We start from the raw sequence: 40,820 nt of genomic DNA on the forward strand, positions 1-40,820 counted from the left end.
TATAATGGGGCAATATGAGGATATACGGAATGGATGCTGCCTAAAAAGTCATATTTTAAACCGCTTATTTCTACTGAGGAGGAATCAAATTCCGATGAATGTAGTCGTCAAGTTAATACGTGAATTCAAAGAGCGCGATACCCGGCGTTTGTTGAAAGATTATCGAGACAAAGTGGAGCTTATCAGGAAACGGAATTTGGAAGCTTGGGACGATCAGCGGCTGCATGCGGAATCCCTTCGGCTGCAAGAAGAAGCAAGATCAGGCACGCCTTTGGATGAGCTGCTTGTTGATGCTTATGCGTTAGTCAGCGAGGCTGCGAAGAGAACACTCGGATTACGGCCTTACGATGTCCAGATTATGGCTGCTATCGCTTTGCACGAGAGGTTTTTGATCGAGCAGCATACCGGTGAGGGAAAAACACTCTCTGCTGTTATGCCTGCTTATCTCAACGCGTTGACAGGCGAAGGCGTTCATGTGCTCACATTTAACGACTACTTGGCAAATCGAGATGCAGAGTGGATGGGTCCAATCTACCGTTTCCTCGGGTTAACGGTTAGCTCGGTTCAAGCGGGCATGAGCCTGGTCGACAAACGGGAAGCTTACACGAAGGATATAACCTATGTTACGGCTAAAGAAGCAGGGTTTGATTATTTGCGCGATACTATCGCATTAAATGAAGCTGATACCGTACATCGTGCTTTTCATTACGTCATCGTCGACGAAGCGGATTCGCTCCTTCTTGATGAAGCTCGGGTGCCGCTAGTCATTAGTGGCGATTCGAGCGCTTCCAAGGGTGATGGTGTTCTTTTCGCAGAAGTGGCCCGGCAGCTGCAGCCAGCAGAGCATTACGATTTTGACGAGTTCCAGCGGAACGTTTATTTGAATGATGCGGGTGCTGCGAAAGCGGAGTTGCTGCTGAGATGCGGCAATTTGTACGATAGCCATAATAGTCATTTGTTAACTTCATTGAATTGTGCGCTGCATGTGGAATCGTTATTAAAAAAAGACGTCGATTACATCGTCCGAGACGGTGAAATTGAGCTAATCGAAGAACATACCGGCCGTGTGGCCGAGAACAGGTATTTGCCGGACGGGCTGCAAGCTGCGCTGGTGGCGAAAGAAGGGTTGCAGTGGAAGGCCGGCGGGAGAATTCTTGGTACGATTACCATTCAACACTTCATAAGCCTGTATTCAGGAATTTGCGGAATGACGGCTACAGCGCACGCTTCAGCAATGGAATTCGAAGATATCTATGCGCTGCAAGTCGTGCGAATTCCGCCGAACCAGCCAAACATACGGGCCGACCACCAGCATCGGATTTACACCCATAAAGAAGCCAAATATAAAGCGCTTGTACAAGAAATCTCTTCAGTTCATAAGGCGGGACGCCCCATTCTTATTGGTACGTCAAGCGTCGAGGAGTCTGACATGCTGGCGGAGGCGCTTGCCGCTGCTAGGGTACCTTGCCAGGTTCTGAATGCAAAAAATGATGCGAAAGAAGCCGAAATCATCGCTAAAGCTGGAGAAATAGGCGCGGTAACGGTATCTACGAATATGGCAGGGCGCGGCGTAGACATTCGTCTCGGCGGCGGTAATCCCGCTCAGGCAGAAGTGGTTGCCAAACTGGGTGGATTATACGTGATAGGTACACATGTGAACGAAAGCATGCGGATAGATAACCAGCTGCGCGGGCGTTCTGGCCGCCAAGGTGACCCGGGATCTTCCGTGTTTTATATAAGCCTGGAAGACGAGTTGATGCTTCGTTTCGGCATTCATAGACTGTTTCGCGCTCCCAGGCAGGAGGAGATTGTTGATGATCCGGCGCTCCGCAGCAAAATCGAACATATACAGCGCGTTATCATAGGTCAAAACTTCGATATTCAGCGGGAATTGAACTGGTATTCGGATATGGTGGAGGATCAGAGGCGAATCCTATACGAAGAACGGCTCGGAATATTGAAAGGCGAGAGAGTGCTGAGTCAATCGGAGCAGAGGGTACGTCTTTTTTATATCGACGAGTTCTGGGCTGACCATCTGGCATACGTTTCTTACATTCGCGAAAGCATCCATCTCGAGAGTATTACCAGTCGCAATCCGATCGACGAGTTTCATACGCAAATCACCCAAGCATTCGAGCAAATTCCGGCTAAAATAGATCATGAGTCGGCGAATATGCTTAGAAAACTTGGAGGTTCGAATGATCCGGCGAAATGGGAAGAGTTCGGCCTGAAGAGTCCTATTTCGACTCGGACTTATATGATCAACGATCAATACAGCCAAGATAAGCGCAGTTCATGGACCGGAACGACCGTATTGGCTTTCTGGGGCAGTAAGATTTTAAAGCTGGTACTGTGGCCGGTATATAAGCTGTCAAAATATTGATGGGAGCGTGACGATCGATGAACAACAGAGAACGGTTTTCGAGCCGGGTCGATTCGTATTTGAAATACCGCCCGAGCTACCCAAAAGAGGCTATTGACTATTTGTATGATGTCGTCGGTTTACGTGCGAACAGCAACATATCAGACATCGGTTCAGGTACTGGGATGATTTCAAAGCTGCTTTTGGAACGCGGAAGCGATGTAATCGCGGTCGAGCCAAATCAAGCAATGCGGGAAGCCGCTGAGCAAATGTTAGAAAGTAATCCGAAATTTATGAGTACATCAGGTTCTGCAGAGTCTACTGGATTACCTGATCAGTCGGTTGATTTTATTGTCTGCGCTCAGGCGTTTCACTGGTTCGATCGCTCCGCAGCCCAAATCGAGTTTCGCAGAATTCTGCGACCAGGTGGGAAGGTAATACTCATCTGGAATTCTCGTCTTACAAACGGTACTCCGTTCCGGGAAGAGTACAATCAACTGCTTCATACATACGGAACCGATTACGAAAAAGTCAATCACAAAAATATTTCTCAGAATATGCTGCTTTCTTTTTTTAAGGAAAGTTCAATGCATGAAATGCGATTCAGAATGACTCAGGAGTTCGATTTCGAGGGTTTGAATGGCAGGTTGTTATCATCTTCCTACAGCCCTTTCCCCGAACATCCAAATTACGATCCCATGATGAGAGAACTGCGGAATATATTCAATAGGAATAATCAAGATGGTTTGGTTGAATTCGATTATGAAACTGAGATTTATTGGGGCGAAGTATAGATGATCAAAATGATACCCAGCTATAGCTTGAGGATATAGCTGGGTATGTTTGTAGAATTTACGTCCATAGAGCCTTGTCACGACTGTAAGCCTAGATGTTGATTTTAAGTCGTAATTCAGCCATCATAGCCTCGGCTTGTTGTGGATCTTTATTCAGCAGCTTCCTGTATGTCAGCATCCAATTCAAAGTTACAAGCATATGATCGTATTCTTCCTTCTTGCGCTCGATCTCATTGATCTTCTGAAGAATCCATTCGATTACTTCTTGGTTGGTGCGTGCGTTCGTATCGTGATCTTGCAAAATCGTCTTTAGTTCAGCTAACGAGCAGCCGATGCCTTGAAATTTCTTAATTAGCCTTAATCGCTCAATTGCTTCGTCAGAATAGTTGCGGTAATTATTCTTCTCTCGCTGAATATGCCTGCTATCAAGCAAACCTTCCTTCTCATAAAATCGAATGGTGTGGGGAGTTAAACCCATTAAGTCTGCTAATTCTTGAATTTTCATATAAAATCCTACCTCCAAACGCTTGCCTTAGAGTTCACTTCATAGTTTAGACTGAAGTCATATCTTCGTCAAATGCTTAAGGAGGCGTAAAAATATTATGCGTATATTTGTTACTGGTGCAGCAGGTTATATTGGTACAGCCGTTGTCCGCGAACTTATCAGTGCGGGCCATCAGGTCGTTGGGCTGACCCGATCGGAGAGTGGTGCTCACGTATTAGAAAGCCTGGGAGCTGAGGTGGCTTGTGGTGTGTTAGAGGATCTGGATATACTGCGCAGCTGTGCAGCCACTTCAGACGGCGTTATTCATCTGGCATTTAACCACGATTTCTCTAATTTCGCCGCATCCCTGGCAGCTGATCTTCGCGCCATCGAAGCAATGGGAGAGGCGCTTGCCGGCTCCGGTAAACCACTTGTTATTACAGCACATGCGAATGGCAAAGCATCGGAGGATGCGGCACTTTCATTTATAGAACAAGGCGTGAGAGCATCGATCGTTTCGCTTGCACCTTCCGTTCATGGAGAAGGAGATAAAGGCTTCGTCCCGCAACTAATCCGGATCGCGCAGGAAAGAGGCTCTTCCGCTTACATTGGAGATGGTTCTAACCGTTGGCCAGCAATTCACCGCTTGGATGCGGCAGTTTTATTCCGGCTCGCTGTGGAATCTGCGCCTGCGGGCGCACGACTGGATGGCGTGCACGATGAAGGTATTACGTTCAGAGACATTGCCGCAGCTATTGGCCGTCATGTGAATGTGCCAGTAGTCAGCATCCCGCCTGAAGAAGCGCAAGCCATCTTCGGTTTTCTAGGCATGGTCGCGTCGCTTGACTTAGCCAGATCAAGTGAAGGGACGAAGGAGCTTCTCGACTGGGAGCCTGTCCAGCAAGGACTTCTCGCAGATCTGGAACAAGGACATTATTTCACGAAATAGTCTAACTGGAATAAATCATACGTCTTGCTGTCGATGTGATGCTCAAACAAAAAAATCGTTGCCTAAGTATAAAGTAGGCAACGATTTTTTGTTTTTATCTATCATGATTAATCTAAACTATCCAAGAAGGCTAGTTTTCTCTGAATATAAGTTCGAGTTGCTTTAGTATCAATCGTGTTCATATATCCATGAACTTCTTTGCTCTCATTGAGCTCAGGAATATATAAATCTGTCTTGACCCCTAATTCTTTTAAGCGGTTATAATAATCTTCAGCCTGATCTGGGAATGTCCCCGTGTTGCCATCCGTTATAAAAGTTGGAGGGAAATTACTCGTCGCTCTTGGTATTACATTTAAGGATTGTAAGATATCTTTATCAGCGCTAACCACCGGCTGACCAATGTATGCACTCCCTGATTGAGCGAAAATATAGTCAGTCACGATGTCTTCGGTTACGGTTCTATGGCCCCGACTAAAGTCAAGAATGGGTACTTCTAATACTAAAGCTTTGATATCCGCAAGCTCTATGACAGGATTAATATCCATTTCTTTCGCATACTCAGGGTTAGCTTGAATTGTCACAAAGTCTGCAGCAATAAATCCACCTGCGCTTCCCCCGCCAAAGATTACATTGTTCATATTAATTCCGTACTGTTTTCCATTTTGCTGCATATATTGCACGGCTTCTGATAATTGTTTTATGGGTGTTGGGTGTATATATTCAGGAGCTAAAGCATAGTTTATCGTCACCACATTATAACCATGATCAACCATTAATTCATAATGATATAACATTGTATTTGAAGCCGCTCCTGCGTTAGGATCACCTCCAATTGAATCTCCCGCTATAAAGCCACCACCATGCACATAAAAGTATGTTGGACGTTCTTTATCAAATGGACCATCGGGTGTAATGATATTTAAAAAACTTCTTGGATACTTTTCTCCATATTGAATATTGGTTGTTAGATGATACTTTCCATCAATAATTGTGGTAGTAGATGGTTCTGCTGTATAAGTATTTTCTGCTCCAGAACTGCTTTGCAAATATAAAGCAACGGGCTTTGGCGTTGCTGTAAATAATATTAATATGGATGTCCCCAACATCAAAACAAGGACTAGAACCCATTTGCTAATTCTCAACGTTAATGATTTGAAGCTTCGATTCATTTTCTTATGCATGCCTAAGGCAAAGATAATTAATGCAAACCCGGTTATTACAAATGAAATTTGTGCAACTACAAATAATCCAATTTTATCAAATATCATCCATAGGATTTCAGTAGCTATAAACAAAGCTGATATACCTAACCAGGCACGATAAACCTTTTCATTTAAGTGCTTCTTAACGACTAGAATATGAATTACAGACACAACCATGGCTACGATTCCTAATGGGATAAGATAATTGATGAAAAATGACTGTGACCAAGACAATAAGATCGTAATTAACCCTACAATAACTCCGTATAACCTCATACTAAATTTCATTTTTAACCATATCCTTCTTTATGTTATTTAGTTGTGTATCAATCACAGATAGATATTGGTTTAATTCCTCCAGCTCTTTAACAGTGAGTTTGTTTCCTAAAGGCATCAATACAGCCAAAATTTTCTGTCTCTCTTCCAACACAATGTGCTTTCCTTTTTCGGTTAACTCAAGCCAGACCACTCGTTTATCTTTTTCGTTATACTCACGTTTAATTAATTCTTTATCTGTTAATCGATTCACAATAGCAGTAATAGAACTTTTTTTGACATTTAGTGCTTTAGCCAAAAAACTGGATGTGCAATGATCAGTCGTATTAATGACATTCAATAAATTAAACTGGTCTGGAGTAACACTGCTATCTTTTGAAATATTCTTCTGAATAGATTGCATACTAATTGAGATTGATATGGCTCTCTGAGTATACAGATCAATATGTTGTTCTAATTGCTTTCTATCCATATCCATAGTTAATTGCTCCTTTATCATATTAGTTTCATTGTCTAACGGTTAGATTGTGAAACTAATATTAACAGCATGTTTTTTTTAAGTCAACCGCAAAACAAGAGCAATGTTATTGTTGGTTTTTAATTCTATGTTCTAAACACCTTGTCGTGAGACAAAACATGGACCCGAAAAAAGTTACTAAAGGCGCTATATTAGCGGCTTTTTTTTTATTTTAGCGATACAAGTTCTTGTCCCGCTTTCCGGAATGAGCTATTGGAACGATCCAAGACACACTTCCTTAATATTTTATAAGAAATTCTTGAAATTTCAGAAATTTAAGCGATAGGGGGGTGCTAATATACAAATACAAACAAAGACGAGGTGATGATATGCAAGTGAAATTGGCAGCGGACGCCATTCCCCTCTCCAAAAAGCGGAAGTCATGGATAAGGACGATCCAAAAATATAAAGTGATGTATGCTCTCTTATTACCAGCCTTAATTTACTTTGCCGTATTCAAATACATTCCTATGGCGGGAATATTGATTGCTTTTAAAAACTACAACCTAGCTTTGGGCGTATGGGATAGCCCGTGGGTGGGATTCAAAAATTTTACGGATTTTATGAACGGCGTTTATTTCTGGGACATCATGAAAAATACAATTGTTATATCGCTGTATAAGCTGTTGTTTGGTTTCTCCGCTCCCATCTTACTTGCTTTACTGCTTAATGAAGTTCATACCCAATGGTTTAAGAAAATCGTACAAACCATTACGTATTTACCCCACTTTCTGTCTTGGGTCATTGTGTATGGATTGATGGTAGCATTATTAGCCCCAGGCGATGGCCTTTTTAATATGATTTTGAAGGAAAGTGGTTTTCAGCCCATCTCATTTCTAACGGAGCCTGCTTGGGGAAGACTGCTGGTCATCGCATCTGAAATATGGAAGGACATTGGATGGGGAGCGATACTGTACCTCGCTGCATTAGCAGGTATTGATCCAAGCTTATATGAAGCGGCTCGAATGGATGGCGCTTCCAAATGGAGACAGCTCTGGCATATCACTTTACCCGGCATTCGAGGAGTCATTATTCTGATGCTGATCCTTAAATTAAGCCATATTCTGGATGCTGGCTTTGACCAGATATTCATGTTTGCCAACACCTTTAACCAGGAGAAGATCGACATTATCGACACATGGGTATACCGTGAAGGGTTGGAGCGTCTTAAGATTGGCTTGGCTACTGCTGTAGGATTGTTTAAAGCTGTCATTGGATTTGGTTTAGTTTTGGCAGCAAATAAGCTCGCCAAAAAATTCGATGGGCAAATTTGGTGAGGTGGTTTTAATATGATCAATTTGACAATCGGGGAAAAAGTCTGGCAATCCGTCGTTTATGTTATTCTTATTTTTTTATCACTACTCTGCTTACTACCCTTTCTATATGTGATTGCTGTCTCAGTAACGCCAGAATCGGAAGTGTTAAGAAGAGGGATTGTGATTATACCAGAATCTTTTACCTTCCTGGCCTATAAAGAAGTATTCATCTCTCATGGGATCTGGCAGGCGTATAAAATTACGTTGTTTCGAACGATTGTAGGCACGATGCTTAATGTGTTATTTACGGTCTTAGCAGCTTATCCGTTATCCAAAAAATATTTGCCGGGACGCAGTCCGTTTTTACTATTCATTGTGTTTACCATGATGTTTAGTGGGGGGTTAATTCCGACTTATCTACTAATTCGCTCTCTGGGGTTGCTAAATAGTCCGTGGGTATTGATCATTCCAAATCTCATTAGTGCATTTAACCTGGTGATTATTAAAGGCTTTTTCGAGCAATTGCCTGGTGAAATCGAGGAATCAGCGAGGGTTGACGGTGCAAGTGAACTTCAATCGTTATGGCGGATCATTTTACCACTGTCTTTGCCCGTCATTTCCACCATTTCTTTATTTTACGCAGTGGGGCATTGGAACAGTTATTTCGATGCTATTGTTTATATCAATGATTCCAACTTCATGCCGCTTCAAGTAGTCTTGCGCAACATCCTGCTTAACGTCGCAACACAAAGCGCTGAATCGCTCGCCAATTCCGGAGCTGTAAGTACGTTCGCTGTGCAGATGGCTACCGTTGTTGTGACTACGGTTCCGATTTTGATCGTTTACCCCTTTTTACAAAAGCATTTTACCAAAGGTGTACTCTTGGGATCCGTTAAAGGTTAAATGGTGTTCCAACCTAACTTATTACGGTGAAACCGTGATAATATACAAGCAAAGGAGAGGTCAATATGCAGCGTAAGAAGATTTCATTTGCTATTCTGTCGGCAATCTTAGGATTGGGAACGCTATTATCAGGATGTGGGGGAAATGAAGAAGTTACATTAACAACTTCGAGTAATTCACAAGGGCAGTCTGGCCAGTTTGCAACCAAAATGAAAATCTCAATGTTTAACCAAGGCACTTTCAACGCTGCTGCTCCGGTACCGCCACGTGATGAAGATGTTCAACGTCAAATGTTGGAAAAAGAGATGAACATCGACTTGGATATGATGATTCCTCAAGCTGGGCAAGCAACAACCAAACTGAATACGCTCATTGCAGGCGGAGATATTCCAGATTTGATTTTCTTGAAGAGTCGGGCTGATCTCGCACAATATTACGACCAAGGTGTGCTTGCGGATTTGACACCGTATCTGGATCAATTCCCTGAATTACAGAAACGGTTTGGCAACGACTCATGGGAGGCAATGTCCTATCAAGGAAAAACGATCGGAGTTCCAGGCTATGATAATGTTAACGGTATCAGCCGAAGTTTCTTCATCCGTAATGATTGGCTGAAAAAGCTGAATATGGAAGTGCCAACGACACCGGATGAGCTGTTCGAAGTTATGAAAGCCTTTACAGAGAAAGACCCGGACGGTAATGGCAAAAACGATACGTACGGATTCATCGGCGGTATGAACAAAGAAGGTAATCTGCAAACCTACGGCTTCGATAGTTTGATGTGGATGTTTGGCGTCAATCCTCCTTCGGCCATCGAAATAAAAGATAATGAACCGATATTCCTGTTTATCGATCCCAAAATGAAAGAGGCGCTTGCTTACATTAACAAAATGATGGCAGCCAAAGTGGTAGACCCAGACTGGGTGACGATGAATTCGCCTGATCTGTTGGACCAAAAGATGTTTAAGGGTAAAGTTGGTTTCATGATCAGAGATGCCCGTAGGCTTGAGCCGGATTATCAACAGAAAATGAAAGAAATTAGTGGCGAGGTGCCGGAATGGATCGTCATTCCTCCGATGAAAGGTCCTTATGGTGATCAAATTGTAGAGAGAAAATCATTCCAAGGCAATTCATGGGCCATTTCCGCGAAAGCGGATAAGGACAAAATCATTCGGATCTTGTCCATGCTGAATTATCTCTTTACAGACGAAGAAGCTTATCCAAACTTTGCATACGGGATTAAAGGGATTCATTGGGATGTAGTGGACGGCAAAATCAAAAATAAAACCTCCGAGTTATCGAAGGAAATGAAAGAGAAGTACCTGTGGGTCGATCATTATAGAATGCCGCGCCGTGGTGATGATGCGGAGTACTTCAGCTTCCAGAATCCGAAGACGGCGGAAGCTTTCAAGGACAATCAGCAATATGTGGGGCCAACGCTGCCCGGAAATTTATTGACCCCAGACCCCAGCGATACCTTGGATGCTGACCGCACACGTTTCATTAATGAAAGTTTAGTTAAATTTATGACAGGCAAAGAACCTCTTTCAAACTGGGATAATTTCCTCCAAACGTTGGATACCAAGTTTGACATGCAGAAATATAAGGAAACAGCAATCAATCAATTTAAAGAAGCCGGCCTTATCAAGTAAAATAAATAAACGAAGAGAGTGGCTATTCGTAGCCCCTCTCTTTATTAGCATATGCTATTCTTAGTTTACTACAGAATTAAAAGGAAGATGATGGATGCGAAGAAGAATCAGCTTGCCTTTAAAATTATTTTTTCTCGTGTTTGCATTTGTATTAGGGTGCATCATCTTGATAAGCCAATTGTCTTATCGCTATGTCCAAAAGGAAATAAGAACCAATGACATTTTTTACACCAACCAAATTCTTGACAAGGTAGACCAGTATTTCACTGTTAATTTTTCCTCCTTCCAGACGATTCTCTTCTCAGTCGAAACATCAGTGAAAGCCAATATTGACAATACGGAAGTGATTAAAAAGCAATTAAGAGAACTGTATGAACTCAATAGTAATTACGTCAGTAATATTTATTTGATCAAAAGCGATTTATCCATTTTAGGTGGAAGTACAGCTACTCGAATCTTCGATGAACCTTTATCTGAACGAGAACCTTTGTTTGATGCGGCTGACAAGAACAGAAGGACTACCTTTGTTAGTGAACCTTACAAATCAAAGTATTCCGGCTGGACCGTTACGATGGTTCGATATCTTAATGGTGCTCCGTTTCCCATGGCCATTGCGGTTGACTTGGATCTAAATGCCATTGAAGAAACCTTGTTCAAGATTAATAAACAAGAACAAATGAATCTGGCTCTGATCACAGCGTCAGGTAAAATCATTGCCGGTTTTTCTGAAAATAAAGGACTACTGAATATTCAGGATCATACGTTTTCGATCGGGGAAACGTCAGCTGAACAAATCCTGGATACGACAGAAACAAGTCTTCAACTGCATACCATGGAGGGTGTTCCGGTCTCCCTTCTAAAAAAACCGACGGAGAAATTTAACTGGACCATAATCTCAATTAACGATGAATCACGCTTGAAAGCAGCTTTGTCCAGATTGGAAACCTATTATATTGAGCTGCTAGCTGCAGGTCTTCTCTTAAGTTTGCTCATTTCTTTTTTGGTTGCCAAATATATAAGGAAACCACTCTATACACTCAAAACAAAAATGAAGCAAGTGGAGCAAGGCTTACTCACAACGACAATAACGATTAATCGAAACGATGAGTTTGGAGATCTTTCACGAGCATTTGATCGTATGCTGCAACAAATTGTGGAACTGATTCGGGGAGCGGAGCTTCATAATGAACTCGAACGGAAGTTGGAAATCCAGGTGCTGCAGTCTCAAATTAACCCTCATTTTCTGTATAACACACTTGGTTCGATCAGCAACGTTATACGTCTCGGGCAAATAGAGAAAGTAGATGTGGTGATTGGATCGCTCATTTCATTATTGGAATACGGGATAGACGATGCTTCAGAGAAGGTTTCCTTACGTCAGGAACTACGCAATGTAGCGGACTATATCGAGATCCAGAACATTCGGTATAACCGAAACTTCCACTTGATAGAAAATATCGAAGCAGGGTTAATGGATTTCCCAGTTTTTCGAATGCTGCTGCAGCCTCTTGTGGAGAATAGCATCTTCCATGGTTATAACGGAGGGGGAATTGAGGGGCCTATTACGATTCATGCGTACAGGGAGGGTGGTATCGTCATCATAGAAGTTGTTGATCAAGGCGAGGGAATTCCTGCTGATAAAATAAAGCATATTTTAATCTCAGAACCGAGTGAAATGGAAGTGAAGAGGAAAAGAATCGGGCTAAATAATATTCATGGCCGAATAAGACTTCACTACGGAGATCAATTTGGACTGCAAATCATTAGCATACCTAAGGAAATAACCCGTGTACGCGCTATATTCCCGGAAGAATTGCAAAAAGGAGATGCATAATGGTGAGAGAATATACCTGCTTCATTGTTGACGATGAAGACCTGATTATTCAAAGATTGGAATTGTTTTTTAATGAACTCTCTCACAGGGATAAGCGATTTGTTCTAGTGGGCAAAGCGAATAATGGGCTGAACGGGATCGAGGAGATCATAAAACTGAAGCCGGACATCGTCATATCCGATATCGTTATGCCGCGTATGGACGGAATTTCCATGATTGAGCAGCTTAAGGCGGAGCTCCCCCATACCCAATACATACTTTTGACCGCCTATTCATCCTTTGAATACGCCCAGCGAGCTATTCAAGCCAATGTATTGGAATACATTGTAAAGGTTCCGCTGAGGGAAGCGGATTTGAATCGAGCTTTGGATAAAGCAGCCGGAATTTTAAATGAGTTTAAGAAAAAAGAAGCGGAATTTCAATCGTTAAACGTATCCGTGCTTGAAAATAAATATAGAGTGCGCAAGCAATTTTTTAACGAACTGATCAGAGGCGAAATTCCTTCTCATCGGGCATCGGATTTTGCCAATCGCATGCAGTTTCATTTCTTTCAAGCCAACTATTGCTGCTTCATCGTTGAAATGAATACGTATGAAAGTTTCCGAAACGAATACGCAGCCGCAGATCAAAACATCTTGAAATATGCGATTACGAATATCATCGAAGAAACGGTGATGAATGGTGGCAGTGGGGTAGCTGCGGATCTGTCCGAAAATTGTTTTATTGGCTTTCTATCCTGGGAAAATAACCGCAGTGATATGGAAACGGAATATGCTTGCCTATCCTTGGGTGGACAGATCGTCTCTCATTTGCATCAATATCTGAATCAAAAGGTATCTGTTGCTTTTGGTGGTCCACACCGAGGCTGGGAGTCGATCAAACAGGCGTACACGGAAGCTAAAAATGTGAGTGAGGATTTCTATTATCATACGGAGAAAGTAGTAAAAACACCGATGCATCGGTTCCAATACCATAATGACAAAAAAGCAGATTTTCAGCAGAAACTGGCTGATTTTCTTATACGGCTGAAAAGGAAGATTTCCAAGGATGAGCTGGAGAATGCGCTTTCCGATCTGAACCAATTTGTGACGGACCATAAAATCCACAAGTCCATCATGGCGCCAATGATTAGAGACTTGTACAGAGACATTACCGTAAAGTTTAAAACAGGGAATAAGATGGCCACGGAAGTTGCAGACTTCCCCATGGAATTTATGGCTTTTCAGGAGCAGCTCGCCTATATTGGCGACTTCACATTCGAATACGTACACGCGGGCCAACTATTACATCGGGCAGAAATCATGAGTGCCATGCATTTTATCGAGAAAAACCTGAAACAACGCTTAACGTTGGAGGCGATTGCCGAGGAAGTGAATTTAGCACCATCGTATTTTAGCAGTTTATTCAAGAAAACAATGAACGAAGGCGTGATCAGTTACATCAACCGTAAAAAGATCCACCTCGCTCTCGAGTTGTTGAATAGCAGGGATTATTCTTTGTTGGAATTGTGCGAGGAAGTAGGCATCGTCAATGAAGGTTACTTTTGCAAACTGTTTAAAGAATATACGGGTGATACACCTAAGCAATATCGGATCAAAATGACACGGTACGAGTCCAAATAAGGATGCAAAAAATGTATGATTTTTTCGCGAAATCCTGTAAAAAAAAAGGGACCAAAACCATTACCATGATAGAAGCATCTAATCATGGAGGTTATCAAAATGGAGCTTATAAAAGCAGATGTAACCGTCGTAGGTGGAGGAATTGCCGGGATATGCGCTGCCATTGCAGCTGCACGCCAAGGCCTGCAGGTTTCACTTATTAATGATCGGCCGGTGCTAGGGGGGAATGCGAGCAGCGAGGTCAGGGTTCATATCAACGGGTCGGCATATCTCGGAAACAGTCCATCCTATTATGCTCGCGAGGGCGGGTTGGTAGAAGAACTCAAGCTGAAGATCTTTCATTATAATCCGTTATATAACAAGAAGCTTATGCTTTCACTTTCGGATACGGTCTTGCTCGACATGGTTTATGATGAGCCTAACATTTCTCTATTTCTGAATACATGCGTACATGAAACGGGCATGGAGAACGGCAGAATTAAATGGGTGGAGGGTCTTCAATTAGCTTCCGAAAGAAAATTTCGTTTTGAAAGTCCCACCTATATCGATTGCTCCGGGGATGGAATTGTTGGATACCAAGCAGGTGCTGACTTCCGATGGGGAAGAGAGGCGAAGCATGAATACAAGGAGGAGCTTGCTCCAGAAGTGGCAGATCATTACACCATGGGCGATACGATTCTGTTTCAAGCCCGTGACGTAAACTATTCCGTTCCTTACAAAAGGCCTGGCTTTGCGTATGATATTACGAAGCTGGAGTTTTTCGATAGTATCAGAAAAGGATTAAACCATCGGTCTTTTCCAAGGAAAATCAATGGACTTGGCGGATTGTGGTGGCTGGAATACGGCGGCCATATGGATATTATCAAGAATAATGAAGACATCGCATTGGAATTGCGGAAATTGGTGTACGGAATCTGGGATTATATCAAAAATAGCGGCGAGTTTGATGATGTAGACAATCTCATCTTGGATTATGTATGCCCGATTCCGGGAAAGCGGGAGTCGAGGCGGTTTATCGGCGAACATATGCTGTCTCAAAACGATCTTACAGCAAAGACTCATTTCGAAGATGCTGTATCCGTCGGAGGTTGGTATATGGATCTGCATGCGAATAAAGGCATCTACGATGAGGGGCCGGCTACAGCGTGGAATTTCGTGCCGGGATTGTATAATATCCCTTTCCGCAGCTTGTTTTCACGCAACGTTCCCAATCTCATGTTCGCTGGCCGGAATATAAGCGCTACCCATGTGGCTTTCGGATCCACAAGGGTGATGGCAACCTGTGGTTGTATGGGGCAGGCTGTAGGAACGGCTGCTGCGTTATGCGTAAAATATGAGACAGACCCCGCAGCCATCGTCAAAGACCATATGGGTGAGCTTCAGGCGCAGCTGCTTCGAGACGGGCAAACAATTGTAGGGCTTCAAGAGCAGTTGGATCCTTATTTCGCTGACGGATTAACGATTCGTGCCTCGTCTCAGCGAAGCTATGAACATTCTTATCCAACTGAAGAGATCTCCTTGGAGAAAGCATTATGTTTGGTCTTGCCGATTCAGACATCCGAGGCTGAAAGCGTGCAGATCAAAATTAAAAACAGTTCTGAGCAATCGGAAACGCTGCAAGTGAAGCTGTTTGGCGGGGAGCGGAAGGAAAACTATATTCCCACCAACGAGCTGAAAGACTACAAATTGGTGATTTCACCGGGGTACGATGACTGGATTACGCTGGACTTGGGTTGCGAAAAGCCGACTGACGACAAAATCTACATCGTATTGGAAGGTACGGCGAGCCTTGGCGTATATGGCAATGAAGAAAAAATGACAGGAGCGGTGAGCTTCTATTATAGACCTGAAGAGCCGTCCAGATTGAAGAAATTTAACAGAAGCATTTGCTTCAAGGATCTGATACCATCCCAGGATATGTATGATCCCGCAAATGTCGTCAACGGCTTCTCCAGACCTTATGGTCTGCCGAACGGCTGGATTTCGGAACATTCGGAAGGGCAGGAATGGTTGGAATTTGGTTTTGCAAGCCCCAAGAATCTGGATGAAATCCATCTTGTTTTCAATTCGCAGCTGAATTTGGAGCATTTCGACGATCCGATCGAGCCATTGATTCAGGATTATGATGTGACCTTAACCTTAGAAGACGGAACCGAGAGTGAAATTAATATCCGTGGTAATTATCTTTCGTTGAGCAAACATCAAGTGCATGCAAAAGGTGTAACCCGAATCCGGTTTGATTTCTCTGCAACGTATGGTTCGCCTTATTATGAAGTGTTTGCTGTAAAATTTTTTGCTCCTAAAAACGCTAAGTGAGGGCGGGTGAAGTCACGATGAAGGAATTTTTCCCTCGAAGAGGGCTGCCTAATGTCATTCAAAAGTTGGAAAATGGGGAAACAGTAACAATTGTCTATTTTGGCGGAAGTAATACACGTTCTAAAGGATACAGGGTCATGACGGCGGATTGGCTGCGAGGGCAATATCCCAATGCGGATATCCGCTCTGTGAATGCAGGCATTGATGGGACAGGATCGGACCTCGGCTGCGCCCGTTTGGAGACAGATGTACTGCGTCATCAGCCTGATCTCGTATTTGTTGAATTTGTTGGAAACGATGGCGGAGTTCCCGAATCCAAAGCGCGAATCGAAGGCATTGTCCGACAGATTCGCAAGCACAGCCGGTTTACCGATATCCTGTTTGTGTATACGGTTAAGGAACGGGATTTGACCTCATTTCAATCCGGACAATACCAGAAGGGCGCTCGTATGCAAGAGGAAGTCGCCGACTATTACGGCATTCCTTCGATTCATCTGGGCGTAGCAGTCAGTCAATTGGTTTTGGATGGAAAGCTCATTTTCACCTTAAGAGAAGACGTATCTATTCCCGGAGCCGTTATTTTTACGCATGATTCGATCCATCCAACGATTCCCGAAGGACACCAGATCTACACGGATACAATCACCCGGTCATTTGAGAAAATGAGCGAACTTCGAGATCACGTGGGAAAGGTCGAGCATCACTTGCCGCAGGACCCATTGGTCCCGGCCAATCCTTGGGAGTATGCAACCATGCTGCCACTGGATAGTCTTACTCATTTTTCTGCGGGGTGGTCTTACATGACCCCTGATGATTTTGCTTTAGTGCGCGAGTATGAATGGTTGTTCCCCGGTCTATGGCGAGCAGTCGATCCCGGAGAGACGATCACAGTGGAATTTGAGGGAACCCACATCGGATTATTCGATATTGGGGGGCCGGATTCCGGCAGATTGAAGGTGACGGTGGATGGAGGGGAACCCATTCTTATCGATCGATTCACATCATATAACGATCATAATCGAAATCAATATGTTTTCTTACCTGAGCTACCGATCGGGAAACATACGGTTCGCTTCGAAATCGATCACAAGAAGACAGACAAAGCGGCCGTGTTTGAGGCAAGTGGCAATGAGAGAAGTATGGAACATGTGCGGCAGAATTCTGCTTGGTATGATCAAACGGTCATTCAGCTTGGGAAATTGCTACTGGTGCAGCCGCCATTATAATGGATCATGAAGCTTTGTTTACTTGGAAAACCTACATCATAGCCGCTTGAAGACAAAAGAAACTAATATATTCTTCATATGTTATCATAAGCATTAAAAATAAATTATTGAAGTTAGAAGGGAGTAAAGGATGGCCAATATCGAGCACTTGCAAACCGTACATGTTCCAGCATCGAAGATCTATGAAACTTTAACCACCGCTGAAGGACTGTCGGAAATATGGACCAATGAACTCATTATTAATAATCAGATTGGCTTTATTAATGAATTTCGATTTGGCAGCAATGACATAACGAAGATGAGAATAGAGCAATTGATCACGAATAAAAAAGTCGTTTGGCAGTGTATAGATTCAGATCCAGAATGGATTGGCACGATGATCTCCTTTGATATTCAAGAGAAGAACGGGAAGTCTTTTATTACTTTGCGTCATATGAACTGGAAAGAAGTAACGCCATTTTATCGCTCCTGTAACTACAACTGGGCCATTTTCCTTTATAGTCTCAAATCCTATTGTGAAGATGGCGATGGTATCCCCTATCATAAACGTAAGTTTTAATAATTTTGGTTATACTGTTGATTCCACTAATGGGGAACGAATGTTTAATAAACCGCCTTTTCACCAAGGCGGTTTTTTTATGCACAAATATCAACATTAGAATTTAACTTAGCCTTTTACTTAAAATCTTATAAGAAATTCTTAAAATGAAAGAAATTTCACGGTGATATGGCATGCTAAGATAAAAATGATAGAACAGGATTAGCCAGATAGCTAAGGTTAATTGCTTTTTAACGATTATTTGAGCAAAGAGGTATCTTGTTTTGGAAGCGTTATCATTAATAGGAGAGGCTGTGAGTTGTATGGTCAAAAGGAAGCTGTTTTTATTCATCGTTTTCATGTTGACGATAGTAGTTCCTTCCAGCCTGATCGGAATAAGGGCCGCTTATGCGGAGACCTTACCTTATCAGACGATTATCATCGATGACGGTAGCATTAAGATTAATGATGTTGTGACACCTGATGAAGGTAACGAGAACAATGGATATTCGGCTCCAAATTGGACCACAAGCACAGGGGTAAAGGGGTATGATCTTTCCAGCACTAAATATACAAGTACAGCAGGCAGAACGATAACATGGAATCCACGCTTGGAAGCAGGAACGGCGAAAGTATCGTTCTATAAGCTGGATTGGGCGGATAAAGCAGATAGTAATGTAAAAATCGAAATCGTTCATAATGGAACGACGGATGTAGTCTTTATGGATCTAAGACCCTCATCTGGCGCTCCAGCAGGGTGGGTTGATTTGGGAGAGTACTATTTTTCTGGAGTTGGTGAAGAATTCGTTAAATTGACCCGGTCTACCGGCACCACGAACACGATCCTTACGCGAGCTGATGCGGTCAAATTCGAAGGAAATATAAGGCAGAAAGAGCCGCATAAGACGATCATCATTGATGATGGAAGCCTTACGATTGATAATGTCGTCACTGTTGATTCAGGTAACGTCAATAACGGGTTCTCTGCTCCTTATTGGACCACGAGCTCAGGAGTAAAGGGATACAATAATTCCAGTTCCAAATATACGGATGCCGTAAATAGAACTATCACATGGAATCCGCGCTTGGAAGCAGGGACGGCGAGAATATCGTTCTATAAGCTGGATTGGGCGGATAAAGCAGATAGTAACGTGAAGATTGAGATTGTTCATAACGGGATAACGGATGTCAAGTTTATGGATCTAAGACCTTCGTCAGGACCATCGGTTGGATGGGTGGATCTGGGGGAGTATGAGTTTAGTGGTAATGATAGCGAATTTGTCAGGCTGACTCGAACGCAACCTACGACGGGTACAATTATTACTAGGGCAGATGCAGTCAAGTTCGAAGGGAATATCCGGCAGCAAGCACCACCGTTGCCCCCGCTGCGGAGCCGCACCTTAGCGAATCTCAGTTACACGGAAAAAGGCAGCGTCGAAAACGCTAACTATAAGGCGACCTTCTATGAGGCAGAATGGGATGGAGGCAAATCCATCGTTCGTGACATGTTCTACAAGAACACGGACACGGGAAACTGGACGCCAATCAATAATGTGTCGGAAAGACTTGAGGAGCAATGGGTATTATTGGATGGGAATGCCGGCAGCCGAACCAATTACTACGATACGATGAACAAACGCTGGATTACATTCGACGGGGTCCATTTTCCCGACAGCCAGACGGCGGTATTAACCGATTCTACGCATGGCAGTGATTACGATTTTGAAGTGAACTGGTCCATGGCAGGGGAGAAACCAGATGTTTCTTTTGCCTTTACGCCTCGCCGCGACGGCAATTATGTGATTGGATATCAGTCCTTCACAACAGAGGCAGTCTCGGGCATCAATGAAGTGTTAAATGGATTCCGGTCTCATGCCAAAATGGTAGGTACGGTGGAATCAACAAGCCTGAGAGAGCTGAGCGCTCCGATGAGCCTGGTTGAGAAGAATGATGGTTCGGGAAATCCATTAACGTATGGCTTATTTGTACCTTCGGCAGAGCTTCCGGTTGAATTTGAACCGACGGGAGGCGTTACGAAACAACGGCTTGGCATGAGTCTGGTCAACAACGAAGGCAGCGTGCAGCCAGTCCTGTATGCGCCTCAATTAGGGACTTATTCTCAAATGACTGCAGAGAGCACTTATCAATTTCATATGGGGCTAATCGCTCAAAAAAGCAATCTGTATGATTCCTACGCGGATATTCTTCGCAATGAGTACGATTATTCGGCATACCGCGAAAATGTGTCAGATCAGTCGCTTACTGACGCGATGTTCAATATGATCGATTTGCTTAAGATTGAGCCGCAAGGGGATGACTCTGTTAATTATGTCCCGTCACCCAGCGGGTGGTGGAGCCGTGCCAAGGGCTTTATTGATATCGAAAACGAGGATAGCGTCCGAACAAGCTCGAATGCGGTTCTTCTGGGAGCTTACTATTTGACGGGGGATGACCAGCTTTACGATACGAGAGCATTGCCGTCCGTCCAGTATGGCGTATCGCGAAATGGTATCGGTTGGTCGCCGACGCAGAAGAAAGTATACGGTGTGCCTTCGTTATGGAAAATGGCTACTCTGCCGTTCGATGTTTCAAGCGTAGCCGCTGTCAATCAGATGATGGGCACTTCCGCAGGAATTGGAGCGCTGGCACAGGAAGAGTACCTCATGCGAGACCCTGACCAGAAAGACCGGGGGCCCGTCATTCAGCCCCTGATGATGTATCGCATGACGGGAGAGGCACAGTATCTACAAGCTGCCAAGGATGCAGCCGACAGCTATATCTTGCAATATATCGATACGCCTGCAACCGTGGATGTGAGTAAAAATGAGTTCATTTATTATTATAGCAAGCTGTGGATGGAGATTTTGGAGCTCTATGAGGAAACTCAGGATCCCAAATACTTGAATGCCGCATACAAAGAAGCCAAACGGTATGCAACCATGTTCGTTGCTCGTCCAGTTCCTGAAGGTAACGTTACGATTCCTCAGCCTGAGACGTATAATTACGCGGAGTCTTTCCATTGGCCGGAAAGTGGTAAATTTCAATATCCTAGGCTGAAGCTTCCAGAAGATATTGCCGGAGGCGTTCAAGCGGAACGTTGGCTTGTTTCACCGAGCGGATTGACGTTTGAAGCAGGAAGTACAACCGGCTATTATCGGATGAATGCTCAGGAAGCTCCGTTCATGCTGAGATTGTCGCTCTATACAGGGGATAAACTGCTGCAGGATATCGCTCACAATGCGGTTATTGGTCGATATTCCAGTTATCCAGGTTATTATTATAAAGGCTTCGCCGTTAGCCAACTCGAACCGGACTTCCCTCTGGAAGGCCCAAGCGGGGCTACATCCATCTATTATCACCATATTCCGGGGCAGCTCGGGCAAACGATGGATTATTTGATTAGCGAGCAATCATTGAAATCAAACGGGAGTATTTCATTTCCTTCCGTTTTTGAAACGAATTTTTTATGGTTCAAATATCACCTCTATGGGAATAAGCCAGGTCAATTTTATGGGTTTTCCGACGTTTGGCTTTGGATGCCCAAGGGAATTATTAAGACCAACCATCCTCAATTGAACTGGATAACAGGTGAGAGCGGGGATAAATTCTACATCGGGCTAAGCAATGCATCGTCAGAAGAAGTTCAGACTCCAATCGAATTGAATGAACAAATCATTGGATTCAACCCGGCACAGGATTATACCGTAACGATCATCCGCGACAATGGTACACCAGAGCAAACGGTTATGAGTGGCGGAATCATTCAAGCTACGGTTTCAGGCAAGGGCATCACAGCGATCATTGTAGAAGGACTTAACATTAATGTGCCGCTGCATCAGGTCAGAACGGCTGATACATCGGATGCAAGCTATTTCTTTGATACCCACAGTCCAATTGATGCGGTTAAAGGCATGCTGATGGTTAAGCCCGACGAAACGGTCTATGATGCATATGTGCAGGCCAAAACGACGAAACCAGCGACAATCCATTATTCTTTGGATGGCGGGGCCACGTACACGACCATCCCAGATACGATATACCCGATGGAATGGTCGATACGAGTGAATGATTTATCCCAAACCTTCACGTATTACGTGGAATCAGAGGGGAAACAGACCCGCAAGCGGACACTTTATCTGCCTAATCAGGTTACGGAAACTCCAGTCCAACCCGATGGGCAGGAGAGTTCATCTATCATAGTGGATAATACGGAGGCGGAGACAGAAGGCGTCTGGATAAGGGATACGACGGCTGACAACTATTACTATGATAACTATGTGTATGCTAAATCTACGACCGGCGCAGCAACAAGTAAAATGAGATGGCGGCCTGAGCTGCCGGAAAGTGTCACTTACAGTGTGTATTACAAGATTCCGCAAATTACGGCTGCGAGTGAAAATTGGACAACGAATGCCTCATTTACCGTTTATTATAGCGGGGGCTCCGAGACGGTTACTGTTGATGAGACAACAGCGAATGGTACTTGGGTGCACCTAGGGGATTATCCGTTTGCTGCCGGCGATAGCGGATACGTGGAACTAACCAACAAGGCCAACAAGTCCAGGGTTGTTGCCGATGCGATCATGTGGGTGGACGCGAACCGGACACCGCAATTGGAATCTGCTGTGATCCTGTCCGATCGGAACGAGCTGCAGATGACTCAAACCGCACAGCTGAGCGTAACCGGCTATTTGGATAACGGTTTGATCGGTGATCTAACACAGGCCAATGTGCAGTATTTCGTTGATCGTACGGATCTGGCCGAAGTGGATGGCAATGGGTTGTTGACCCTTCTCAATCTCGATGGGGATACGAATCACATTGAGGTATGGGCTACTGTTACGATTGACGGAGTGACCTTAACCACACCGCCTTTGAACATCACGATCAAAGACCTAACGGTTATCGTCGATAGTACAAATACAACTGGGTTATACACGACAGAAGGGTCTTGGAGCCAAAGTAATTTAGCAGGATATAAAATTGGGGTTAAATCCCGTTATTCTACAGTTCAAGGATCATCCGCAACGTGGAAAGGCCAGTTTCCAGAGGGCAAATATACGGTCTCGATCTATAAGCTCGTCCATACGACGGGAAATGATAATCATGTCAAAGTGGAAGTGAAGCACAAGGCGGGTACCGAGGTCACCTATATCGATGCAACGGCCGGCTCATCAGGTTGGGTTGATCTAGGAACGTTCGACTTTACGGGAGACGGTAGCGAGTACGTTCGGTTAACCAGAGTTACTCCTACAACGGTAGACCCGCCAACGCTTCCTGCCGATATGATCTATACAAGGGCTGATGCAGTGAAGTTCGAACGGCATTCCGATGGTTTGGAGCTGCTTGCAAATGAGGCGCCAGGTGAACCGACACTTTCTGAAGAATAGCGTTAAAGCTGCATGATTTCATATGTGAGGGTGGGAGCAATAGATTTATATCACAGACAAACAAAAATCACCATCCTCATTTTGTATTGGTATGTAGTAAGCAGGCGAATAATTGAATTTTTGGGATTTAGATATCTGTTGTTGTTATATGTGAATACCAAAAGATCTCTTCACTATTGAAGAGATCTTTTGGTGTACAACAACTGGGCGGTGCTGTATTAAACATTGCTATTTACAAATCTTACTCCGTATAATATAGTTATTAAAGATAATTAATATCTTTAATGTGAACCGAGTGGTATAATTTCAAATGGTCAGAATGTGCAGAGCTTGTGGATCCTGTAGTTCCACATTCAGGACTGAGATCTATCCCGGCGTCAGCTGGAAAAAAACCAAATATTCTTACAAATACGATTATACAAGGAGTATAAAAATGAATCCAAAACTACAAAGAAAAATTGAGCGCTTGGAGAGTATTGAGAGGTTCCCAGCAGAGGAGTTATTTGAGTTTATACAACTTAATAAAGAGGACGAACTATTAGACCTTGGAGCCGGTACAGGTTATATAAGCTTTTCTTTTGCTAAATATGTGAAAAAGGTAGTTGCGTTTGATTACGATTATGATATTTTACAGTATCTAGAGGTAAAAGCTAAGGAAAAAGGGATAACCAATATTGAAACAACCGCTGCAAACTTTAAAGAAATGCCATTAGAGAACGCAAGATTCGAAAAAGCTGTTGCTTCAATCTCCTTGCACGAGGTTCAACCTCTTTCGTTGGTGTTGGATGAAATCCACAGAGTTTTAAAAGACAAAGGGATCTTTTTGTGCATTGAATTAGAGAAGACGGAAATGACTAATGCTCCAAGGGTTTCTTCGAAGGAGATGGAGGAAGAAATCGTTAAGGCTGGTTTTTCAGTTATTGATACGCTTCATCCACCAACACAAGTTGCTAATCAACCCGTATATATCATTGTTGCACAGAAGAAGCAGAGTAACTAGTGAATCTTCCTTCAATTGTAGTTGCCATAAGGTACAAAAGGACGGCGAAGCCGTCCTTTTTGCTACATAATATTAAGTTCTTATTCCGTGACGAGACAAGAAATTTGCCTGAATTCACAAATAACAGAGAGCTGCAAAACTTATCGAATTGATCATAATGGGTGTTATTGTAGGTTCTTCTCTCATAATCGTCAAAGAAATTCATATATGTTCTGCGAGGCATCTGGGTGTACGGCAAGTTCGCCTTATTCAAATTATTGTATGCATACACGATTTCGCCGGAGTGATAGGCTCCTAACGTCTCAAATCTAGATGGTCCGGGCTGTCCCTTATCGAAGATATAATAGTATACATCGTGAGAAGGGGGTTCCTTCATCGGATTCCCAAACACAGTATGACGTACTACCAGGGCGGGCCTATAGCAAACCTTTTTGTACGTTCTGGTCGAGTAACACTCTACTGATTGAAGCGCTAATTAAGATCAATAGACCAGTGGATTAAGAATAACAAACGCGCCCCCGAAGATATGGCCGAAATAGTCATGCATCAACTATTGTCCAACTACAACAGATTAATTTGAAGTTCGAAATAAAAGTAGTGGGGCCTTCAGGCTCCATTACTTTTTATTGTCGAGCGGTTAAAGTAGAATGCATATATAGGTTGGGCGAAAATACGAAAATGATCACATTAAATGAAGTAAAGAGAGGTTCATACTTATGACAATGACGTTTAGGAAACTAAGTGAGCTATCGATCGAGGAAAATGTACGTATTTGGAATCTGGGATTCGAGGGCTATTTTATCCAGATGGTTATGACGATTGATGCTTTGATGACCAGGGTTGTTAACGAAGGGCTTTCCTTGGAGAATTCACTTGCTATTTATGTGGATGGTGAACCTGCAGGGTTTGTCATGAATGGATTTCGTGACGTAGATGGAAAGAAAGTGGCATGGAACGGAGGGACAGGTATTGCGCCTGCATTTAGAGGTCAGGGCATTGGCAGAGCGCTCATGTTAAGAAATCTTAAATTGTACCAAGAACAAGGCGTGGAGCTTGCGTTACTTGAAGCGCTCACTCAGAATGAGAGTGCGATCAAGCTATATCAGTATGTGGGGTATGAAATTACGGATCGATTAATGATTTTACAACATACGGGTACAATAGATCCCCAATTACTGAAGCGATTTGTTGCGCATCCTTTTTCTATCACCAAAGGATTGCCCCGTGATGTATGTGCGCTAGACTTCTATCGAGGCTTATCTGCTTGGCAGACACAATGGCCTAGTATGAAGGAAGGTGAATCTATAATCATTAGACAAGATAGCGAGCCGATATGCTATGCATTGTATAAGCGAACATTTGATCAAGAGGGTAAATTGGTAACCATCTCGCTCTATCAATGTGAGGTCCTTCCAGGGCGGGAAGATGCAGAGGAGATTTATAAGCTTGCTCTCAGTGAACTGTTTGCCCCGTTAGACTATGTTTGCAGACGAGGGACATCTAACCTGCGTAAATCCAATCAACTTTTGAACGATCTATTGATAAAATTAGGTTTCACATCAAATGTTGAGCAAGTGCTTATGATGCGAAATATGGATCCTAACTAAGATAAAAGAGAAACAGATAGATAATAGCATTTTTGAATTACAAATTTTTTAGCATTCGTTGAATTCATGATACAAGAAATAAAGCAACACACATCATTAAGCTAAGAGGAAACGATAGCGCAAAAAAACAAGAAGACAGCCGATCACGATCGGCTGTCTTCTTGTTTAACTAGCCGGCAGGACAGTTCATTGGCAATAGCGTCACTATAGTACTCCAATCTGAACAGATTTCCGAGAATATTTGCTCAATACTATCGCACATCGCTACCTAAGATTAGATAATGAGGCTGAAGAAGGCCGTGACAGGAAGGAACTATAGGCTGTTTGTAGCCTTTTCACTAAATGGACTGACGAGAAAAACCGTTAAATAGTGCAGTTTAATCATTGAAATGATTGAGATTTACTACATTTTTACATGTAGTATGAAGATGATTCAGGATGGAATTATTCATTCCGGAATCCCAGAAGTGCATAACTTGTCGTGCTTATGTTTTCTTAATTGCATTCCAAGGAAGAGGTGTTTTCATGAAAAAGTTAATGGATTTTAGAAAGAAAATGTCGACCGTGCTAATGACAAGTGGCCTGATATGCGCGATGCTATTACCCATTCAAGCGTCGGCGGCTGACATTGCTTTTAACGAACCGTTAAACGGCGTGAATCCCAATTTGTTCTATACCTCAGATGGATGGGCTAATGGTCCTGATTTCGGAGTGGGCTGGAAGGCGGTTAACCAGGAATTCGTAAATGGAATTATGGCTTTGCGACTTGACAATACAGGGTGTCCAGCCAGTTGCTCGGGGAAAAATTATGCTTCAGCTGAATATTCGACCCATGTGAAGTATGGATATGGCCGAGTTGAAGCACGTTTAAAAGCGGCTTCAGGAGTAGGACTCGTCACAAGTCTCTTCACGTATTCCGGACAAGGGATAGGTACATCCAATGACGAAATCGACATTGAAATATTGGGCAAAGACACGACGAAGATGGAAACCAATTATTTTACGAATGGTGTAGGTCAACATAGCACGATCATCAATCTGGGGTTTGATGCCTCGCTCGATTTTCATAATTATGCGTTCGAATGGTCGCCATCATCCATTAAGTGGTATGTAGACGGTAAACTGGTCCACACGGAGAATGGATCACGTGGACCGCTCCCGACCAATCCTGGCTATATTATGGTAAATCTGTGGTCAGGGTCGGGACCTGCTGAGATATGGACAGGCAAATTCAATTACCCGGGTTTGCCGGTACGTGCTTATTTTGATTGGATCAAATTTAACCCGGCTAACTGACGTTCGAAAGATGGATTACCTTTTAAAAGCTGTCCAGAGTCAGAAGTGGCTCTTGGGATAGCTTTTTTATTTACAACAATGGAATATAAATGATAGAGTTTTTTACAAGATATGTATTTGGTAGCGCTTACAAAAAAATGTAGGGGGAGTTATGAATGCCAACTATCATGAGGGAAGAAGTGGTTCCGAAGGAAAAGGTGAAAATGAATAAGAATTATCCAGTTTATGTCGGCGACACGATTGGTGTGACTATCCCTTATCAAAAGCTTCATTGGCATAATGTTCTGGAGATTAATTATATTAAATCCGGCACGGGCTACTACATCATCAACGGGCAAAAATTTGATTTCCAGCAGGGAGATGTGCTGCTCATCAATTCGAATGATCTTCACTGCGCTTACGAAACTAAGGATCTTGTTATGACTGTCATCACATTCGATTCGAACTGGTTTATTCATAACCTCCGATTCGATCCGGAGCTATTCAGCCCGTTCCGCGACATAGACAAACATTACATGAATCTGATCCACCGTGATCACCCGGCCATGGACAGGCTGCGGTCACTTCTTCTTGAACTCCAATTGGAGCATGAGAGGGAGCAGCCTTCCTACACTACGGTTGTATACTCGCTTATACTCCAGTTTCTGACTGTCGTAAATCGGGAGTGTCGAATAGAGGGGATTTGCGGTAGTCAACACCTCATCAGTGAGAGGCAGTATGAGAAAATACGTCAGGTGATTATGGTTATGGAACAAAACTTCGCCCATCCATGGACGCTGGAGGAGCTGGCCTCTCTTGTCTATCTCAGTCCTTCAAGGTTCAGCGAAATATTCAAACGCGCAGTCGGCATGCCTCCGATGCTGTACCTGATCCATATTCGCCTGGAGCAAGCTGTCATGATGCTGGAAGGAGGTCATATGAAAATAATGGATATTGCTCTGGAATGTGGCTTCCGCACGCTGACCAACTTTAATCGGCTGTTTAAGAAGCACATCGGCATGACGCCGAAGACTTCACAAAAGCAAAATCCTTAGAAAACAGTAATATAGTGCTATATTTTACTGGTATTAGCAGAGAAATGAACTGGGTCAGGAGATACAATGAAGTGGCAAGCATCTCATAACTATGTCAATAAATCTAACACTAAGTTGAAAAGGGGGGATGTCAATGCCGCAAATGGAGATCGGCAGTAAAACGAAGCCGCTTGTTAAGAAAAGTCGCCTGCGCCGCTTTATGAAGCAATGGGACATTCAACTTATGGTGCTTCCGGCCATGATGTTTATCCTGATCTTCAGCTACATTCCCATGTACGGAGTGCTGATGGCGTTTCAGGACTACAGTTTATTCAAAGGGTTTCTGAACAGTCCATGGGTAGGTTTCAAGCATTTCGACGTGTTTTTCGGGACGCCGGAGTTTTGGACCATTATGCGGAATACTCTCGTCATTGGCATGCTTAAGCTGTGCATCGGGTTTCCGGCCCCCATCCTGCTCGCGGTGATGCTGAATGAAGTAGGGAAACATTCTTTCAAACGAATTGTTCAGACGATCAGCTATTTGCCTCACTTTTTGTCGTGGGTCATCGTATCGGGCTTAGTGATCTCCATCTTGTCTGTGGACAATGGCAGCCTGAACATACTGCTGCAGAAGCTGAGTCTTATCGATGAGCCGATTAACTTTCTATCGGAGCCAAAGTACTTTTGGAGTATTTTGACGGTAACGAATGTGTGGAAGGAGATTGGTTTCTCCTCCATTGTGTATTTGGCGGCAATTGCGGGCATCAATCCCCAACTTTATGAAGCCGCTTCCATTGATGGTGCGAGCCGTCTGAAGCAGATTTTTTCCATCACTATTCCATCCATTATGCCAATTATCGTTGTGTTCTCGATTCTGGCTATCGGTAATTTCCTAAATGCAGGATTTGAGGACATATTGCTGCTGGGAGGCAATCCGGTTTTGCGAGATGTCAGCGACGTGCTGGACACCTATGTATATCGAATTGGCATTCAGAACAGCCGATACTCTTACGCAACGGCGGCAGGGCTGTTTAAGGCCGTCATCAGCGTTGTGTTATTGTCCGGAGCCAACTATTGGGCTCGTCGATCGGGGAACAGCCTTTGGTAGGGGAGAAAGGGGAGCGGTATATATGAGGCTGTCGAATGGGGATCGATGGTTTGTTGGCATAATTTATGTATCATTGGCTTTGTTTACATTCATTGCGATATATCCGTTCTGGAACGCTGCCGTCATCTCATTTAACTCGGGGACAGATACGATGCAGGGCGGCATTACATTCTGGCCGCGTGAATTCACGCTTGAAAATTATCATGTGGTGTTTAAAGATGAGCGATTGATTGACGGTTTCATCATCTCGGTGCTCCGAACGTTGCTGGGTACACTGCTCTCCATTGTGGCAACAGCCATATTAGCTTATGGCATTTCTAAACGCGAATTGATGGGTCGCAACTTTTATATGGTAACTTGCATCATAACGATGTACTTCAGCGGCGGACTTATACCCAACTATTTGCTTATTCGGGAGCTGGGTCTGATGAACTCTTTTTGGGTTATGGTCATACCAGGAATTATCAGCGTGTGGAATATGATCATATTCCGGACGTTCTTTAAGGGAATCCCGCCGGGGCTTGAGGAGTCCGCCCGTATCGACGGTTCCTCAAACTGGGGGGTATTCATCCGAATCGTACTTCCTTTATCTGGACCGGTCATAGCAACGCTGTCGCTGTTTACGGCAGTGTATCACTGGAATGATTGGTTTGCGCCAAGTATCTACATATCCAACACGGATCTTCTACCCATTCAGACTAAGCTTCAGCAGATACTTAATGCCAATATCATGATGGAACAGATGCAGAACATGGATGCTGCTGCACAGGGCCGGATGAGCGCGATGAAAACCGTAACTACCAAATCGTTGTCCATGTCGACGATGATGGTGGCAACCATTCCGATCCTCTGCGTCTACCCATTCGTACAGAAATATTTTGTGAAGGGCGTATTAATCGGTTCTTTGAAGGAGTAATTCAAGCAAATTCCGGCCAAGGCTTTAAGCGTCCGCTTTGACCATAGATGAATCGTGAAGGGAGCACTCATAATGAAAAAAGGGAAAAAGAACCTTCTCTCTGGCTTGTCAGTCACACTTATCATTGTCATGGCTTTAATGGGATGTTCGGGTTCAGGAGGAAATACTGCAAGCCAAGAGAAGGATTACCCAGTTTCGGGGGATACCTTTGTACTGGGAGAGAAACCGCTGGAATTCTCATTCTACGGCCATTATGACTGGTACACAATGCCAGATTGGGGTAAAGATGCTGCGACGAAGTGGATCAAAGAGAATAAAAAGATTGACGTCGTGCCGATCAGCTCCGGTGGCGTCGCCAAGAACAAGCTCAGTACCATGATCGTGGCGGGTGAACTGCCGGATGTTATATGGATGGATCGTGGAGCGGATGTCGAAAAGCTCCGTTCTGAGGGGATGTTGGTCCCGTTCGATGATTATCTGAATAAATACCCCAATCTGAAAAAGTGGGCTGGGGAGTCTACGCTCGAATTGCTTCGCTCACCTGACGGTAAGCTATATCAGTTCCCTAACTGGTATACGACGCAGCCAAACGGCAACGCAGGATATCTTGTCAATAAGAAGATTTATGAGGAACTCGGCTCGCCGAGCCTGGAAACACCAGAGGATCTGTACGTCTATTTGAAGCAAGTGAAGTCAAAGTATCCAGATGTCGTTCCGCTGGAGGTTGGTCAAACTGCTGCAGGAGTGGACATCATGGTATCTGCGTTTGCAGAAAATCGCCCACATACATTCAACAGTATGATCGCCGTTCCACAAGGGGATCAACTCGTATCCCTGTTCACGGATCCTGTCTATCGTGAGCTGCTGCAGTATATGGGCCGTCTGTACCGTGAAAAACTTGTCACTCAGGATGCCTTCACACAGAAGCTGGAGCAGGTCGAGCAGAAGGTTATAAACGGCAAAGTAGCCGTTTATGTAGCGTCAAGTCCCACCGAGTTTGGCTCCAAGGGCAACAATCTGCTTAAAGCGCAAGACCCGGACGCTGGTTACATCATGGTATGGCCTGTACACAAAGCGGAGTTGGATCGCAACAAGATTTTCCCTGGCGATTATAAACAGCTGGGCTGGAATGTCAGCGTCATTACGAAAGCGGCCAAAGATCCAGAAGCCATCTTCGCCTTCCTGGATTGGTTCACAGGTCCTGATGGCCAACGTACGATTATGTGGGGTCCTGAAGGATTATATTGGGATGGAACGGACGAGGAGGATATGCCGCTGTTCACCGACAAGTTTACAAGCGACGCTAAAGGTCGTGATGAGTTGATGAACGCAACGGTCAACTTTCAATGGAACGGCAACACGGTCTATGTGGACAATTCTAAGATGAAATTCGAGTCTACCCTTCCGCCAGAGAAGCGGAATTTTGAAACGTACTGGCAATCGGAGATTACATGGAAGACGCAGATGAACACAACGGAGTTCGCCAATCTGGATCCTGCAAGCGATTCGGAAGAAGGCATTATTGCGCAGCGCGTGTTTGAGATCTATGAGCAAGTTAGAGCTAAAGCGATAAGCTCCACGACCTCGGATCAGGAAGTGCTTTCGCTTCTGGATAAGGCTGAGGCGGATGCGCAAAAATCCGGTTATGACAAGTTGTTGAAGTACAAAACAGCGAGATGGCAGGAGAATAAGGCGAAAATGGTAGCAGCGAAATAAAAGTCATGGCTGGAAGCAGTCCTTTCGTTAAGATTTTTGCGCGAAGCTTTCGCCCCAAAGTCTTGGCTGGCGGCTTCATTAGCTGGGCGACATAGGAGAGATCATACTTGAACTATTACTTGGGAGTAGACGGTGGAGGAAGCAAGACATTGGCTGTCGTGACGGACGAAACGGGACGAATATTAGGAAGAGGAATCAGCGGCTGCGGCAATCATCAGCTTGGTGCTGCCATTGCAGAGAGCAGTATAACCCAGGCCGTTGATGAGGCGTATGCACAGGCAGGGCTTGGCAAAGAAAATATCACTTACGCTACATTCGGGCTTGCGGGAGCCGATCGTGAGGCGGACTTCTGCATCTTACGGCCAATAATAGGCGCAATGGGTTTAGAGAAATACCGTATCGTATGCGATACTGTCATTGCCATGAGAGCCGGCACAAGACAGACGGATGGGGTCGTCCTTATATGTGGAAGCGGGACGAATGGATATGGTGTTAACGTTGCAGGTGAGGAGGTTCAGATCGGAGGATTCGGTTATGAATTTGGCGATTTCGGTGGAGGCGGTGAACTGGCCGTCGAGGTGTTTCGGACAGTCATTCGTTCATGGGAAGGTAGGGAGCAGCCAACTGCTTTGACTTCGCTTACATTGAAGGCGCTTACCTTCGAGACCGTGGAAGAGATGTACCACCGATTTTTGGACGATGGAAGAAGGGCTCCACATACGTTGGCGAAACTGCTGTTTCAGGCTGCGCCTGGGGATGAAGTCGCAAGAAAAATATTGGAGAGGCAAGGTTTGGAGCTGGGGAAAGTCGCCAATGCGGTTATTCACAAACTTGGCATGGGCAATGATTCCTTTGATGTTGTATTGGCTGGCAGCGTGCTAACTCGTGGAGAAGGAGATTATGTGGTTCGGTATATCGAGTCTCAGGTTACTACAGCAGCACCAAAGTGCCGGTTGCGAATCTTGGCCCTTGAGCCAGCAGCAGGTGCCATCCTGCTCGCAATGGATGAGAACGGGGTAAGACCAGATTCCACGGTATATGACCAATTGCACCAAGGACTTGCCGTGAAGGAGAGGAATGTGAAATGGGCACAGGATTAAAGGTTGCTGTTATTGGGGGAGGCTCTTCCTATACCCCTGAGCTGATTGAAGGTTTCATCCGTCATTATGATAGCTTTCCGGTTAAGGATATCGTGCTGGTGGATATTCCGGAAGGTCTTCATAAACTCACCGTTGTTGGCGGGCTGGCGAAACGAATGGTTGAACGAAGCGGACTGCCGATTAGTATTACTTTAACTTTGGACCGTAAGGAAGGACTGCGGGATGCCCATTATGTATCGACACAGATACGAGTAGGGTTGTTGGAGGCCAGAGCATGGGACGAAACGATTCCGTTGAAATATGGAATGCTCGGGCAGGAGACGACCGGAGCCGGGGGAATGATGAAGGCTCTGCGTACCATACCTGTACTCTTGGAAATATGCAAGGATATGGAGATGTTATGTCCTGACGCCTGGCTACTTAATTTCACGAATCCTTCCGGAATGGTAACGGAAGCCATCATGAAGCATTCCAGTATACGTTCCATCGGTTTATGCAATTCCCCGATCGCCGCCTACAAGTGGCTGTCTGCACTCTATCAGGTGCCTGAGGAACGCATCTTTTGCGAGTTTGTCGGGTTAAATCATCTGCACTGGATCAGCCGGATCGAGATTGATGGGGAGTCAAAGCTGGAGGAATTGTTGGACACAGGGGGGAGCTACTCGGCCAGCAACGTGCCGCAGCTTGCTTGGAACGAGACGCTGATTCGCGCGATTGGCGCCCTTCCGTCCTATTATCTAAAATATTTTTACCTTCACCGAGAGATGTTGGCGGAGCAGCAGGCTGCCGCAGCCATAGGGGAGACGAGGGCTGAGATGGTCAAGCGCCTTGAGGATGAACTATTTGAGATTTACAAGCGGCCAGAGCTAGTGGAGAAACCGAAGCAGCTGGGGCAACGTGGGGGTGCCTATTATTCGGAGGCGGCTGTCAATCTGATGAAGGCAATTCATACGGATAGCGGAGAAGTTCTAACGCTAAACGTCATGAACGGCGACACTCTGGACTTTTTACCGGAGGATGCCAGTATCGAAGTGAACTGCGTTGTGACGAAGAACGGCGCTGTTCCGGTACCGATTACACGAGTACCGGATGCCGCAGTCGGCCTGATTCAAGCGGTGAAGACCTATGAGAGTCTGGCCATCGAAGCGGCGGTTTCGGGAAGTAGGGAGAAAGCATTGCTCGCCCTTAGCTCACATCCGCTGACCGATTCGGTGTGTATCGCAGAAGCGATGCTGAATGAAATGCTGGAGCAGAACCGCACCTATTTGCCCCAGTTTTTTCATGGAGGTAAGGGAAGTAATGTAAAGAATATTAACGAAAGACAAACTGGACACACTTAAAAGTATCCGTTCCCCTTCAGAGTTAGATGATATCTAACTTTGAAGGGGAATTTTTTTGTAGGACCGTCAACCATCAATGATCTAGTCACTGTTCTTAGAGATTTAAATATCCCTAGCTACTGTTTATGAAATTGAGTTAGTACATCTGAGAACGTATCGGAACTGCGAAGCTTTTGAACATCCAGCATTGGTGGTTGTCCATACATACGGGCATATTCCCGACTAAACTGGGATGGGCTCTCATAACCAACACGAAACGCAGCATCTGAGGCTTGAACGGTTTCCGTCAACATTAAGCGCCGAGCTTCTTGTAAACGCACGGCTTTCTGATACTGCAACGGACTCATCTCCGTGACACGTTTAAAATGTTTATGAAACGCTGAAGTACTCATGTTTACAGACTTCGCAAGTTGATCGATTACTAGAGGACGGTCGAATTGCCTGTTAATCAGTTGGATCGCTTGGGCAATGTTGTGAGCTTGACTGCCAATAATGGCGAATTGATGGATTTGCGGCCCTTGTTCTCCTTGCAGCACTCGATACAGAATTTCCCGGATAACGAGCGGGGCCAGAATCGGAATGTCTTCAGGATCATCCAGTAACTCCATCAGCCGCACAATAGCTTGAAGTAATGTGGAGGACATCCGATTTACGGCTATTCCTCGGCTGACTTTTGTGGGAACGGAAGTGAGTTGTGCTGCTTCTTTTACAATATCCAATATAACGTCCGACTCGAAGCTTAACCGTAAACTTAAATGCGGTTTCTCAGGTGAAGCTTGTAAGACTCTGCCGATTACCGGCAATTCGACAGAAATGACCAAATAAGTCGACGGGTCGTATCGGTATATCTCATCGGCCAGTGTGGCCGTTTTCGCCCCTTGTGCCACAATGCAAATGGAAGGTTTATATACGGATTCAATGGGTTCAAACAATTCTGTTGCATGCATCAGCGACAAAGAAGGTACAGCCGTCTTATGCCTGCCACTCGATGGAGCATGACGCCGAATCATATGCGTCAAATGTTGCAAGGCTTCTTCAATGCGCCGTGATTCATCTGTGAGACTCATGTTTTACATGCTCCTATCTGCAAAGGATCTTTTTTAATTTTATTATATGGAGACTGAAGAGAATTAGGCAAGCTTTGAACAGGATTGGTCTAACGGCATACTGCCCGTCCTTACTATAATGAACGGGTAAAGCTGATTACACCTGGTATCAGATATAACAAAGATAAAGGAGCGGATAAAATGAGTTTGAATAGAAAAGTTGCTATTGTAACGGGTGCATCCCGAGGCATTGGACGACAGATAGCTATACAATTGGCGCAGTCGGGCGCGAATGTGGTTGTCAATTACGCCTTAAATCAGGAGAAAGCAAACGAGGCCGTAAAAACGATTGAGCAATGTGGAGGCCAAGCGATAGCCATTCGCGCCGACGTGAGTAAGGTAATCGAAGTTGAAGCATTATTTGCGGAGGCAATCGAACGATTTGGACAAGTAGACATTCTAGTCAATACTGCTGGCGTTATGGAGTGCACGGCCATCACGGAAGTGACGGAGGAGATGTTTGATCGACTCTTCGCAATCAACGTCAAAGGAACTTATTTCGCTTGTCAACAAGCAATGAAGTATATGGAAAAAAGCGGGACAGTTATTAACTTCTCGACCTCCGTGTCGGGCGCGATGCTGCCAACATACAGTCTCTATGCGGCAACGAAAGGTGCAGTTGAGCAATTGACTCGCCAATTGGCTAAAGAATTCAGTCCCAAAAATATCGTCATCAATTGTATAGCACCCGGTCAAGTATCGACCGAGTTATTCCTAAATGGAAAATCACCGGAATTAATTGAATCGTTTAGCCGGATGAATGCCTTTGGACGACTTGGAGAGCCAGAGGACATCGCAAATGCGGTAGAGCTACTCGTTAGTGACAAAGCACGCTGGATAACAGGACAAACGATTCGCGTTAACGGCGGATTTAATTAAAAATTTCTCTACCATCTCGGTATGAATTTGTACCGTGTACAGTTATTGATCGGAAAGGAATAAACATTCATGTCTAGTACATTCAAAATCTATATCTTAGCTGTTCTCAGCTTTCTTGTTGGTACTTCGGAATATGTAATAGCAGGTATCCTGGATAAAATTGCAATGTCGACAGGAGTTTCTCTTGTCACGGCAGGGCAACTAATCACAGTTTTTTCGTTGGCGTATGCGTTCGGCACACCGCTTGTGATGGTAATGACTGCACGCATGGAGCGCAAAAAGTTACTTCTTACGGCTATCGGGTTCTTTGTTCTTAGTAATGTACTTGCTTATGTTCTGCCAGGGATTGGACTGTTGAATCTCTCCAGAATAATGATGGGAATCAGCGCTGGTGTTGTCGTTGTTGTATCTATGACCATTGCTACAAAGGTAGCCCGACCGGGCAAGGAAGGAAGTGCGCTGGCAGCAGTGCTGATGGGCTTTACAGCTTCCTTGATTTTCGGGGTGCCCCTTGGGAGGATCATGGCTACCACCTACGAGTGGAAGGCTGTGTTCGGAGTCATTGCACTACTAGGCTTTGCAGCTATTTTTCTGATTGCGCTGCTTATTCCGCGTATACAGGGTGAAGCGGCGGTTTCGCTGCGAAAACAGGTTGCCTTGTTGAAAGAGCCAAGAGTGATGATCGCTTTATCCGTGACGTTCTTTTGGATCATAGGGTATTCCATCTTTTATTCTTACATTACGCCGTTCCTGTTGACGTCCGTCGGTATGCATGACAGCACCCTTAACACGATACTGTTCGTGATCGGCATTGCCAGCCTGATCGGGTCCCGCTCCGGCGGTTATGCGACAGACAAATGGGGGCTTCATCGTGTGCTCAAAACCGGACTCGGGCTGAACGCTATTGCATTAATATTGATTGCATTTGGTGCCCATGCTCCGGTGCTCCTGATCGTTATGCTGATTCTTTGGTCAATCGCAGTATGGTCATTGGGGCCTCCACAACAGCTGCATATAATTAATATTTCTCCCGAATCAACGGGGATAATGTTGAGCTTGAATAGTATGGTTCTTCAGTTAGCGATGGCGGCGGGCGCCGGTGTGGGCGGTTTGGTGGTTGAGCGAATCTCCCTGTCCGCAATTACTTGGTTTGCTGCCGCTGCCATTGTACTGGCATTCGGAGCTGTAAACTTATCACAGCGAAAAAACAATTAGTGATTGCTCTCAGGGTTTCCCGGAGTCCAAGATTTATTTAAGTTAAAACCATGGGGTTCCGGGAAGCTCTTTTACTTTGACCATTTAGATCTTTGAGGTTGAACATAAATTTTAGGATGCTTTGGTGAAGTGAGAAGATGTTAATCGTTCGAAAGGAATTTGTAATTCTTAATTGAATAAATATGAAGATGGTCAGGTACTCAATTTGTACATATTAAGGAGAGAAAAGCTATGGGAAAAAACAAACTTCTAAGAATGGACAATGTTGGCATCGTTGTAGAATCCCTCGATGACTCAATCGCTTTCTTCGAAGAGATTGGCTTGAAGCTCGAAGGACGAGCTACTGTCGAAGGTGAATGGGCTGGCCGGGTAACCGGGCTGGGTTCACAGTGTGTAGAGATTGCTATGATGGTTACCCCAGATGGCCACAGCCGAATTGAACTTTCGCGATTTCTCACCCCACCTACAATATCAGATCACCGAGCTGCTCCTGTAAATGCCCTTGGTTATTTACGTGTCATGTTCACCGTTGAAGACATTGACGAAATGGTATCCAGACTCATCAAGTATGGTGCTCAACTCGTTGGCGAAATTGTTCAGTACGAGGATTCGTATCGACTCTGCTACATTCGTGGAAATGAAGGACTTCTAATCGGTTTGGCGGAAGAGCTCGGTAATAAATAAGTGACGTTTGAAAGAAGACTTAACTGGAATATAGCTTGCCTTAAGTTTTTGGAAACATACATTGAACATTTGGAAAACTTATACGTTAAATCATAAAGAACACCTTGAGCCTTATTATATCTCGCAAATGTAGACTAAATAACAGCACCCATTCCAAGTCACACAAGGAGCTGGAACATGCCAGCTCCTTGTGTGACTTGAGAAAACAAAAATATCTTGGTATTCATATATAGCCCACAAAATCTAAATTTCTTTAAGAGTTATCTTAGTTCTGGTGATATATATACTGGTTTCGCTCTCAAATGCAGAATCCGTTCCAAGGATAATCCACAATTCTCCCTTCGCATCTGTTTTTACGAGAAAAGGTCGGTTTTTATTATTGAACGTTTTTAATTCATAGGTTTGATCCGCAGAGGTGCTCTTTGATAAATTTCCGAGCACTATAGCATCTTTTCCTTCCTGAGACTGCTGGCCCTTATCGATATTCATTTGATAGAAATGATCTTTATTCAGAATCGATTTGGGTTCTTGATTGGTTACCCCAGCTTTTACATACACACTCTCTCCTGGAGAACCGCCAGCACCCATACTATTCTTAGCAGCATTAGTTGCAATATCAAAATCGAAGGTTACAAGATAGGTCTGATTGGGCTTTAATTTGGATGTCTTATCTATTTTTTTCTTTACAAACATGAATAAATCATCACTACGGTTAACACCACTCAGGTATAGCCCTTTTTGATTGATATTGATTTCTTTCGGCAGTGACTTAAACGAATAATTCAGTTTATAGATTGAACGATCCTTTTGGGGATAGTCTGCGAAACCGGCGGACCATTGATCGCTATTTTTAACAAAATCCGATGTTAGGGTGATTTCTTTATCCAACGAAATCATTGAATCCAAATCGATTAAAGACACGAATGAGATATTGTTTAATAGCTCGATTTGTCGTTTTGTGAGATTTGCAGAGAATCCTTCAAGAACGTTGCTATACCTATTTTTGATGTGAAACTTACCAATCTTCTTCTCTAAATCCTTATATTCTTTATCACTGAGATGTTTGTTGAAAATAACGATACTCGGAATTTGAGATCTGAGCTTAACATTTTTCAGCTTATTGTTCAGTTGCTCTGAAACCTTCATAGGAAGAATGTGGATTTCTTTAGATGAATTAAGGTCTGCCGCATCTGAACTGTTAAAGTTGGTGAATGAGGAAGCTCCTCCTGCTAAAATGGTTGCGGCTAAAGTTAAGGCTATTTTTTTGTTACGAGTATTCATATTTTCCTCCTAGGATGTATTCAGCACCTCTAACGGAGCAACTCGTCAATTTGTTGCAATAGAGAAAATAAAGTGAATTTCACTACGACACCATATTAAGATCAATAGTTCGTTTCTTGCCTACGACAAAGTAAGAGAAGGGATTACTTATAAGTGTCTAGCTTATTTCTTGGTGAAATAGTAATGACATGAGATTATATTTACATATATTGTATTCAAAAAAACACTATGCTACAGTGGCTTAGCGGACGTTCGTTAGGGAAAATGGATATGACGTCATGCCAGAGATTAATCAAATCATAAATACTGATAATTAATAAATAACTAAATACGAGGTGTGTGTTTTTTTGAACAAACTTGTATATCTATCCATAATTAGCACCATAATAAGTAGTTTTCTTTTATCCCCGTTTACGGCTTCAGCGGGCTCTAACTTCAAAATAGTTTTGGGATACTATGCTCAAGATGAAAATGCGTATGACTCTCTTACTACGAATTATGCTTACTTGACTCAAGTTTCTACAGATTCATTTACATTCGACTCGAAGGGGGAAATTCTGGGTTCTGCACCCAAGGAAGCTATTTCTTTTGCTAATAAGAAAAATATCGAAACGTTCGCAGCGGTTTCCAATTGGCAAGGAGATTACTTCAATGCGGCACTAGCTCACAAAATTGTAGGCGATTCGAAAGTGAGGAAGAGGCTATCAAGAGCATTCTTAACCTAGTTAAAACGAATCAATATAAAGGTATTAATATCGACTTTGAGAATATTGAGGCTAAGGATCGCAAAGCTTTCAGTAGTTTTATTGGAGAGATTTCTCAAACGTTACGACCTAAGGGATATCTCACAATGGTATCGGTTCCAGCTGAGTTTGAAAATGATCCTACTAATAGCTGGTCAGGTGCCTTCGATTACAAGGAAGTAGGCAAGCATGCTGATTATATTCAAGTTATGACTTATGACCAGAATGGTCCGTGGGGACCTTCTGGACCAGTAGCAGGTAAAGATTGGATGGAGGCTGCCATTCAGTACACTATATCTGAAATTCCTCTTCAAAAAGTAATTATTGGAGTACCAGCTTATGGATATAATTGGAATGAAACGAAGAAGAATGGAGATATTATAGCTTTAAAAGATATCCCTGCTTTGATTGCTTCAACAGGCGCTAAACCAGAATGGGATGAGTCTTCGTCTTCAATATCTCTCCACTATCAGGCAGATGATGGTTCAAAACATG

Annotated in this window: 30 protein-coding genes; 25 read left to right on the plus strand and 5 right to left on the minus strand. The window is 44.0% G+C overall.

Going from position 1 to position 40,820, the window contains the following annotated elements; genetic code table 11:
* Positions 1 to 94 precede the first annotated feature (94 nt).
* Positions 95 to 2,383, plus strand: coding sequence for a preprotein translocase subunit SecA (locus DC345_RS30985; protein WP_113056423.1), 2,289 nt, complete (start codon positions 95 to 97; stop codon positions 2,381 to 2,383).
* A 17-nt stretch (positions 2,384 to 2,400) separates the two neighbouring features.
* The gene (locus DC345_RS30990; protein ID WP_113056424.1) at positions 2,401 to 3,156 is read left to right on the plus strand and encodes a class I SAM-dependent methyltransferase; all 756 of its coding nucleotides are present in this window, start codon (positions 2,401 to 2,403) and stop codon (positions 3,154 to 3,156) included.
* A gap of 91 nt (positions 3,157 to 3,247) precedes the next feature.
* Here DC345_RS30990 and DC345_RS30995 read toward each other — a convergent pair whose 3' ends face one another.
* Positions 3,248 to 3,661 carry a MerR family transcriptional regulator gene (locus DC345_RS30995; RefSeq protein ID WP_113056425.1) on the minus strand — a complete coding sequence of 138 codons (414 nt, stop codon included), beginning with the start codon at positions 3,659 to 3,661 and terminating at the stop codon, positions 3,248 to 3,250.
* A 97-nt stretch (positions 3,662 to 3,758) separates the two neighbouring features.
* Here DC345_RS30995 and DC345_RS31000 point away from each other — a divergent pair, with 97 nt between their 5' ends.
* Positions 3,759 to 4,589, plus strand: coding sequence for an SDR family oxidoreductase (locus tag DC345_RS31000; protein ID WP_113056426.1), 831 nt, complete (start codon positions 3,759 to 3,761; stop codon positions 4,587 to 4,589).
* A gap of 107 nt (positions 4,590 to 4,696) precedes the next feature.
* On the opposite strand, the gene DC345_RS31005 is transcribed toward DC345_RS31000, so the two are convergent.
* Positions 4,697 to 6,079, minus strand: coding sequence for an alpha/beta hydrolase fold domain-containing protein (locus DC345_RS31005; RefSeq protein WP_113056427.1), 1,383 nt, complete (start codon positions 6,077 to 6,079; stop codon positions 4,697 to 4,699).
* Complete coding sequence (locus DC345_RS31010) at positions 6,069 to 6,545, minus strand: MarR family winged helix-turn-helix transcriptional regulator (protein WP_181586802.1); 477 nt, start codon at positions 6,543 to 6,545, stop codon at positions 6,069 to 6,071. Before DC345_RS31010 ends, DC345_RS31005 begins: the two co-directional genes overlap by 11 nt.
* Before the next feature lie 368 nt (positions 6,546 to 6,913).
* Between DC345_RS31010 and DC345_RS31015 the strand changes: the two genes are divergently transcribed.
* From DC345_RS31015 to DC345_RS31100, 18 genes are all read left to right on the plus strand, one after another.
* On the plus strand, positions 6,914 to 7,861 hold the full coding sequence (locus DC345_RS31015; protein ID WP_053781115.1) for an ABC transporter permease: 948 nt from the start codon (positions 6,914 to 6,916) through the stop codon (positions 7,859 to 7,861).
* Between the two features lie 12 nt (positions 7,862 to 7,873).
* Positions 7,874 to 8,743, plus strand: a complete 870-nt coding sequence (locus DC345_RS31020) for a carbohydrate ABC transporter permease (RefSeq protein WP_076291360.1) — start codon at positions 7,874 to 7,876, stop codon at positions 8,741 to 8,743.
* Between the two features lie 65 nt (positions 8,744 to 8,808).
* Positions 8,809 to 10,395 (plus strand): extracellular solute-binding protein, encoded by a 1,587-nt coding sequence (locus DC345_RS31025; protein ID WP_113056429.1) that lies wholly within the window; start codon positions 8,809 to 8,811, stop codon positions 10,393 to 10,395.
* Between the two features lie 166 nt (positions 10,396 to 10,561).
* Positions 10,562 to 12,229, plus strand: coding sequence for a sensor histidine kinase (locus DC345_RS31030; protein WP_258530973.1), 1,668 nt, complete (start codon positions 10,562 to 10,564; stop codon positions 12,227 to 12,229).
* Positions 12,229 to 13,851, plus strand: coding sequence for a response regulator (locus DC345_RS31035; protein ID WP_113056431.1), 1,623 nt, complete (start codon positions 12,229 to 12,231; stop codon positions 13,849 to 13,851). The genes DC345_RS31030 and DC345_RS31035 overlap by 1 nt, the downstream gene beginning before the upstream one ends.
* A 99-nt stretch (positions 13,852 to 13,950) precedes the next feature.
* The gene (locus DC345_RS31040; RefSeq protein WP_258530975.1) at positions 13,951 to 16,167 is read left to right on the plus strand and encodes an FAD-dependent oxidoreductase; all 2,217 of its coding nucleotides are present in this window, start codon (positions 13,951 to 13,953) and stop codon (positions 16,165 to 16,167) included.
* Between the two features lie 17 nt (positions 16,168 to 16,184).
* Positions 16,185 to 17,393 (plus strand): SGNH/GDSL hydrolase family protein, encoded by a 1,209-nt coding sequence (locus DC345_RS31045; RefSeq protein WP_113056433.1) that lies wholly within the window; start codon positions 16,185 to 16,187, stop codon positions 17,391 to 17,393.
* Positions 17,394 to 17,523: 130 nt separating this feature from the next.
* Entirely contained in the window at positions 17,524 to 17,952 is a 429-nt protein-coding gene (locus DC345_RS31050) for an SRPBCC family protein (RefSeq protein ID WP_113056434.1), read from the plus strand.
* Positions 17,953 to 18,290: 338 nt separating this feature from the next.
* Positions 18,291 to 23,321 carry a golvesin C-terminal-like domain-containing protein gene (locus DC345_RS31055; RefSeq protein WP_146752176.1) on the plus strand — a complete coding sequence of 1,677 codons (5,031 nt, stop codon included), beginning with the start codon at positions 18,291 to 18,293 and terminating at the stop codon, positions 23,319 to 23,321.
* A gap of 433 nt (positions 23,322 to 23,754) precedes the next feature.
* Positions 23,755 to 24,321 carry a class I SAM-dependent methyltransferase gene (locus DC345_RS31060; protein ID WP_113056436.1) on the plus strand — a complete coding sequence of 189 codons (567 nt, stop codon included), beginning with the start codon at positions 23,755 to 23,757 and terminating at the stop codon, positions 24,319 to 24,321.
* A 716-nt stretch (positions 24,322 to 25,037) separates the two neighbouring features.
* Positions 25,038 to 25,928: a GNAT family N-acetyltransferase gene (locus tag DC345_RS31065; protein WP_113056437.1), complete on the plus strand. Its 891-nt coding sequence runs from the start codon at positions 25,038 to 25,040 to the stop codon at positions 25,926 to 25,928.
* A gap of 525 nt (positions 25,929 to 26,453) precedes the next feature.
* On the plus strand, positions 26,454 to 27,224 hold the full coding sequence (bglS, locus tag DC345_RS31070) for a beta-glucanase (protein ID WP_113056438.1): 771 nt from the start codon (positions 26,454 to 26,456) through the stop codon (positions 27,222 to 27,224).
* 155 nt (positions 27,225 to 27,379) lie between these two features.
* Positions 27,380 to 28,258 (plus strand): AraC family transcriptional regulator, encoded by an 879-nt coding sequence (locus DC345_RS31075; protein ID WP_113056439.1) that lies wholly within the window; start codon positions 27,380 to 27,382, stop codon positions 28,256 to 28,258.
* Between the two features lie 142 nt (positions 28,259 to 28,400).
* On the plus strand, positions 28,401 to 29,345 hold the full coding sequence (locus DC345_RS31080; protein ID WP_397333821.1) for an ABC transporter permease: 945 nt from the start codon (positions 28,401 to 28,403) through the stop codon (positions 29,343 to 29,345).
* 22 nt (positions 29,346 to 29,367) lie between these two features.
* Entirely contained in the window at positions 29,368 to 30,261 is an 894-nt protein-coding gene (locus DC345_RS31085) for a carbohydrate ABC transporter permease (protein ID WP_113056441.1), read from the plus strand.
* A 72-nt stretch (positions 30,262 to 30,333) separates the two neighbouring features.
* On the plus strand, positions 30,334 to 31,977 hold the full coding sequence (locus DC345_RS31090; RefSeq protein ID WP_113056442.1) for an extracellular solute-binding protein: 1,644 nt from the start codon (positions 30,334 to 30,336) through the stop codon (positions 31,975 to 31,977).
* A 107-nt stretch (positions 31,978 to 32,084) separates the two neighbouring features.
* A complete protein-coding gene (locus DC345_RS31095) occupies positions 32,085 to 33,077 on the plus strand; it encodes an N-acetylglucosamine kinase (RefSeq protein ID WP_113056443.1) in 993 nt (330 codons plus the stop codon).
* Complete coding sequence (locus DC345_RS31100; protein ID WP_113056444.1) at positions 33,062 to 34,417, plus strand: 6-phospho-beta-glucosidase; 1,356 nt, start codon at positions 33,062 to 33,064, stop codon at positions 34,415 to 34,417. Before DC345_RS31095 ends, DC345_RS31100 begins: the two co-directional genes overlap by 16 nt.
* 116 nt (positions 34,418 to 34,533) lie before the next feature.
* Here the strand turns inward: DC345_RS31100 and DC345_RS31105 are convergent, their stop codons facing one another.
* Positions 34,534 to 35,484, minus strand: coding sequence for an AraC family transcriptional regulator (locus DC345_RS31105; RefSeq protein WP_113056445.1), 951 nt, complete (start codon positions 35,482 to 35,484; stop codon positions 34,534 to 34,536).
* A gap of 180 nt (positions 35,485 to 35,664) precedes the next feature.
* Between DC345_RS31105 and DC345_RS31110 the strand changes: the two genes are divergently transcribed.
* The 3 genes from DC345_RS31110 (at position 35,665) to DC345_RS31120 (ending at position 38,301) form a co-directional block, all read left to right on the plus strand.
* Entirely contained in the window at positions 35,665 to 36,402 is a 738-nt protein-coding gene (locus DC345_RS31110) for an SDR family oxidoreductase (RefSeq protein ID WP_113056446.1), read from the plus strand.
* A 69-nt stretch (positions 36,403 to 36,471) separates the two neighbouring features.
* Complete coding sequence (locus DC345_RS31115) at positions 36,472 to 37,617, plus strand: MFS transporter (RefSeq protein WP_113056447.1); 1,146 nt, start codon at positions 36,472 to 36,474, stop codon at positions 37,615 to 37,617.
* A 231-nt stretch (positions 37,618 to 37,848) separates the two neighbouring features.
* Positions 37,849 to 38,301, plus strand: a complete 453-nt coding sequence (locus DC345_RS31120) for a VOC family protein (protein WP_113056448.1) — start codon at positions 37,849 to 37,851, stop codon at positions 38,299 to 38,301.
* Between the two features lie 243 nt (positions 38,302 to 38,544).
* On the opposite strand, the gene DC345_RS31125 is transcribed toward DC345_RS31120, so the two are convergent.
* Positions 38,545 to 39,582: a hypothetical protein gene (locus DC345_RS31125; RefSeq protein ID WP_113056449.1), complete on the minus strand. Its 1,038-nt coding sequence runs from the start codon at positions 39,580 to 39,582 to the stop codon at positions 38,545 to 38,547.
* 631 nt (positions 39,583 to 40,213) lie between these two features.
* On the opposite strand from DC345_RS31125, the gene DC345_RS31545 reads away from it, so the two are divergent.
* Positions 40,214 to 40,820, plus strand: a 607-nt coding sequence (locus DC345_RS31545) for a glycosyl hydrolase family 18 protein (RefSeq protein WP_258530978.1), incomplete at its 3' end; no start/stop codon positions are given.

This window comes from Paenibacillus taichungensis (assembly GCF_003287275.1).
Taxonomy (GTDB): Bacteria; Bacillota; Bacilli; order Paenibacillales; family Paenibacillaceae; genus Paenibacillus; species Paenibacillus taichungensis_A.

Coding starts and splice junctions, on each gene's coding strand:
- DC345_RS31100 (WP_113056444.1), top strand. CDS start 33,062: ATGGGCACAGGATTAAAGGTTGCTGTTATTGGGGGAGGCTCTTCCTAT.
- DC345_RS30985 (WP_113056423.1), top strand. CDS start 95: ATGAATGTAGTCGTCAAGTTAATACGTGAATTCAAAGAGCGCGATACC.
- DC345_RS30990 (WP_113056424.1), top strand. CDS start 2,401: ATGAACAACAGAGAACGGTTTTCGAGCCGGGTCGATTCGTATTTGAAA.
- DC345_RS31065 (WP_113056437.1), top strand. CDS start 25,038: ATGACAATGACGTTTAGGAAACTAAGTGAGCTATCGATCGAGGAAAAT.
- DC345_RS31025 (WP_113056429.1), top strand. CDS start 8,809: ATGCAGCGTAAGAAGATTTCATTTGCTATTCTGTCGGCAATCTTAGGA.
- DC345_RS31115 (WP_113056447.1), top strand. CDS start 36,472: ATGTCTAGTACATTCAAAATCTATATCTTAGCTGTTCTCAGCTTTCTT.
- DC345_RS31055 (WP_146752176.1), top strand. CDS start 18,291: ATGTTGACGATAGTAGTTCCTTCCAGCCTGATCGGAATAAGGGCCGCT.
- DC345_RS31110 (WP_113056446.1), top strand. CDS start 35,665: ATGAGTTTGAATAGAAAAGTTGCTATTGTAACGGGTGCATCCCGAGGC.
- DC345_RS31035 (WP_113056431.1), top strand. CDS start 12,229: ATGGTGAGAGAATATACCTGCTTCATTGTTGACGATGAAGACCTGATT.
- DC345_RS31050 (WP_113056434.1), top strand. CDS start 17,524: ATGGCCAATATCGAGCACTTGCAAACCGTACATGTTCCAGCATCGAAG.
- DC345_RS31000 (WP_113056426.1), top strand. CDS start 3,759: ATGCGTATATTTGTTACTGGTGCAGCAGGTTATATTGGTACAGCCGTT.
- DC345_RS31080 (WP_397333821.1), top strand. CDS start 28,401: ATGGAGATCGGCAGTAAAACGAAGCCGCTTGTTAAGAAAAGTCGCCTG.
- DC345_RS30995 (WP_113056425.1), bottom strand. CDS start 3,661: ATGAAAATTCAAGAATTAGCAGACTTAATGGGTTTAACTCCCCACACC.
- DC345_RS31020 (WP_076291360.1), top strand. CDS start 7,874: ATGATCAATTTGACAATCGGGGAAAAAGTCTGGCAATCCGTCGTTTAT.
- DC345_RS31060 (WP_113056436.1), top strand. CDS start 23,755: ATGAATCCAAAACTACAAAGAAAAATTGAGCGCTTGGAGAGTATTGAG.
- bglS (WP_113056438.1), top strand. CDS start 26,454: ATGAAAAAGTTAATGGATTTTAGAAAGAAAATGTCGACCGTGCTAATG.
- DC345_RS31005 (WP_113056427.1), bottom strand. CDS start 6,079: ATGAAATTTAGTATGAGGTTATACGGAGTTATTGTAGGGTTAATTACG.
- DC345_RS31120 (WP_113056448.1), top strand. CDS start 37,849: ATGGGAAAAAACAAACTTCTAAGAATGGACAATGTTGGCATCGTTGTA.
- DC345_RS31010 (WP_181586802.1), bottom strand. CDS start 6,545: ATGGATATGGATAGAAAGCAATTAGAACAACATATTGATCTGTATACT.
- DC345_RS31040 (WP_258530975.1), top strand. CDS start 13,951: ATGGAGCTTATAAAAGCAGATGTAACCGTCGTAGGTGGAGGAATTGCC.
- DC345_RS31015 (WP_053781115.1), top strand. CDS start 6,914: ATGCAAGTGAAATTGGCAGCGGACGCCATTCCCCTCTCCAAAAAGCGG.
- DC345_RS31085 (WP_113056441.1), top strand. CDS start 29,368: ATGAGGCTGTCGAATGGGGATCGATGGTTTGTTGGCATAATTTATGTA.
- DC345_RS31105 (WP_113056445.1), bottom strand. CDS start 35,484: ATGAGTCTCACAGATGAATCACGGCGCATTGAAGAAGCCTTGCAACAT.
- DC345_RS31045 (WP_113056433.1), top strand. CDS start 16,185: ATGAAGGAATTTTTCCCTCGAAGAGGGCTGCCTAATGTCATTCAAAAG.
- DC345_RS31075 (WP_113056439.1), top strand. CDS start 27,380: ATGCCAACTATCATGAGGGAAGAAGTGGTTCCGAAGGAAAAGGTGAAA.
- DC345_RS31090 (WP_113056442.1), top strand. CDS start 30,334: ATGAAAAAAGGGAAAAAGAACCTTCTCTCTGGCTTGTCAGTCACACTT.
- DC345_RS31125 (WP_113056449.1), bottom strand. CDS start 39,582: ATGAATACTCGTAACAAAAAAATAGCCTTAACTTTAGCCGCAACCATT.